The following is a 57,671-nucleotide window of genomic DNA, read 5'->3' as shown; positions in this document are numbered from 1 at the left end:
AGTGAATTAGGATTGTCATACACCAACCCCAGCAAATAGGAACGACTCGCCGCTAGTCCACGCGCCTGTTTGTCAGGGGAAAAGCCTAATTGGTCTATTATTTCCTGAACTTTAGTGAGTGTTTGGGCGCCAACACTGCCTGTACCGTTAATTACCCGTGATACAGTGCGTTTTGACACACCAGAAAGGCGCGCCACATCGTTAATGGTAGGGCGTTTGTCCATAGTTACCACTTTAAATTTATGGGCTGTTCATTAGCGCCATAGGCTAACTTTGCTATTGCTTATTGGTAGTGCAACAGGTGTAGTCTAAGTGTAGCCTCTTCTTTTGTGGCATAACAATGTTAAATGCGCTAAACGGCGTGTTATCAGGGTTTTATACGCAGCCGCCGAAGCCCGGAAGCCAATCGCGCCATACAGGTTCCAAGCCGTTATGGGTGATGGCACGGGTTACTTCATCCACACTGCGGGTGTCTTCTGTTGAAAATTGCGCTAACGCCGCAGAAGGCTCGCTATATCCGCCCGGCTGGGTTTGCGACGCCGCCGACATGGTCGTAATGGCCAAGGGCACCACATTATCGCGAAACCACGGGCTCTCCCGGGTAGATAAACTCAGTTCCGCATCGGGTAAAAACAGACGGTATGCACAAATTAACTGTACCAGTTGTTTGTCGGTAATGGCGCTGGCAGCCGCAATGCCACCACCGCTACACGGGCGAATACGGGGGAACGACACCGACACTCGGCTTTGCCAGTAGGTGTTTTGCACCAACTGACTGTGCAAGGCGGTAAAGGCACTGTCGGTACGCCAGTCTGATAGCCCCAGCAGCGCGCCTAAGCCAATTTTTCTCATGCCGGCTTCGCCCAGCCTGTCTGGGGTGTGCAGCCGATAGGCAAAATCCTGTTTGTTCCCCCGTAAATGATAATGGGCGTAGCGTTGTGGATGATAGGTTTCCTGATACACCAACACGCTGTTAACGCCCAGTTGCTTTAAAGTACGGTAGTCGTGGGTATCAAGGGGCTGAACTTCCATGGCAACAAAACTAAAGTGCGGCGTAATCTCCGGTAAAATGTCACGAAAATAGGCCATGCCTGCTTTGGTTTCATGCTCACCGGTCACCAGCAAAACGGAATCAAAGCCCATGGCTTTAATGGCGGCCACTTCTTTGGCAACGGCTTCTTGGTTGAGTATGGAGCGCTTAATACGGTTGCTCATGGTAAATCCGCAGTAAGTGCATTCGTTGGCGCATAAATTAGATAAATACAAAGGCACAAATAGGGATACTGTATTTCCAAAACGTTGACGGGTGAGGGCGCTGGCTCTTTGAGCCAGGGGTTCAAGTTGCGGCTCGGCCGCTGGCGATATTAGCGCCAAAAAATCTTCCCATGAGGGCTTTACGGCCGACAACGCGTTTTCTACGTCCTGTGGGGTTTTACTGTATAGCTTCAGGCGAATGTCATCCCAGTTTTGCGCTAGCAATTGTTTGGCAACTGTCATGATAAGGCGCCTAAAAATTGGGTGATTGGGCTAGAGGCTTGTGCCGTGGCGCGTTCACTTGGCAACCCCGCTAAAAACGCATGACGACCACACTCTACAGCACGGGCAAAGGCATAGGCCATGTTGGCGGGCTCGCGGGCGGTGGCGATGGCAGTGTTAACCAAAACCGCGTCGGCCCCCAGTTCCATCGCGGCACAAGCATCGCTGGGTTTACCTATTCCGGCATCAATAATTACCGGCACCGTTGCCTGCTCAATAATAATGCGCAGAAAGTCGATGGTGCGCAGGCCCTGATTCGAGCCAATGGGGGCGCCAAGGGGCATTACCGCAGCGCAGCCGGCATCCTGTAAGCGACGACACAAAACCGGGTCAGCACTGCAATAGGGCAACACATGAAACCCATCTTTTACCAGCACTTCTGCGGCTTTGAGGGTTTCGATGGGGTCGGGCAGCAAATAGCGCTGATCAGGATGAATTTCTAACTTTAACCAGGAAGTGCCAAGCAGTTCTCGGGCGAGCCGGGCGGCATAAATGGCTTCGTCGGCGTTGGCCGCGCCGGAGGTATTGGGCAGCAAGGTTACCGCTAATTTGCGCAGCACCGACAATGTGGGGTCGGTATTGTCTTTGGTCATATTGATGCGTTTTAGAGCCAGGGTAACCAACTGGCTTTCGCTTACTTCTATGGCCGTTTGCAAAATATCAGGGCTACTGAATTTACCTGTACCGGTAAGTAACCGTGAACGAAATGAATGATTGGCAATAGACAGCATAAATTTACCCTCCTGCTACTAAAGTGAAAACGTCGACATTATCGTCAGAACGCAATCCATGATTGGCCCAATCGGGTTGGGGGATAATGGTGTGGTTAACGGCCACCGCCAGCGTGTCTGATTGGGGGTTTAACTCAGCGATCAAATCGGCCACGGTGGCCGATTCTGCCAATGTCATACTCTTGCCATTACAGTTAACTTTCATGGGTGTCTCTACAAACGTTACAAGCCGGATCACGGCCAACATTAAAAGTGCGTAAGGTGAGTTTTTCTGCGTCGAAGCGATGTAACTGGCCCCAGTTCACAGGCGCAATACCGGTGAGATAATTTAATGCCAGCATGGCCTGAAACTGCCCGGCCATGGCGACAATAGGGCTGTAAATGCCTTTATCTACGCAATGGGTTTGTGGGCTTACCGAACCACTGATACACGCGTAACAACCATGGGGTTCGCCGGGTTTGATGGGCATAATGGTAGATATCATACCGCTGGCAGCGGCGGTAATTAACGGCACATTGTGTTGATAGCAAAATTGGTTGATGGCTAGCCGACCATCCAGGTTGTCAGTGCAATCAACAATGATGTCTGCCGTAAGCAAGTGCTCACTTAAGTTACTGTCGATAATGTAAGTTTTGAAGGTATCAATGTGGCATTCCCTGCGCAGTGATTGCAGTCGCTGTTTGGCGGCTTCTACCTTGGCAAGGCCAAGACTACCTTCATCGAAAAGCCACTGACGGGGCAGGTTGCTTAGCTCGACAATATCATCATCAATAAGCATCAGTTTGCCAAGGCCGGCACTGATAAGGGTCGCGCCCACCTGATGTCCTAACCCGCCCACACCAAACAGGGCTACCGTTGCCTGTTTTAGCGCCAGTTGGCCTTCTTCGTCCATGTTTTCCAGCAGCAAATGGCGGCTATACCGGGAATATTCATCAGCTCGTAGCATGGTTGATCCTTTTTTGTAGCATCAGCGCAGTGGCTTCGGGGTTAGCACTTTCGGTAATGGCTGTTACCACCGCTACGCTATTAACGTTGCACGCCAGCACTTCATCTAAGTTGTCACTGTTTATGCCGCCTATGGCGACAGTAGGAATATCGCCACACAAGGCCGCATAGGCTTTAAGTCGCGCTGGCCCCTGGGGTGATGACGGCATTTTTTTAGTACGGGTAGGGTAAACGTGACCTAAGGCAATGTATGAGGGTTTCAACGCTATGGCGCGGCATAATTCGGCGTAACCATGGGTCGATACGCCAAGTCGTAACCCCGCTTGGGCAATGTGCTCAGTATTGGCTTTGGATAAATCTTCCTGTCCAAGATGCACGCCATAGGCACCGTGTTCCATAGCCAATTGCCAGTGATCATTAATAAACAATTGGGTGCTGTAGCGGGCGCACAGTGCCACTGCCTGCTTAATGGTTTTGCTTAACTGGGCTGTGTGACTTGCCGCGCTGGCTTTAATCCGTAACTGAATAATGCGAATGCCCAAAGGCAATAAACGAGCTAACCACTCAATGCTGTGTACCACCGGGTATAACCCCGGCGATTTATGATGTAAGGGGGCAAAGGTGACCGCCGGTTTCGTAGCAAAAAAGCCCCGGTAAACGGCGGGAAAGTCATCCAGTGCTGGCGGGCAGGGCACATAGCTTGTCACCGCTTTTTGATCATCTACCTGATGGGCCAAGCGGTATGCTCCGGCGATTTTAGCTTCGGCTATACACACCGCATCTTCCACTGGATAGTTGCGGGCTAATGCATCGGCAATGGCGCTTGCCAGTAAACAGCCCGAGCCCCGTAACGAAAACGGCTGGCGATGTTTATGCTTGTAGTGCCAGCAGGTTTCATGTTGATAGAGGATATCGAACATCTCGTTACTGCCATGACGATGACCGCCTTTCACCAGTACGTGTTGACAGCCAAACCCCATTAAATTATGCGCTGCTTGCCACTGCTGTTTGTCGGTATTTACGGGCAGGCCGGTAAGCCCTTTTAGCTCGTCTAAGTTAGGCGTAAGCAGGGTGATATGTGGCAACAAGGAGCAAATACTGTCGAAGGACAAGGCCCCAAGTACGCCGCCACTGCTGGAGCTTTGGATTGGATCCCACACTACCGGTATAGCGGGGTTGTCCCGTAAGTAACGTGTAACTATTGCCCCTTGTTCATCGTTGGCTAACGCCCCAATTTTTATCGCCTGAGGGCCAGGAGGAGAAAAAGCACAGATCAGTTGTTGCTCAAGCAGGTCACTGGGTACCGCGACCACGCCATTTGTGGTGGTATGAGATTGCGCCGATACCAGGGTACAAACGGTGACTGTGTGTAACTGGCCATCGCAATTGGCCCGAACATCTTGTGCCAGCCCCGCGCCACCGCTACTGTCGATGCCACCAATTAAAAGAACCGTTTTCATTGCTTAGGCTCCGGCTTTGGCGGCATCAACATACAGTTGGTTTCCTTGAGCAGAGAATTTTTCTGCCATTTCCTCCATCCCTTCTGCCTGTGCTTTGGCATTGGCTTGATCCCGCACTTCCTGGGATATCTTCATGGAGCAGAATTTGGGCCCGCACATGGAACAAAAATGGGCCACCTTGTTAGCGGCTTGGGGCAGGGTTTCGTCATGATAGCTGCGGGCGGTGTAGGGATCTAACGCCAGGTTAAACTGATCTTCCCATCTAAATTCAAACCGGGCTTTAGACATGGCGTTATCACGAATTTGTGCGCCCGGGTGTCCTTTGGCTAAATCAGCGGCGTGGGCAGCAATTTTATAGGTAATTAACCCTTGTTTTACGTCTTCTTTGTCGGGCAGGCCAAGGTGCTCTTTGGGGGTTACATAACAGAGCATGGCACAGCCGTACCAGCCAATCATGGCCGCGCCAATACCTGAGGTGAAATGATCATAACCTGGGGCAATATCGGTGGTGAGTGGGCCAAGGGTATAAAAGGGCGCGCCGTGGCAATGGTGAAGCTGCTCTTCCATATTTTCTTTAATCAGGTGCATCGGCACATGGCCCGGGCCTTCAATCATTACCTGTACATCGTATTGCCAGGCAATTTGGGTCAGTTCGCCTAAGGTGCGTAATTCGGCAAACTGAGCCTCGTCATTGGCATCTGCAATGGAGCCCGGGCGCAAGCCGTCGCCCAGCGACAAACTTACATCATAGGCGGCGCAAATTAAGCAAATTTCATGGAAGTGTTCATACAAGAAGCTTTCTTTGTGATGATACAAACACCATTTGGCCATGATTGCGCCGCCACGGGAGACAATGCCCGTTACTCTGTTTGCTGTCATAGGAACAAAGGGCAAGCGTACACCAGCATGAATGGTAAAGTAATCCACCCCTTGTTCGGCTTGTTCTATCAGTGTGTCGCGAAATATGGCCCAGTCGAGATCTTCGGCAACGCCGTTGACTTTTTCTAACGCCTGATAAATGGGCACGGTGCCAATGGGAACCGGGCTATTTCGTAACAGCCACTCACGGGTTTCGTGAATGTTGCGACCGGTGGATAAATCCATCACGGTGTCAGCGCCCCAGCGTGTTGCCCACACCAGCTTTTCCACTTCTTCTTCAATGGACGAGGTCACCGCCGAATTACCAATGTTCGCATTTACCTTTACCAGAAAATTGCGCCCGATGATCATGGGCTCGGCTTCAGGGTGGTTAATATTGGCTGGAATAATGGCACGTCCTGCGGCCACTTCTTCGCGCACAAACTCTGGGGTGATGACTTCAGGAATGCGGGCACCAAAATCTTCACCGGGATGTTGCTGCTGCAAAAGCTCGTCTTGTATGGCTGCTCGGCCCATGTTTTCCCGAATGGCAATAAACTCCATTTCCGGGGTAACAATGCCGTTGCGGGCATAATGCAGTTGGGTAACGTTGTGGCCGACTTTGGCTTTACGGGTAATTGGTTTCGCCTGAAAACGAATGGATTCGGTGGTGATATCGGCATCCCGTACCTGCGTGAAGCTGGATTCGGACTTGGCGATGGAGCGGGTGTCTGCTCTTTCTTCGATCCAGGCATTTCGAATTGCAGGGATCCCTTTTGTCACGTCTACCTGAACATCGGGATCACCAAATACACCGGCAGCATCGTACACGGGAATCGGCGGGTTGGTTTCAAATTGACCGTCGCTTAGTGGGGTGGGCGATTGATCAATGAGGCGCATGGGAACTTGCACCGTTTCATCTGCGTTGGTTTCGTAATGACGGCGGGAGTTAGGGAAAGCCTGGCCTTTTAATGAGGCGATAAATTGTTGCGCTTGTTCGCGCTTTTGACGTCGTGTTGACATAGCATTAATTCCTTTGTGTTCAAAGAGTAAATGCTTGTCAGGAGTGTATACAAGGGACAACACATGAGGCGAAAACCCAAAACAGATGTGGAAGACGATTTGGGTGTAAAGCTGTGTTGCGTTCTTGTTCCCTTCGCAGGTATTAGCCTGATCAGGTTCTACGGATCCCGTTCTAACGGTCTCAGCTTGCTTCCAACTGGAAGACGAAGCACTCCGACAAGTTCTGTGTTTACTATAAGCGTAGTTGACCGGTCATGACAAGCCTTGTTTGTAGACAAAAAATAGGTTGTTAGTCTGAATCTTCGGCAACTTAGTCGGTGAGTGTCTGGTGTAGGTGGTCAGGTTTTGATAACCTGAATGAAAATTATTGCTATTTCATGGCGTATGGCGTAAAACTTCTGCGCCCAACCCTTCGGCGCAGTAAAGAGAAAAATTATGACACTTTGGGAATTGCCAGCTCAGCAACGGGCTACCGTTGCATCCCTGACTCCTGATCTTCACGAAAAAGTTACAGCTAGATTGGCTGAAATGGGGTTAGAAACCGCGCAGGAAGTTTTCTGCTTGCGCAAAGGACCTTGGGGCGGTCCAATTATCATTCAACTCGGCGGCAGCGTATTTGCTGTGGAAAAAGAGTTGGCGCAACACATTCATGTGCATGCTCGTCACTAAGTAAGCCTTGCTTTAGCAGTAACAGGAAAGTCTTCTTATATGCAACGTATTCTAATGGTGGGGAAACCCAACACAGGCAAAACCTTATTATTTAATCAGCTCACAGGGATGCGCCAAAAAGTCGCTAATTACCCCGGTGTGACGGTAGAAGTTAAACACGGTCGCTGCGAGGATTATAACCTTGTGGATTTACCCGGTACCTACACGTTAAATGGGTTAAGCCGAGACGAAGAAATCGCTATAAAGGAAATTACCTCCGCCATTGCCGATGACAACACCGCCTTGGTGGTTTGTTTGTTGGATGCCACGCGTTTAGAACGCAGTTTGGTGCTGGGACTGCAAGTTCAGCAGTTGGCCAAAGAGCACAACAAGGCCATGATCTTTGCTTTAAACTTTATCGATGAATTACGGCGTATCGGTGAGGATATCGACACCGAGGCCTTGTCGAATGCACTGGGTAGCCAGGTTTTGGCATTGTCTGCCCGTTCGCTTGATGGTTTGCATGAGTTTAAACAAGCCATGTTGTCTGTGGCGGCATCGCCCGAATCCAGCGTACCTACGCGTACGTTAAAGCCACACCAAAAAGCCTCGGCGCGCAGTCGTGAATTGGCATCTTCCTATGGCATTCACACCGACATTGTGCTGACCAACCAGAATAAAATGGATCGCTTCATGCTAAACAGTGTGATGGGGTCGATTATCTTTCTTGCCATGATGTTTGTGCTGTTTCAAAGCGTATTTACCTTGGCCACACCCTTAATGGACGGCGTGGAAAATGGTATTGGCGAACTTGCCGTCATGGTCACATCCCTGTTTCCAGACGGGATCCTCTCTGATTTTCTAAACGACGCTATTTTCGGTGGGTTCGGTTCGTTTCTGGTATTTGTGCCGCAAATCATGGTGCTGACTTTTGTTATTGGTTTGCTGGAAGACAGTGGCTATTTGGCGCGGGCGGCGTTGGTGTGCCATAGGCCGTTAAGTTTCTTTGGATTATCTGGCCGTAGCTTTATTCCCTATTTATCGGGGCATGCCTGTGCAATTCCGGCCATTATGGCCGCGCGTACCATTGAGTCTCCGCGCAAACGCTTAATTACCATGATGACCATACCTTTGATGTCATGTTCTGCCCGTTTGCCTGTTTATGCCTTGCTGGTGGCGGTGTTAATTCCCCGGGATGGCACCTTCTTAGGTATTTTCGATTTACAGGGTGCTGCCTTTTTTGGCTTGTTCTTTTTCGGCATTGTGATGGCGCTGGTGGTGAGTCAGTTACTTACCCGCTTTTTGCCACCGGATTTAGAAGAATCAGACATGCCGTTTATTCTGGAGTTACCTAGCTACCGCTTACCCCATTGGAAGCCGTTGTTTAACCGAGTTCTCAACAGTGGTATTCAGTTTATACGTCGCGCTGCACCGGTTATCTTTATGGTGTCTATGGGTATTTGGGTTCTCGGTTATTTCCCGCTAGGCAGTACATTACAAGATAGTTGGTTGGGGCAAATTGGTCACTGGATTGAACCTGTCTTTGCGCCAATGGGGCTAGACTGGCGTTATGGCGTGGCTATTTTAATGTCATTTTTGGCCCGTGAAGTGTTTGTTGGCGCATTGGGCACCTTATTTGGCATGGGGGATGCTGAAGACAACGTGGCTGGGTTGGCCGAACGTATTCAGGCCGACGGTCTAACGGTGGCATCAGGCTTAGGATTAGTCTTGTTTTACGTGGTGGCTTTGCAATGTGTGGCGACAGTCGCCATGCTGAAAGGGGAAACCGGTAGCAAGAAAATCGCCTGGGGCTTGTATGTTGGCTACGGTGTTTTAGCGTATAGCATTGCCGTATTGGTAAACCTCATTGGCTGATCGAGTTTGCATTGTTCTAAAAAAAGCCCGCTATAAAGCGGGCTTTTTTCTGCATTAAGTTTAATGCTCCAGGGCTGCACCCCGTTTATACAGCGACAATGCCTGTGCATCGTTGTGTCTGCGTTCGCTGATTTGAGCAAGGATCATGAGATCTTTAGGATTCTCGTTGAGCTTCACCGATTTAAGCAGGACTTTTTCAGCCAGAATATCGTCACCGGCGTTATAGGCTAATCGCCCTAAAATAGAGTACAGCTGGGCGTTGGTGTCATCATGCTTTATCCATTGCTCTAAGGCCGCAATGGCTTTGTCTGGGTTGGGCATGCTAAGCTCTGCCATCATGGGTAACAGCACAGGGTGAGGCCCTTTTTTCTGCCATTCCGTTAACCGTAGCTCGGCTTCTTTGTGCATGCCTTGTTCTAGCAGTTGTTGCACGTAAGCTGCCCGATACGCATCATCATTGCGTAATTTACGGGGTAAATCCTGCCAATGCTGTTGCAGGGCGTTCGCCCCTTGCTTGCTGGCGATTTCGGCAAACTTGCCTTTGGCCACGGCTTGCGCCCAGGTGATGTAATCGTCTTTTAACGGTTTACGCCACTGGGGCAGACTTTCTTGTAATGCCTGCCATTGACCTAACTCGCCCATGGCTTGGGCTTTTACGCGAATGACCTGAGGATGACGGGAGGCTTTTTCATCAAGTTGGTCAAGGCGTTCTAAGGCAGCTTGTTGCTGGCCTTGCTGAATATCCAGTCGCGCCAGGGTTAAGGTTGCAGCCACCTTGGCGTTGTCAAAATCGGCCGCTTTGTCTAATAGCCAACGTACCCGATCGTGTTCACCTAAGGTTTGGGCTACTTGCGCTGCCGCTAGGAAGTTTACGCCGTCAAAGTCGCCATCGGTGGTGTCTTGGAAGGCTTTTTTCGCACTTTCAAAATCACCTTCAGCCATGGCTTGTAAGCCCCGATAGAATTTACGTTGCCGCTTACGACGGCTACGGCCACCAAACCACGCATGGGAGCCTTTAAACAGCCCGAGGGTGCGGCCAATCAGGCGCCATACAATCCAAAGTACCACTAAGGAAACAAACAAGGTGATGCCTAAACTGACCACCGACATTTCTATGTGCAGCGTGCCCATGGAAATTAAAACATAACCCTTATCGCCGACGACCTGCGGGGCGATGAGCATGGCTGCCAGAATAACCAGAATTAAAATAATGGCATAAATCAGTCGCTTCATAGTGCCTCCGTACCGTTACCGTAAGCACCGTTTATACGTTTTTCCATTAGCCGTTGAAGGGGCGCGGTGGTGGTAAGGGATTCAGGCAGGTTTTCTTCAATGTTGGCGTCTAAAAGCACGGTAAGTGTGGATAACGCTCCTTGCACGCTGGGCGACTGGGTATCGAATTTACTGTTTAACAAGGCTACGGCGTTTTGTACCGATGTGGTATACAGGTCGCTTTGGGCCGCAATAGCTGCCGACTGGGCTTGCATGATTTGCAATTTAAACTGCTCTTTGTACAGCCACTGTTGTTCGGCAGACATCATGGGGGCGACGGGGGTATCGTCCCGACGAACGGAAATGAAATCGTCCACAATGTCGTGCCACACTTTCGCCAGATTCGTTTGCCAATCATCAATAGACTCGGACACTTCTTCGCTATCTGCCGTATCTTTAGGACGGGTAAAAGTGTGTAGCGGCAGCTCGTCTGCTTTTGATAACAAGCTAGATAAAGACAGCGCCAGCTGCGCTCTGTCTACTGTATTGACCTGACGTAACGACTGAATGTCTTCGGCAATGTAGCCACGAATTGGAATCACTGAGGGATCAGAGAGTTCCTGTAAGCGCTCATCGGCATTACGCAGCAGTAAGATGGCGGTGTTAATGTCTTTTTCCAGCCACACTTTGCGCCCAGCCATACGTACCAGATAGTCGGCTTCGGCTAACAGCCAGTCGGACGGACGACGGCCTTCCATATCGCTTAACTGAGAGACCAGTTGCTCGGTTTGCAACTGCATGGATTCTGTTTTATCCGTAAGAGTGCTTACGGCTTGGGCCAGTTCGTTTTTGCTGTCTTCCAAGGCCACCAATTGCTGTTGCAAGGTCATGTTTTCGTTGTTGAGAGATTCCAGCGCGTCCTGCTGTAATGTTTGTTGCTCAAGAAGTACCTGGCTGTTGTTGTCTTTTTTCCACACATACCAGTAAGCGGCTGCGCCTAGAGCCAGTACCAGCAGCAGGGTAATAATCAGCACTACCCACAAAGCGGCGTGTGATTTGGCTTTGGGTGGTTTCTCCGCCTTAGTCTTTTGGGCTTTGGGTTTCACCTCTGCTGACGTTGATGACGACGCCGGCCCGCGCGTGTCCTCTTCCGGCAATACTAACTGATATTCCGGTTTGTTCTTATCTTTGTCAGCCATGTTTTACTCCCAATTGTCCTTTATCCACGCACTGAGTGCGCTATCACTGGCGTCGTTGCAAACAGCTACCCTTTGCACGCCGGATGCCTTTAAATTGTCTGCGATGCGTTCGCTTACCGTTAACCACGGGCGTTGGCATAGACTGTGGCTGTCGTAAAGCCTAAACAGTTGCTCGGCCATTTCGCCGCTGGTGGCTACTATGCCTTTAATTGCAGACCACTGCCAATTATCAGTTTGTATAGGTCGCGTATTTCTTTGTCGGTAGTAGAATAGATATTCCTCTACTTCGAAACCCCGCGCTAGCAGCGTATCTCGTAAAGTGGTTCGACCACCTTGTCCTTTAATAATAACCACTCGGCGAGAATTTGCACTACTCAATTGGGATAGTGCAAGTAACCCTTCCGAGTTTTGCTGTTCGGGTACGGTTACAGTAAACCCGTTTTGCGCCAAGACCGATGCCGTTGACGTGCCTACCGCCAGCCAGAGGGTATCGGACCGAAACTCACCGTCATTATACAACTTAACCGCAGCAAATGTGCTGGTAACAATCGCAATGTGCGGGGCACAGAGTACAAATTGTTCCTTGCATCCATCGATTTGCCCTTGGTCGTAACAAATGGTGACCGGCGCAACACCCGTAACAGCAATACCCGCTGCACGAAAGGCCGCAACACTTTTTGCCAGTTTTTGCTCTGGACGGGTAATCAAATACATTTTACGTGTGTAACGCTTTTAGGATCTCACCTGCGCCTTGGGCCAGGAGTGCATCCGCCACTTCAACACCTAATTCGACGCCTCGAGAGCGATGACCAGTTGCCGAAGCGTACAATAAGGTTTGTCCATCGACGCTACCTACCATGCCGGTTAAGGTTAGTACATCATCGTTTAGTGTAGCAAAACTGCCAATGGGTACCTGACAACCGCCTTCTAAGCGCGCATTCATTGCCCGTTCAGCCGTAACGCGGTCGGCGGTATCGCTATGGTTTAATGCCGTCAATAGGGCAATTAAGGCGCTGTCATCATTACGGCATTCAATGCCTACGGCGCCTTGCCCTACCGCCGGTAACGACACTTCAGGCGGTAATGGCTGGGTAATGCGATCTTCCATTCCCAGGCGTATTAGGCCTGCCGAGGCCAAAATAATGGCATCGTATTCACCCTTGTCCAACTTGGCGAGCCGGGTATTGACGTTACCCCGTAAGTCTTTAATTTGCAGATCAGGACGATATTTGCGTATTTGGCATTGGCGACGGAGGCTAGAGGTGCCTACCACGGCGCCCTGGGGCAAATCGTCGAGTTTGCTAAAGGTGTTTGAAACAAAGGCATCGAAGGGGTTTTCCCGTGGACAGATGGCATGCAGGCCAAAGCCCTCTGGAAAATCCACAGGCACATCTTTCATGCTATGAACGGCAATGTCTGCTCTGTCTTCTAGCATGGCCACTTCCAGCTCTTTAATAAACAGTCCTTTGCCGCCAATTTTAGCCAGTGGAGTATCGAGAATTTTATCGCCCTGGGTACTCATAGGCACCAGTTCAACGGTAAGTTCAGGGTGCGCTTTTTCAAGCTGTGCTTTTACGTATTCCGCTTGCCACAGTGCCAGCGCACTTTTACGGGTAGCAATACGCACAGTGCGAGAGGAGTTAGGGGTCATAAGCACTCCTGTAGCCAGCGACTAATGGCATTTATTTCATCCATGCACACGTTGTGTTGCATGGGATAAGTGGTCCATTGGGCGTTAAAGCCCGCGTCTTTTAGCGCTTCGTAGGCCATGTTACCTAGGGCAACCGGTACCACGTTATCCTGTACGCCGTGAGCCATGAAAATAGGGGTGTTTTTGTTTGTGTCCGTGGCTTGGGCTGGCAATTTCGCCGGCTCGCTCATGTAGGTGGATAACGCCATGATACCGGCCAGTTTATGAGGAAAACGGGTGGCCAGTTGTAGCGCGATGACGCCACCTTGGGAGAAGCCTGCTACCACCATTTTGTCATAGGCAAAACCGTCGTCGTGAAGTTTTGCCATAAGGGCCGTGACTTGTTGGGCGCTTTCAAGCACGCCTTCTGAATCGGCGCGCTGATTAAAGTCTAAGGATTTGATATCGTACCAGGCGCGCATTCGCATGCCATTGTTAATGGTGACAGGCCGTTCGGGTGCGTGGGGAAATATAAAACGCACCGGTAACGAGGCCGGTAATTGTAATTCGGGAACGATGGGGGCAAAACCGTGACCGGAGTCGCCTAAACCATGCATCCAAATAACGCAGGCTTGGGGATTGTCCCCGGTATTTACCTCAACAAACGGTAAGAGAGCTTCTGTCATAATGTCGCTTCTGTGATAAAGAGTGAAAAGGTTACGTATTTCACAATTACGTAAAGATAAGGGCTATGCTACCATTGCCGTTTAAAATCACCACATCATGATGATAAAAAGCAAGACTATGGCTTCACTACTTGGCAATCTTTTCATTCTATCGGCTCCCTCCGGCGCAGGAAAATCCAGTTTAATAAAAGCATTACTGGAAAAGCATGATGACAGTTCGACTTACCCTATGCAGGTTTCTGTGTCCCATACAACCCGCGCTCCCCGCCCTGGCGAGGTAGATGGCGTGCACTATCATTTTGTTTCCCGCGAACAATTTGAAGCGCTGATAGAGCAGGGCGTATTTTTTGAATATGCCGAAGTTTTCGGTAATTATTATGGCACCTCTCGGGTCACCATAGAGCAAACATTGCACCGAGGTATTGATGTTTTCCTTGATATCGACTGGCAAGGTGCGCGACAGGTAAAGGCCGCGCTGCCTGATGCTTGCGGTATCTTTATTTTGCCGCCATCGGCATCGGTGTTGCGGGAACGTTTAACCCGTCGTGGGCAAGATGCTGGCGAGGTCATCGACAGCCGTATGCGCGAAGCCGTTTCTGAAATGTCGCATTTTGATGAATTTGATTATGTGCTGATCAACGATAACTTTGCCACCGCGCTCAATGAGTTGGAAGCTATTGTGGTCGCCCAGCGTCAGCGCACGATGAAGCAGCAAATGCGCCATCAAAACCTGATAAAGGATTTGCTTGAGCAGTAATCGTTAACCCGTATAGGGTATTGCTGCTGTAAAAGCGAACAAAACACTATGACTATAACGGCTTGTGTTATATAATACGCGGCCATTTAAAATATTCGTTTTAGTTCATTTTCGGAGTAAACACATGGCTCGCGTAACAGTAGAAGACGCCGTAGATAAAGTTGGTAATCGCTTTGACCTGGTTTTGGTTGCAGCACGTCGTGCCCGCCAACTGGCAACCGGAGGCAAGGAGTCTCTGGTTGATGCACAAAATGACAAGCCTACCGTTACTGCTTTGCGTGAAATTGAGCAAGGTCTGGTTAATGCAGATACCCTTGAACAAGACGACATGCGTGATCAGGAAAGACAGGACAGCGCTGATTTTTCCTCAGTAGCGAATATCTTGTCTGACCAATAATTACCCAAATAGCGGTATTTAGCAGTAGTTAACAAGCGCCAGTGAACTTTAATCGGGTTCACTGGCGTTTTGTCATTGGCAATTGGCTCATTTCTCATTATTCTGTTGGTACAGGCAACAATCGCAGGAAAGTAGTACGCACGTGTATTTATTTGAGGGGTTAAAACAAAAGATTTCCGAATACTTGTCGGCTGATCGTGTTCAGCTGGTGCAGGACAGCTTTGTTTTAGCTCATGAAGCCCATGACGGGCAGATGCGTTCCAGCGGTGATCCTTACATTACCCATCCCGTGGCCGTAGCCGGCATTCTTGCCGATATGCATATGGATCACGAAACACTCATGGCCGCCTTACTCCATGATGTGATTGAAGATACCCACTACAGTCAGGAAGATTTAGCCGAAGCGTTCGGTGAAACCGTGGCTGAATTGGTGGAAGGGGTTAGTAAACTCGACAAAATTGCCTTTAGCAGCAAGCAAGAAGCCCAAGCCGAAAACTTCCGTAAAATGATGATGGCCATGGTGCAGGATATTCGGGTTATTCTGATTAAACTGGCCGACCGTACACACAATATGCGTACTCTCGGTGCGCTGCGACCAGATAAGCGCCGCCGTATTGCCCGGGAAACCTTAGAAATTTACGCGCCCATTGCCCATCGTTTGGGTATTCACGATATTAAGAACGAGCTGGAAGACTTAGGCTTTCAAGCCATGCACCCCATGCGCCACCGAGCGCTGAAATCGGCAGTGAAACAAGCCCGGGGCAACCGCAAAGAAATTATCGAGAATATCCGTCGTGAATTATCCTCACGGCTTTTGGAATACAATATCGACGCCAATGTGGTAGGGCGTGAAAAACACCTGTATTCCATCTATCGAAAGATGAAGAATAAAGAGTTAATGTTCAACGAGGTCATGGACATTTACGCTTTTCGTATTGTGGTCGATACATTGGACAACTGCTACCGTTCGTTAGGGGCCATGCACGGTTTGTATAAACCTATTGAGACCCGTTTTAAAGATTATATCGCCATTCCCCGCACCAACGGCTATCAGTCGCTACATACCTCGCTTATCGGCCCTCACGGCATTCCCGTAGAAGTACAAATTCGAACGCTGGCAATGGATCAGATGGCCGATAAAGGGGTAGCCGCCCATTGGTTGTATAAAGAGCCCGGTGATAGCGACAATACCGCGCAGTTGCGGGCGAGAAAGTGGATGCAATCGCTACTGGAATTACAGCAAAGTGCCAGCTCCAGCTTCGAATTTATCGAATCGGTGAAAACCGATCTGTTCCCCGAAGAGATTTATGTGTTTGCCCCCGATGGGCGCATAGTCGAGCTTCCGGTGGGCGCAACGGCGGTGGATTTCGCCTATGCCGTGCATTCCGATGTGGGTAATACCTGCGTAGGGGTAAGAGTAGAGCGCAGAAACTATAGCCTAAGCAAACCACTGGAAAACGGTCAAACCGTAGAAATTATCACCTCGCCGAAGGCCAAGCCGAACGCTAACTGGCTGAACTTTGTGGTCAGTGCCCGTGCCCGTACACGTATTCGTCAATACTTGCGCAAACAGCATTCGAAAGAAGCGGTAAACATGGGGAACCGTTTGCTGCGTCACGCCCTTGGCTCGGTCAAACTGGAAGACATTGCGCAACAAGATATTGATCGGGTGGTCGTCGAAACCAAGCATCGCACCTTTGACGAGTTACTTACCGATATTGGTCTAGGAAATGAGCTTAGCGCCATTGTTGCTCGCCGCTTACTTGGGGAATCCACAGAGTTGCCAGAGAAGCGCGGGAATGTGGCCATTCGTGGCACCGAAGGTTTACTGGTGAATTACGCCCGTTGTTGTCATCCTATTCCGGATGATGAAATTGTGGCGGTACTAAGCCCGGGTCGCGGCATGACCATTCATCAAACTGGCTGTAACAATATTCGTAAACTCACCCGTGAAGAGCCCCAACGGGTGCTGCCCATGCAGTGGGATGAGTCACCGCAAGGGGAATTTAAAGCCTCGTTGCGTATTGAACTCTACAATCACCAAGGTACACTAGCCAATCTAACCAATATGATTGCCAGTTGTGACTCGAATATTATTGGTCTTCAAACAGAAGAAAAAGAAAGCAACATTTACTTTATTGATATTGAACTGACCACCCACAACCGTGTGCATCTGGCCCGGGTGATGAAGAAAATCAGAACAATGTCGGAAGTGCAGCGCGTTTCGCGTCATAGTCAGTCACGACATTAAATTACTCACAGGATCTAACATGGCTAAATCTATTATCCAAACCGATAATGCGCCTCAGGCGATCGGTACATACAGTCAGGCGGTTAAAGCGGGCACAACCGTTTATCTTTCTGGTCAAATTCCCCTTAACCCACAAACCATGGAAATGGTGTCAGAGGATTTTGCGGAACAAGCAACCCAGGTTTTTGAAAACCTAAAGGCCGTGTGTGAAGCTGCTGGCGGCACCATGAACGATTTGGTAAAAGTGAATATTTTCATGCTGGATCTGGACAATTTTGCCACCGTTAACGAAATCATGGCGAAGTACTTTTCTAAGCCTTATCCGGCGCGTGCGGCGATTGGCGTTGCGGCGTTACCAAAAGGCTCGTTAGTTGAAATTGACGGCGTAATGGAATTACCCGAGTAAGTCACTATTTGGCGGTATGGGGCCTCCTGTACCGTCAGCCACTCGCCAAGCGCCGACGAATACCTTACACTGCGCTTATGCCCCTATAACAATGTCTTAATTATCATGCAGTCCCTTGCTCAAACACCCGTTACCGCGTTAAAAGGCGTGGGCGCGAAAGTGGCTGAGAAGTTAACAAAAATTGGTTTGCACACCGTGTCGGATGTGCTTTTTCACTTGCCCATGCGATACGAAGATCGCACACGGGTGTATGCCATTGATACCTGCAAGCCCTTTACCCATGTCAGCATTCAAGGCGAAGTAAAAAGCGCCGATATCCAGTACGGTAAAAAACGTATGCTGGTGGTTAAGGTGTCTGATGGCACCGGGACGATCACCTTACGCTTCTTCCACTTTGGCGCGGCACAGCGCACGTTACTCTCGCCGGGCAACTGTGTGCGATGTTTTGGCGAAATTCGTACCGGAAAATGGGGGCTGGAAATGATGCACCCCGAATTTACCCTGATTGTTGAAGATGAAATCCAGCCAGAGCCTACCTTAACGCCAGTATACCCATCCACCGAAGGCGTAAAGCAACTTACCTTGCGAGGGTTATCAGAGCAGGCCCTGGCGCTGCTTGAAAAGGGCGGATTGGCAGATTTACTGCCCGACGGGATGTACGAACAACAAATTGATCTCGCGTCGGCTCTGCGTCTTGTGCATCGGCCGCCGCCGGATGTATCGTTAGAAAGCATTGAGCAGGGCGCACACCCCGCGCAAAAACGGCTCATTTTAGAAGAATTACTGGCCCATCATCTAAGCGTGTTAAAAGTGCGCCAGCAAGCCCAGTCACAACCGGGTATTCCCATTGAGGTTAACGCATCGCTAATTAGCAAGCTACTGAGCAACTTGCCCTTTTCCCCCACAGGGGCACAACAGCGCGTGGTTGCCGATATTCAAAAAGACATGGCCTGCAACCGACCGATGATGCGTTTGGTACAAGGAGATGTGGGCTCAGGAAAAACGTTAGTCGCCGCCTTGGCGTCGTTATCGGCCATCGGTGCGGGTTACCAGGTGGCGTTAATGGCACCAACTGAGCTATTGGCAGAACAACACGCTAATAATTTTCGCGAATGGTTTGAGCCCTTGGGCATTGAAGTGGGCTGGTTGGCTGGAAAGCTTAAAGGTAAGGCCCGTGAAGAAGTGCTTACTCGCCTTAAAGGCGGTGAAATACAAATGCTGGTGGGTACCCATGCTATTTTTCAAGCGCAGGTGGAATATCAACAGCTAGCCTTGGTTATTGTTGATGAACAGCACCGTTTTGGTGTCCATCAGCGCTTGGCACTGCGAGAAAAGGGCGAGCAACAAGGCCGTTTTCCCCATCAACTCATCATGACCGCCACGCCGATCCCACGAACACTGGCAATGACAGCCTATGCCGATCTCGATACCTCGGTGATTGATGAATTACCGCCCGGGCGCACACCGGTCACCACCGTGGTTTTGCCCGATACCCGGCGGGGCGACGTTATCGTGCGGGTGTACGAAGCCTGCCATCATCAGGGGCGACAGGCATATTGGGTTTGTACGCTTATTGATGAATCAGAAGTGTTGCAGTGTCAGGCTGCCGAAGATGCTGCTATTACACTACGTACGGCATTACCGGATTTACGGGTGGGGCTCGTGCACGGACGGTTGAAACCCGCCGAGAAAAAAGCGGTGATGGATGCCTTCAAACAAGGCGAACTGGATTTACTGGTGGCAACCACGGTTATTGAGGTTGGGGTGGATGTGCCAAACGCCAGTATTATGATCATTGAAAATCCCGAGCGTTTGGGGCTGGCCCAATTGCATCAGTTAAGAGGCCGGGTAGGGCGAGGTGCAGTAGAAAGTCAGTGTGTACTTATGTACTCGGGGCCCCTTTCTAAAACTGCCTCTCAGCGTTTGGCGGTGTTAAGAGAATCCAACGACGGTTTTTATATTGCACAGCGGGATCTGGAGATTCGCGGGCCCGGTGAATTAATGGGAACAAAGCAAACCGGCATAGCGGAATTACGCATTGCCGATTTAGTCAGAGATGCGCAACTCGTGCCCCAGGTGCAGCAAATTGCCGAGCGCCTTTGGCAGGAGTATCCGTCTCACGCACAAGCGATTATCAATCGATGGATAGGGTCTAAGGAGCAGTACGGCAATGCTTAATATTCCGGTGTATATTCCACCATCATGTAGTGATTCTTCACAAGGGATTGCACTTAAGCAGGTGGCCCAGCGTTGGCGGTTAACGGAACAAGCTGATCTCCCCGAAGGCTTGGCCGTAACAATGGAAAATAACAGGCTTTCGGTGAAGGATTTTGCCAACCCTAAACAGCAGGGTGTGGCGGTAGATTTTCTTTCCGCCAGCAGCCTATACCGCCAGCAGCATGGTGGCAGAAAAAAGGAGCCGCTGGCCAAGGCTGTAGGGCTTAAAGGGCAAGACAGTTTGCATGTGGTTGATGCCACACCGGGGCTTGGTCGCGATGCCTTTGTGCTGGTATCCCTCGGATGCACGGTTACTTTGATTGAGCGTTCTCCTGTAGTGGCCGCATTATTGGACGATGGACTTAAGCGGTTAGCCCAACAGAATGGGGATTTAGCAGAACGGTTTACCCTTATTCATGGTGACAGCATTTCTCAAATGAAAGAAAATTTAGTTGATGTAGATGTGGTTTATCTTGATCCAATGTTTCCACATCGAAAAAAATCTGCTTTAGTAAAGAAGGAAATGCGGTTGTTTCAACAACTGCTGGGGGCTGATGACGATGCCGATGAATTATTAGCACCGGCAATAACGCTGGCAAATAAACGGGTGGTAGTCAAACGCCCGGCTTACGCTGAGCCTTTGGCCCAGCGCGAGCCAGACACTGCGATCACCAGTAAGAAACACCGGTTTGATGTTTATATAACACATACTCATTAGGAGAGAAGCATGATCAACGTTGGCAGTACATTGCCTGAAGTAACTTTTGGCCTGCTCAAGGACGGAAAAGTAACGAACCCTCATACCCACGACATTTTTGCGGGCAAACGAGTGGTGGTATTTGCCGTGCCAGGTGCTTTTACGCCAACATGTTCAGCGGCTCATTTGCCGGGATATGTGGCGTTGGCCGACAAAATAAAAGCCAAAGGCGTAGATGACATTGTATGCATATCGGTAAACGATGCTTTTGTCATGGATGCATGGAAAAAATCTGCCAATGCAGAGGAAATTACCATGCTGGCAGATGGCAACGGCTACTTTACCAAGTCCATCGGACTTGATATGAATACAAGTGATTTTGGCGGCACGCGCAGCGTACGCTACTCGATGTTGGTTGAAGATGGCGAAGTGGTTAAGCTGAATGTTGAAGATCCAGGTCGTTTTGAAGTCTCAGATGCCGAAACCATGCTAAAGAGTCTTTAATTTAGCGTGTAGATACTAAAAAAACCGCCGTCATGGCGGTTTTTTATTACGCTGAAAGGTTCGGTGGGCAATTCGCCGATGTATTGCGCTGTGTCAGTGTTTTGGGTGTTTTTTTACACGATAGTCAGTAGTACTCCCTTTTCCATTCTGTTATTCTCTAAGAATAGCGTAGTCAGATATTTTGAGGCGCTTCAGGGCAGTCAGGACGATCTGTACCGTTTAAAACGGCGTTATGTAGGGATACCATCATGTTAAAAAATAACCAAAAATTTGGCGTTTATCTCATCTCGAAATCCCTCGCTTCAGAGGAAGCCGACGATAAGCAAGTCACGCTATTTAAACAACTTCTGCAAACCTGCGGCTATGACGTAACCGAACTTACCGCCATGGAAGAACTTGGCGAGACCTCTAATCAAGATCTGATTTTTTATGATGCTTCCAAGGCTGACGATAAATTAGGAGCTTATTATCGCTATGATGGCTGCTCCCGCTGGGTATTATTAAATTTACAATCCGGTGAAATTGACGAATGTGAAGCGATTATTGCTGGCGTAGAAGGTACCTTCTATACTAGTGACTCTCCTGAATTAGTGTTGAAGGGCATACGCCGTTTAGCCAAGATGGATGTATGGTTTAAACGCAGTTCTATCAATGAGGCATTAAGACGTTTACGTCAACAGTCTCGTAAAGCCGCCGCACCGCCGAGTCGACCGATGACCATTAATAGTTCGGCAGCCTACGCGAAACTGACCAAACGTGAAATTACGATCATCGAATTGGTTGCAAAAGGCGCACAGAATCAGGAAATCGCGGATCAGCTTCACATTAGTGTTAATACAGTAAAAACCCACATCTACAGTATTTTTAGAAAAACCCATTCACGAAACCGCATTGAATTGCTGTCGTGGTCCCAACAGTTTGTGGGCGAATACGGATAGCGCTTCAACTTCATGTCTTTGCCCTCTATAATTCGCGCTTTATAGGTGCAAGGGGAAGGGTGTGATTCAAAAAGACGTGGTTGTCATCGGTGCCGGTGCGGCTGGACTGTTCTGTGCTGCCGAAGCTGGGAAACGGGGACGCTCGGTTGAAGTGTTGGATCACGGCAAGAAAGTTGGCAGAAAAATACTCATGTCCGGTGGCGGACGCTGTAATTTCACTAACATGTATGCCAGCCCCGAAAATTTTATCTCGACGAATCCTCATTTTTGTAAATCCGCACTCAGTCGATACACCCAGTGGGATTTTATTTCACTGGTGGCCGAATACGGCATTGCCTACCATGAAAAAACTTTAGGCCAACTGTTTTGTGATAACAGTGCGTCAGACATTGTTAATTTGCTTACCAGTGAGTGCAGTAAAGCCGGGGTGACCATCCAGACTCGCTGTGAAATCAGCCATATCGAGAAAGTAAACCACGTGTTTACGGTACATACGTCCTTAGGTGTGTATCAATGCGAATCGCTGGTTATTGCCACCGGTGGGTTGAGCATGCCAAAAATTGGCGCCACTCCTTTTGGCTATCAGGTGGCCGAACAATTTGGGCTAAATGTTTTGCCAACCCGCGCCGGGCTTGTGCCCTTTACCTTGCATGAAAACGATAAAAAGGCGCTGGAAGGCTTAAGCGGCATTGCCATCGACACCAGTGCATCATGTAACGATACTGCTTTTCGCGAAGCCATGTTGTTTACCCACCGCGGCTTGAGCGGCCCGTCCATGTTACAGGTGTCTTCTTATTGGGAGCCAGGGGATACCCTACACATAGATATGCAGCCCACAGGATCGGCTATCGATTATTTAACCGAGGCGCAAAACACCACCCCCGATGTGCAATTATCCACCGTGCTAGCTAAATATTATCCCAAGCGTTTGGTACAAGCTTTTATCCAATTACATCAATGGCGCAATGAGCCGGTGAAACGCCTCACCCCTGCCGAAATAGAAACCATCGATAAGCAATTGTCAGACTGGCAGGTTAAGCCCAACGGCACCGAAGGCTATCGCACTGCAGAAGTGACCTTAGGTGGCGTGGATACCGACGAACTGTCGTCCAAAACCATGATGAGCAAAAAAGAAGAAGGCTTGTTCTTTATTGGTGAAGTGGTGGATGTCACCGGCTGGTTAGGTGGCTATAACTTTCAGTGGGCATGGAGTAGCGGCTGGGCTGCAGGGCAGTTTGTTTGATTGTTTTCGCATAATAAAGTTTGTACACTGAATAAAAAGTTTGTACATAACTTCAATTTGGAATAATAAAGTTTGTACATTAATCTTCCTCGCTGCAGGAAGTAATAGTGGTTAGGTCTCTCACGTAAAGCAAAATAATAAATAAGGCATTGGCTGAAGTATAAATTGTATATCCTTGTTCTGATTTTAGACAACGTGCTTGCGACATATATGGGGTGTTGTTTCCTAAGTTGAACTCTAGAGAAGTTCCACTATCAGATCGCCAAACAAGCAGCACTGGTGATGTATGGGAAAGGCGAGAAACAAGACATCAAATTGGTCATCGTACAGTCGCACATTGGTGAACAGCGGTTCGGTGACATTTTAGATAGACGATAAAGCTGTTCGACAGTGGGGTAGACGAGGTCGTGGCTTTCACTTTTCTGATACCGCGATAGAAACCGCCCTGATGATAAAAGCAGTATTTTCTCTACCACTTCGGGATACGCAAGGCTTTCTCAATTCGATATTCGATTTGATGCAGCTGCCTTGTCATTCACCTAGCTATAGCTGCTTAGGCAAACGCGCAAAGACGGTTGAGGTGACCTATAAACGCCACTCATCGGGGAAAATCGCTCACGTTGTAGTGGATGCCACCGGTCTGAAAATCAATGGAGAAGGCGAATGGCATGCCTATAAGCATGGACGAGAAAAGCGGCGGCGATGGCGTAAGCTACACTTGGCCGTAGACAGTGATACGCACGATATTATTGCCGCACAAATGAGCTTGGAAAGCGTGGGCGATAATCAGGTGTTGCCTGCCTTACTCAATCCATTGCGCAGGAAAATAAGACAAGTGAGTGCCGATGGCGCATATGACACCAAAGCGTTTCGTCAACTGGTGAAGAAGAAGCACGCTATTGCCAGTATTCCCCCCGAGACAAAATGCCGGTTACTGGGAGAAAGGTCATATTCGCAATCAAGCAGTAGACGCTCTCAAGGCAGGTAATCTACCGCAGTGAAAGCTAGAGTCCGGCTATCATCAGCGTTCTTTGTCTAAGACGGCGATGTACCGATACAAAACGCTGACTGGCAATCGGTTAACTCTGCGTTGTCACAATGCGCAAGTCGCAGAAGTACTAGCGGGAGTGAAAGTGCTAAACAAGGTGATTGGGCTAGGTATGCCTGGAAGTCAAGACATTCCGAAATAGCGTGCAAGCCAGATGAATATAGGCCCTCATGAGATTATTTGATAAACAACGCCATAGTACTTGACAACAATGTGTGATTTAAGTGATTATTTTCGTCCACCGTATTGGTGGACACGTAAATGGATTTACAGTGTCAATGTAATTATTTTTCAATTTCTTGTATTTCCATTTGCAAAAACATTTTTTAAGGATGAACAATGAAATTCAAGAATATCTTAATGACTTCTTTCCTCTCTTTTCCACTTTTGCTTTCGGGTTGTGCTACAAAAAGGCTCATACCATATTGAAGGTCAATGTGAGACAGGGTCTAGTAAAGATTGTTCAATAAAAGGTGAAGTTAATGGTACCTTTGGTTGGGCGTCTGTTTTAAAACCTTTGATGCCGTACCTTGCTGAAACAGGTGTTATTTCATACCAAGAATTTTCTGACTGGGATCCGCGTGAGTTTAAAATAAGAATTTTGGACGGTACCAATGTGACAACTGTTAAAGACAATAAAATTACTTTAAAAATTTTCTCGTCGGGCTCACTTCTAGCAACAAAGGTTGCTAATGTTGAAGTTGTAGGCTCCGATGTAAGATTGACGTCTTCTAGTGCTCAATCAGTTAAAAATTGGTTGGAAAGCTATTTGGATGTGGCAGATTCTTTGAAGTATGATTTTGACACTCACACTACAGGTCATCAAACAACTCAAATTCAAGTTCAAAATATTCATTATGATACGTTGGTTTCCTCTACATCATGGGGATATGTTGATAAATTTGAGAACGATAGAGATATTCCATAGGTAAAACTAGTCTCTTTAATATGTGCGGGAAAATGGCTCCCGCATGTATTTTATTCGTAAGGAATTTATTAAGTAAAAGGTCAATAGACAAGAATTATGGTGAATTATTATAGATTTTTTATAATTCTATTTTTATCAATTCTGGTTGGAGCCTGTTCTTTCAACGATGTGAATATTTCGGCAGGTCGAATTTTGTACACGGTGGAAAAAAAAGGTGAACTCATTGAGTATAGCTCAAATTATAATTTAGTGGAAAGTGTTGGTAACGAGAGTGAAAAGAAAAGTGATGACTTTGAAATAGTTAAAATCACTGATGGTATAAGTGAGATATCATTCTTTGTGGAGCCAGAGTTTTATAATGTTGCAAGTATAAATTACAGTAAGTTAAAGGCTATTGGTGAAGAAATAAGTCGTCTTAATGTGTTTAATGCTAAGTTTTCCTATCGATTGGGTATTCATTTTTCCTCCAAAAAGTCTTTAGAGGTTTCCGGTTTTACAAAGCTCGAGAACCCCTCGTTGGATTTCTATTATCCTGTGGATGATAATCTAAACGTTGAGGAGTATTTTCCCAAGGCTTTCGAATTTATCTTTCACGAAATATTACATGTTTTTTTAATTAAAAACAAAGTTGACGTTCCACTTCAAGATAACGAGTATTTAGTCCATAAGGGAATGCTTTGTCTTTCTGAAGCTCGCAAGGACGATTTTTTTTATTTCGATAGACCAGTTTTTCCCAGTGAATTATCACGTTCCGGGTTGATGAAGAAAACTCACAATAATAGCCCAAGTGTACGAGCCTTCTATTTGGCAAGTTATGATCTTCAGAAAGCAAAGGAAAATGCAAGTGAGGAAGAATTTTGCAGTGGTTTAGATGCATATTTTGGAGTAAGTGTTTTCAAGGAGTCTGACGGGAAGAAACTAGTTGAAACGCCTTTTTATAGCTCGCTAGCATATTCCAATATTGATGGCTTAAAGCTTTTCAATGATTCATGTATTCATAATGCAACTTTATCCTCTCTTCAAGGAGAGTTCGCAAGTTCTAATAATACTTTTACGCATTGTAAATTATGCGAAGAAAACCACATATTAACTAATTACTGCAGAAGTACATTCTTAAATAACTTGAGAGCACAAGGTCAACTCGATAAAGATTTTGATTATAATTCAATTTATTTTTTAGAAAGGAACGATATTGCTACTTATGTAACTCCTTATATTAAGAGTTCGCAGGATGTTAGTGTTGATAATATCGAAGTAGGTGCTGAAGGCTTCTATAATAGTAACGGTTATCTAATTGATACCGGAGCTTATCATACGGCTCATGAGAGTGGAAATGTGTTAAATTACATTGGTCGTGAGGTAAGTAGTAGTCTTTTGGTTGTCGGCTTGGACAAAATACTGAGTAGTGGCAAAACAGAATTTGGGGTCAGCGACGATATCATGATAACGCCGTTCTTTGTTGACGGCAGCAAGATATTCTTCGTCTCTGACTTTAAGATTGGTAGCTACATTTTTAGCGGTAAAAATGTTTGTCTAGATTCGGGAGCAAAATTCACCTCTCTTTCATCAAGAGCTATTTTGAGTGAAAAAAGGTTGAGGAAATTGCCCAAAGCTCTATTAACATTCCCGTCTTCTGGATACAACGAGAGAGTTTTAGGTTCAGTTTTAGATGATAGCTTACTAAAGTTTTCCTGGGTAACAGCTAAAGTGAAAATATACTTGATTCTTCAAGAATATTATGCGTCACCATGTTTCTTAACATTAGGTTATGATTTTTTGAAGGATAATCTCATGTTCATCGACTCGTCAACTCGTGTAATTGGCTTTGCACAAAGTCAATAGTTTGTACTTTTGCTGGGCTTTAGATTTCACTTAGTTTTGTGGACGAGCAAAATGCTCTTGTACTAAGCGACAAACACTTTCCTATTGAATAGTTCGCGATCATGCTTAGCGAAACCTGTAGCCTTTCTGTTAGAGATAAATTCTCGCAAATTCAATTGCAGCGTGTGGGTTGTCAAGGGCTGCAATTAGCGCCTGATTTAACCACTGTTATGTCATCTTATATCTCTGTTGCTGAGTTAGAAAATAAATCGTCATATGTCACGAAACAGATTATTGAAAACTATATCAATGGCTACCTTGTTGTTCAATTAGCCCAAGAGGAACTAAAAGGTAAAGAAGCCGCTTATGCCAAAGGTTTGTCAGAAACCAGTCTAACCCTTGATTTACCTATTGTATTTATTACTAACGGAATCGAACAAAAAGGTGACAGTAAGCTAGACGGCATTGATAGCATCGTCTCATTGTTAGATGACAAGATTACTTACAGTATCCATGTGGACGGTAATATTTTCGATGCAATAAGCCTAATTCGCAATGGATCTTGCTACTGCGGAAGTAGCTTACATGGTTTAATTACCGCGATGTCGTTTAGTGTTCCACGGGTTGCCCTCTTATCGTCATCGGAAAAACAAATTAACTACATGGATACATGGGAGCTCCCTCATATGCCAAGGGGCGTTACACCTGCCCAACTGCCTGTAGCTGTGGCCACGGCCATTGACACGCCAAGTAAAGACTTAACGTTATTAAGTCATAAATTAACCCATACTTACTTAGACAGGTTTAAGAGTCTGAGTGCGCTTTTTTAACCCTTTTTAACCCTTTTCATTAAAGCGAGAGGCAGGGCGTTTATCTTACCTAAAAGCCAGTTATCGCAGCCGTTCATTTTTATCTATTTTAAATTGGTCACTTAGCTTTTTTTTCATATAGTTCAGGGGATTAGGCGTTTTTGTCGATGCAGATCGTGGTAGGTTTTATTCGTGTTTAACTAATGGAGTTCACTTATGGGAAAACGAATATTAGTTCCCTTGCTTTGTGCCAGTATGCTGTCTTTTACTACTGCCAATGTTCTTGCTGCTTCCGATTCTGCGAAAACGACAATACAAAAAATACAGGAAGCCACTGACAAACAGGTTGTTACCCAGCACCAAATAAAATTAAACGGTAAAACCTTTAAATATTCCGCAACCGCGGGCAACTTGATCATAAAAGACGATGACAACAAGCCGTCAGCAAGCGTATTTTATGTGGCTTATACGAAAAAATCCGATGATAAAAAATCTCGTCCGGTTACCTTTATTTTTAACGGTGGACCGGGATCTTCGTCGTTGTGGTTACACATGGGCTCGTTTGGGCCTAAACGTGTAAAAACCACCAATGCTGCGCCGACACCTACCGCGCCCTATACCTTATTGGATAACCAATATACCTTGCTCGATTCCACAGACTTAGTCTTTATCGATGCTTTTGACACCGGCTTAACCCGGGCGCTGAGTGAACAAGATAGCGATAAAGATAAAGGTAAAGGCGATGCACCTGATGTTGCTAAGAAATTCTGGGGTGTTGATCAAGACGTGGATGGTTTTGCCCGCTTTATTACCCGTTATGTGACGGTGAATGAACGCTGGAATTCGCCTAAATTTTTGATGGGTGAATCGTATGGCACCATTCGCGCTCCAGCTCTGGCTAACAAGCTTCAGGAAAGCGGCATGGCCATGAACGGGGTTGTACTGATCTCCAGTATTTTAAACTACGCCGCCGATGCTCCGGGGTTAGATCGGGAATTTGTTGGTCTGTTACCCACCTTTGCATCAATCGCTTACTATCATGATAAGTTGCCTAACAAACCGGCACAATTAGAGCCGTTTTTGAACGATGTCCGTGAGTTTGCCGAGGGTGACTATGCCCGTGCGTTAGCCCAAGGCCAAAATTTATCTGCCCAGGAACAACAACAGGTTGCAGAACGCTTGCATCAATTTACCGGCCTGAGTGTGAAGTATTTAGAACACGCTAATCTACGGGTTGGTCAATCTCAATTTAGAAAAGAGTTGTTGCGCGATGAAGAAATGACCGTGGGGCGTTATGATGGTCGCTTCACCAGCATCGATAAAAACAGTATTGGTGAGCGCCCGGATACCGACGCCTCTGATACCGCGCCTTCGCCAGCATTTGTTGCAATGTTTAATGATTATCTAACCACATCGTTAAACTATCATGCCGATGAACCGTATCGTGTGTTTAGCTTACAAGCCTTCCGGAATTGGGATTGGAGTCATAAATTGCCGAATAGCAATCGTAAATCGCAAGTTCCTTTTGTGGTGGATGACTTAGGCAATGCCATGCGTATCAACCCGTATCTGCATGTCTTTTCTGCCAATGGCTATTATGATTTGGCCACGCCGTTTCATGCTACGGAATACGATTTAGCGCATATGCAGTTACCTGAATCACGTCAGAAGAATCTGCAAATCGCTTACTATCCTTCTGGTCACATGTTGTATTTAAACCCAGAAGCCTTAGTGACACTGCATAAAGATTTAGAAGCGTTTTATCAAACTGTGCTTGCTAAATAGCAGAACCAAAAAAAGGTAACGTCGGCGCTAGCTGGCGTTACCTTTATTTTTATATGGACGAAAGAGTAAATCTCTCCGGGTTATTAGAAAGCGGCTCTGACACCAATGCTAACAGAACGTCCTGGTAGGGGGACTTCGTCTTTTACGTAAGAAGAATGCACACGGCCTTCTACATCACCTAAGTTTTTCCCTTCCAGGTAGAATGTCATATCCATATTATCTAAGCCAAGATAGTAGTTAACAGATGCCGACACCATGTTATAGCCATCGGTTTGCGTTTCGTAATCGGCAATTTTATCTTGCTTATTATTACGCACAAATTCCACTTCGCTGTGCCATGCGCCTTGCTCATAATGCAAAGAACTACCAATTCGCAAAGGGGGCATACGAGGTACATTACCCCCTGCATCTAGTTTAGCGCGGGTATAATCGCTAAACACTTCCCAGCGTAATTCTTTTGTCAGATGCATGTCTACCTGCGCTTCGAAACCATATAGGGTGGCATCTTGTTGTTCGAAGTTGATAACATCCAAACCATCGCTTTCTTCGTCAGTTTCGCCATAGAGATCAACGTACGTGTCATAGCTATCTTCAGTAACCAGATCGCCGCCGAAATAGACCAGACCGGTGCGTTGCTCAAAGATATAGTCACTCACCTCGTTGTAGAACAGGCTCACAGTGGCGCTCAAAAAGTCATCGTTATAGCGATAAGTCAGATCCACATTGTTGGAGACTTCTTTATCTAAATCACTAGCAGCCTGACTTACGGTATATACGCCATCGTTTTCATCAATCGTAAAGTTGCCACCAATTTCATAGGTTTGCGAGCCTATGTGTGGGCCGTAGGAGAATAGCTCTGATGCGGAAGGGGCCCGTTGTGAATAGGCGTAATTAAAAGCCAGTGAATTGTTCTCATCTAATGACCAAACCACACCGGCCGACGCAGACACCGAAGTATAGTCTTTATCGTCAAATTCAATGCTACTGTCTAGATCACTGTAAAAATCATCATCCACTTTAAGGTTTAAGGTTTCTAACCGGCCGCCGACTTGCCATAGCAGGTTACCTACCTGGCGCTCTTCCATAACAAAGGTGGCAATAGAATTGGTTTTGGTTGGCGGAGTAAAGGCCTCTTCACCCAGAGCAGAGGCATCACTGTAATTATAGTGAAGACCGACAACCCCTTTCCAACCATTCACTGCTTCGTGATCGGCCCATAAACGGGATTCAAAGGATTCATTAGTAAAGGTTGTGCCTACTTCATCATCTTCAATTTCGGAATGTTCGTAATCTGTATAGCCATTTTGGAAATGCACATTTTCAAAGAAGCCGGGCAGGTTGTTCCAGTCGATGATACTTTGGTAACGATCTTGTTTTAGCTTGATATAAGCATCTTCTTCCACTGGCAGACCATACTCAGAATCCATGCGGCCATACGATAATGCCACACGGGTATCATCGGTGATCCAGCCACCCCCTAAATTATAGCCATGCGCACTGACGGCAGAGTTATCTAGTGTGGTGCTGCCACCGGATTCATTGACGTCCGCTGGCACAGGAATTTTATAATCGTCTGTTTTGCGGTTATAACCATCGATATGAAAAACAAAGTCCCCGGAGCCCATGTTTAAATCCGTAGACACGGTTTTTGCGTCGGCGACGTTGTCATACTGGGCGAACACTTCGCCAGAAAAGCCATCCTGATTTTCTGCAGGCAAACGGTTATCCACCACATTGACCACACCACCAATAGCGCCGCTGCCGTACAGCAAGGTCGCAGGGCCTCTAAGTACTTCAATTTGGCTAGCGGTTGAAGTTTCCGTCGCGACCTGGTGATCAGGGCCAACGCGGGATGCATCAGAGGCATCTAACCCATTTTGTACTACCTTGATACGTGGGCCATCTAAGCCACGGATAATGGGGCTACTTGCTACGGGACCATAATAGGTACTATGTACACCAGGCACATTGGCTAAGGTATCGCCCAAGGTTGCGGCTTGGTGTTGGTCTAACTCTTCGCCACTTAATATAGAAACAGGTGTGGCAGATTCAAGCACCGTTCGGTTTAAAGGTGATGCGGTGATGACAATGTTTTCCACATCTTGCTCGTCTTTTTGAAGCTCTTTATCACTGGCTTGGGCATGGGAAGTCAACGTGGCCAATACAGCAAGTAACAGGGGAGACTTTCTTGTTTTCATTAAGTTTTTCTCTTGAATAAATATAAAACACCATCTCTTCATTTACGCGGTGAAGAGTTTTTTAAAACAACAGCGAGGAAATAAAACTAATTGGGCAGGGGAGGATCGCGATTTCCCGAAGTTCGTATAGACAAGGGAAGGTAGCGATTAGCCACAAAGTTAACGGGGATGTCAGCAAGAGGTATTGCTAAGGTATTTGGAAATGAAAACGGTAAAAGGTTATCAAAATCATCAAAAGACAGGCATAACGCACAGTGATTATCCTTTTTTAGAATGTGGGATGCATCATGCCATTCGTATAAAAAACTGGTCCCTATTACAGCCACGAGCATAAGCACGGCTGTGTATTTCAACATCGCGGGCTTATTGATTAAGTGGGATAACGAATAGGTGCTCATATGATATAACGTATCATGTGTTGGATTTCAGATCGAGGCCGTCAAAAGGCGGTAATAAACGTTTTTTCTGCTAGACCATCAACCACTAGTCGATAATCAAACAGATGTTTGGGACGCAAAGAACAATATTTACGTGCAAAGGTTTTTTGCCGAGAAAAACCGAACGTTGAGCTTATTCGTCAGTCCTCTTTGGCGGTGATACCAGGCGAGTCGAATTCAAATCTTTAATAAAAATTTACACTTTGTTGCGTGTAAAAAGTAAGCACATTGCCGATATAGGGTTATTGAAATGGGGGAATTAGCGATGAATATTCAAAGAAATATTGTTACTTCTTATTCAGACTCGCCATCAATGCTACCTGACACATCGCAATCAAGTAGCCGTGGGCCAAATAAAGAAGGGCAAAACACTGTATCGAAGGACGATACGGTGACGTTAAGCCCGTCGGCTCGCGCCAAAATTAAAGAGCAACAAGAAGGCAAAGCCCCTGCCGACCCAAATACTGACGACACCACCACCGATGAAAATGTGTTTTCCAGCTGGGATCGACGCTATCAGGACAAGGTGTATACCCTAGAGCAACTCAAAACAAACTGGTTATCTGAATCTGAGCGCATGGTGGAAAAATATTATGGGCTAAAGGCCGACGGCGACAATACCTTAACCGTACTGTTTAATGATGATCCCAACGTGGGGTATTTGGCCGCGGTAAGTTACTTTCCCAATCAGGATGATGAATTAAGTCGCGCCACCGAGCAGGTGCTTACCATTGTCACTTCAAGCTTCCCCCAGGGACAGGATGAAAATGGCGCCTATAAACCTTTTTACGGCGACAGAACCATTGCCCATGAAATGACCCATGCCATCATGGGGCAAACCATGGATATGGATTCCTTGGGCGAGTGGTTTAAAGAAGGCTCTGCTGAATTAATTCATGGTGCCGATGAACGGGTGCTATATCAACTCTCGGCGGTGGATGGTGATCTGCGAGACGGCTACGATGAACAGGATGTTACTAAGTTCGCCCAAGATACCTCATTTTTTGATCAATGGAACAATACCAGTGAACACTATGCTAAAGGCTATTTAGCCGTGCGCTTTATGCATCAGGATATCGTTTCTCATGGAGGTGAAGGTATTAAAGATGTGATGCAATTTTTAACGGATGAAAAAATGCTAGCCACGGGTAATGCCACCGTTGACAATGCTTTGGCATATTTAAATTATCAGGGTAAAACCTCATTTGCTTCTGAGCAGGAATTTAAAGATGCGTTTGCTCAGCAAGCGGTGGATCAAATCAATAATTTGGATCTTTATAACGAGGATACCGGTGCTATTGGCGGGTTAGATGTGGACAATGGTGAAATAAAAACAGCGGAAAGCGTGGTGGATAACTCAAGAAAATCTTCGCCTACCCAACCGTTAAAGGGTTATAAGGAAGTGGTCTTTCAGGATCCTAACACCACCTATTCGGCATACAGTTAATACGTCACCCGGTTGACGTTACGCTGCAATAACCCGGTTTCGCCCGTTTGCCTTTGCTTGATATAGCGCGTTGTCTGCTTGTTGCAGTAGCATTTCTGAATTGGTTGCGATGGACGAGCTCACCAACCCAATACTAATACTGACGCTGATCCCGGCAGTTAAGCTGCCATTCACTTCATTACGTATACGCTCGGCCAAAGATAGCGCTAATGCTTTCTCTGTACCGGGTAACAGGATGGCAAACTCTTCGCCACCCCAGCGGGCAACAATATCGGTGGTGCGCACGATGCGGCGTAATTTCTCGGCAAGGGCTTTAAGTACCTCGTCACCTTTTAAGTGGCCATAGGAATCGTTGATCTTCTTAAAGTGATCCACATCCAGCAGCAATAAACTGGTTGGGGTAGTTTGTTTGTCTGGATCGCAACTAGTTAATAATTCCTGATCGAATTTTTCTCGGTTATACAGCCCGGTCAAACGATCGGTTTCGGCTAACTCACTTACCAGTAAATTGTGCTCTTCAAGCTGCTTATAGGCTTGAGATTGCGTGCGTTCGTAAAACCGAAAGAGCAATATGATCAACAAAGAAGCTTCGATCACGTTAAGTAATGAACCGTATCCGGGGGTATGTTGTAAGGGTATACCGATTTGATGGTAAACCACGTAAGCGCTGGTGCTAAACACGACAATGGCGCATACCGCTCCCCAGAAACGTCCTACCAGAAAAAACGTTATTGGTGGTACCACTAAGGCCCAAGCGATGGAGTGGGCTTGCCCTTTTGCTATAAAGATAAAAAACGACACCATAAAGGTGACAAGACAAGAGAGCAACACCGAAGCAAATTGAATGTTGGCTGAGTGTCGAAACCAAAAATAGGCGCCTAAGCTGATTAGCGCCACGCTAAAATCCAGCAGCGCCAGTGTACTATCGGCGAAAACAAACACGTTTATAAGGCTAATGATAGTCGGCACAAACGTGGCAATAAGCAAACAATGAAATACCAGTACCACTCGCCAGTGGTCGCGATGATTTTCGGGATATTGGGGGAATTTTTTGTACCAAAAACTCACGTTATCGCTCCAAGGCGTATTATTGGAGTGAATAATATTCACACAGAGTGTGAATTACCACTGAAAAAGGGCTATGTAATTTAAAAAAGCGCTATATTTACGTATTAGAGATAATAAAACGTATGAATGACCTTCGGTTTGGGTGGGAATATAGGTTAGTCAGCCTGGATACATTCTCGACTACGTGCTTGTTGTTCAAGTTGTAGGATTTGTCGGGCGTATTCATACAACTGCCTGCCGGGCGGGGTGATTTCTAACTGACGGCCATTCAGTTTAAACAATTTGAGGTTTAGCTCTTCTTCCCGCTTATGAATACGCATGGAAATATTTGAAGGCACCTATGCAAAACGGTAGAAGTGCCTTTAATGCCTTCTCGTCCACCACGGCGTTTAAGGTTTTCAGGCTAAGCAATTTCACTTTGTTCGCCATTACTGAAGTATTTGTTCATTAATATTCGTTTTTATAGAAATTAAAAGCTATTTATACTCACTCCATCATTCTTGTATAGAGAAGACGTACCGTGAGTCTTACAAAAACCAAGGTTTACTTTGCTGGGATCTGCAGCATGATCGTGACCGCCGGCGTTGCCCGTTTTTCCTACACGTCGTTATTGCCAATTATGCAAAGTCAGGCCGGGCTGTCCGAAATCGGAGGAGGCTGGTTAGCTGCGGTGAATTACTTCGGCTATTTAACCGGAGTGCTGTTAGTCGCCAATTTAAATAACCTCAACCATAAATATAACTTGTATCGCTGGTACCTGGTGCTAGCTGTTTTAACCACCGCGGCCATGGCATTGACCACCAATGTGGTTGTCTGGGCTGTGCTTCGGTATGTTTCGGGGATCTGTACCTCGGCAGGTTTTATTATTGCATCAGGTTTAATATTAAAATGGCTGGTTAATCATAATAAGCGTGCTGAACTGGGGATCCATTTCTCCGGTATTGGAATAAGTATCTTCCTCGCCGCGGTGTTGGTTGAAGGGCTGATGCAGCTTTCCGTGAGCTGGTACAATCAATGGCTTTATTTGGCGCTAATGGGAGGCTTATTTGCCATACCTGCGTGGTGTTGGATGCCTCATCCCGCCATTAAGGCCATTGAAGGCGCGGATAAAACGCCTGTGGATAAGCCGCCTACCCGGCTGTTTACCTATGTATTAATCGTTGCTTATTGTTGCGCCGGTTATGGGTATGTGGTCAGTGCCACCTTTATTGTTGATATTGTCGAGGGACTGCCTACCCTCAAAGGCCATGGTCAGCACGTATTTATTGTGCTGGGCTTAGCCGCTACCCCGGCGGTGCTTATTTGGGACAGAATAGCGCGCAAACTCGGTTATCTAAAATCCTTGTTGCTGGCGTATATTGTGCAAATTATAAGTATCGCTTTACCCGCTACCACAGAAAATCTGATCACCATTGGTATTAGCGCGATGTTGTTTGGCGGCTCGTTTGTGGCGTGTGTGAGTTTAGTGCTTACCATGGCGGGGCATTTTTTCCCGTCAAACCCGGCAAAATTTATGGGCAAGATGACCGTTGCTTACGGCGGCGCACAAATGGTTGCACCGGCACTGACTGGGCAACTGGTTGCATGGTCTGGCAATTATAATCTTGGTCTATACCTCTCTGCATCTATTATGCTGTTAGGGGCGGTACTGGTCGGGGCATTGATTTGGCTAGATAGGCCGTCTTTACTAAGCAGGAAAACGGCTGAATTAGATGATATTGGCTAAGGGAATTATGTGCCTTTTTTTGTTTTAATGACCATCATCTAGAGGTTGGTCTTCCGATTTAATGGGCCATGGATAAAAACCGTCAGTTTGATTTGCGGGTTTTATGTAGGCAAGACCAAGGTTTCGTCGTTGTCGCAACAGCACGATTGTTATATTATAACAACTGAGCCTTAGTAAAGAACTCTCACTCTTTTTATTGCGCATCTATCCTCTACGTAACGCGCTGACAACCGCATGTTATATTTATAAGCCTGCTAAGAAATAAACTATTTATGACGATATCAAGCAATAACCACAGTCACCACGATAAAATCCTGGCGGTGCCTACTAATATCATTACCGGCTTTTTAGGCGTTGGGAAAACCTCTGCCATATTGCATTTGCTTACCCAAAAGCCTGCTGGCGAACGTTGGGCGGTGTTGGTGAATGAATTTGGCGAAATCGGTATAGACGGTGGCCTGCTTAAAGGGCAGCATGCTGAAGCGCAGGGCGTGTTTATTCGTGAAGTACCGGGCGGATGTATGTGCTGTACAGCCGGGTTGTCTATGCAAATTGCGTTAAATCAGTTATTGGCGAAATCTCGCCCTGACCGCTTGTTAATTGAACCCACCGGACTTGGGCACCCTAAAGAGGTGGTTGAGGTGTTGTCGGCGCCTCACTATCGTGAAGTCTTATTGTTACAGCGCATTTTAACGCTGGTGGATGCACGTAAGCTCTCGGATCCCCGTTATACCACCCATGATACATTCAACCAGCAAATACAAATTGCTGATGTGGTGGTTGGGAATAAAGCGGACATGTACACCCAAGAAGACTGTCAGGCCTTACAAGATTACATAAAAAAATGGGGCAAGGATGACGTGGCTCATACCTATACGCAATACGGGAAGTTACCGTTATCTATGCTTAGCGGGCCGACGTTGGCAACGACAAAAGTACCGCCGCCCCATCACCATCATCACGAATCTACCCAGTCATTAGCCGGAGACGTTCCCTTAAAACGGCAAGAAATTATCACCGCCGATAACCAAGGTGAAGGGTTTCTTAGTACCGGTTGGCGGTTTGCGCCCGACATCGTGTTTAACTATGCAAAACTGCGCAAATGGTTGGTCTCTTTGCATGCCGAACGGTTAAAGGGAATATTCATTACCGGGGAAGGGGTGTTTGGCTATAACATGACCGCAGACGGGCTCTCCGAAATTGAATTGGATGATTGCGTGGAAAGCCGGTTGGAAATCATCGCAGAAACACTGGATGACAACATAGAAGTGGCGTTACACCAATGTATTGATGAACCTGCCGACTTTAACCACCAAGGTTAATTCGTGGTAACGGTAACCTTCATCACACCACCTCGATATAAACCAAAGATGAGTGTTTGGGTATCGCTGTTATAAAAATCAGCATAGATACTTCTTACGCCGCCGAAAATCTCCTCTGGATACGCCATTTGTGTCCAGCTTTCGCCGTTGTCTTCGGAGATTTCAAGGATAAAAGGTTGGGGCTCGGTAAAGATCTTTTTCCACGGAGCGGTGAAGATTTGTTGCGGTGAGTAAGGGTTCACTAGCATGTCGAAATAAAACAAACTCTGGTGATTGATATACAAGGGCGCCCAGCTTGCGCCCCCATCGTTAGAGATAATGATGCCGGGCTCACCGGATGCGTAAATAATCTCTGAGTGAATAGGGTGGTAGCGGACGGAATATATCACACCGGGTTCAGAGAGAAAGTCAGTCATCGATGGATGAAGTGTGGCTGTGTTGGTGTTGAGATCGTAGCTGTATAACAAAGAGTTTTCGGTACTGCCTTGGCCACCATACCAAAGTTTGTATTCATCCTGATTAAACGTAAGGGCATCAAACCCCAGGGCAAAAGCGCCCCAATCACCATGTAAACGCTGCCATGTTTTGCCTTTATCTGTGGAGCGGGCAAGCACCAGCTTACCGATGGCATAGAGTTCATCATCAGCGGCGTTGTAGGCAAAGGCGTAAATAGACTCAGGCAAGGTACTCTGAAAGTTTTCCTCATCCATATCATCGGTGCCAAAGTTGGTCGTAATCCCTTGCCAATTTTGCCCGGAATCGAAGGACTCCATTAAGTAGAATTGACTATCTTCAAGTGCATAACAAGTGGCGTCTACGCTACGGGAAGGGGCGTCACATATCGATGCAACAAGATGCCCAGCAGATAGATATTCAATATCGTAAACGTCCCACGTATTGCTGGAAAGTAATTTCCAGCTATCCCCATTTTGTTTGTAAACGCCGCCGCTGGTGGCGGCGTAAAGTCCTTCTGGTGTCTTGACAAAACGATGAAAAGTTTCTCCATTTAGTGGCTGATGGTCAAAACGGACTTCATAGGGAACGATGGGGGCTGGCAGCTTATTATCGCTATCATCATTACTGCTACCGCCACAGCCCGCTAATAAACCCATTAAGCTTAAGAGTGAATAAAGCGCTAAAACGCGCATTGTAAACCTCCTTTTCATAAGTGAATAAAAGTGACTCATTTGTGTTGTAGAAAACCATTGGGTAAAAATCAAGCAAATACGGCGGTTAAACGAAAGGGGGGTGTTGTTTTATTTATATATTTCAATTGCATAAGGTATGCATGAACGAGCCTGTGCGTATTTACAAGCAGGCCGCCGAGCCAGTGCAGTGATCCGTTTTATTGATGAACAACATCGCCAATTCGGCGCTGATAACGGTAGCTATTTTTGTGCCGTACAGTTTGGTGTGGGAACCTCCCATCCCCATGGTGTGCCCTGCGGGCACATGGACCATGCCGCAAGAGCCTGGGCTTTCGGGCATACCTCCATAGGTTTACAGTTACTTAATGTTAAATATGTATTAACATTTAATTAATATTAGATCGTTTCATGATATGAAACCAGTGTATTGATTGGTGGTAAAGGCATAGGTATCTTCAGTGTTGTGAAAAGTATGTAACCTAACTGTAAATTTGCGGTTTCAGGTAGGGGTGGGAAAAGGCAGGTTCATGAAGTGGTGCGTATCGTGGACACTGTTTGAATTAATAAAATAAATCAAAAGCTTACTAATAGCGTCCACGGAGAACACACTGTGAAAACTCAATTTAAATTACTTTGCTTAGCCACTGCCGTTGCCTCGGCACTTAATCCTATTACCGGATATGGCCAAGAAATTGCTGCTCAGGACACGTCAGCAGAAGACGACAATTCTGGTATCGAAATTATCATGGTATCTGCTACTAAACGATCAGAGAGTCTACAAGAGATCCCGTTATCAGTGACGGCGTTTTCTCAGGGTGAACTGGATATTAAGGGCGCGTCCACCCTTGCCGGTGTTCAGGAATCAACGCCTAACCTGAATTTCTCTGTACAGTCTGCAGGACAAAACGTTGCCCGCGTCACCCTGCGTGGTGTGGGTACTGAAACCCTGGTCGGTGGTGGTGACCCCGGCGTGGCACTGCATATTGATGGCGTTTACGTTGGGCGTAATTCGGCGGCTGCCGGTGATGTGTTTGATGTGGACAGATTAGAAGTATTGCGGGGCCCCCAGGGTACCTTATACGGACGTAACGCCACTGGCGGTTCGGTAAATATTATTACTAAAAAGCCCACCGACATTGTGGAAGGCTATACCGACTTTACCATTGGTAATTACAATGAGCAGAGGGTGCGCGGCGTGGTTAATGTGCCGCTTACCGACAACCTGTATGCCCGCGTAACCATGATGAGTGATAGCCACGATGGCTATATCAAAAACTTGTATGAAAGCGGTCGGGATGTGGATGATAAAGATTCACAAAGTGGCCGCGCCCAGCTGTTATATGTTGCTGACTCCGGCGACGAATTTTTACTACGGGGATATTTTTCCAAACGGGGTGGTGCGGGTCCGGGGTCACAATACTTAGGCACCGATATTGACACCGAGAACGGATACCCTAGCAGCTATTTAGTGGGGGTTTCAGACGCGGGCGCGGGTGCCGCAGTACTGGCAGATGTCTATAACTTGCTGACCACGCCAACGGGTGACAGTATTTTGCCCTTTCCTACGGATCTTCACGAAATCCGAAAAAATGCCCCAGAATTTGTGGATACCTTAATTCAGGGGGTGGATTTTGATGCTTCAGTGAATCTGTCTGAGGATCTGTTGCTTAAGTCGATCACCTCGTATCAAACCAACGATAACGAAATCCTGGTGGATGCAGACGGGTCGGAATTGGCCATCGAAACCCGCCATCGTAAAAACAGCGCAGAACAATACAGTCAGGAAATTAACTTAATTTCCCAAACCGATGATCCCTTCCAATGGATTTTAGGAGCGTACTATTATCATGAAGAACTCACCGAGCGGTTTGAAACCCTTGTGCCAACAGGGTTGGTGCCTCTGGATGTGGATTTAGGTGACGATGCGGTGCCCGGGGGCGGCGGTGTACGTCAGCTGAGACTGGCCAGTCATGAAGTGGATTCCATGGCCTTGTTTGCCCAGCTGTCCTATGAATTATCCGACAAATGGTCGGTAACCGGTGGGCTAAGATTCACCCGGGATGAAAAAGAGCAAACCCGGGAAACCGGTGGTCAGGTGGATCTGGTCAATAATGTACGCTTTTTATCCGGTGAACTTGGACCGGAAGACGCAGATACGGGCAAAACCTCGTTCACAGAGCCTAGCTATCGGGTAAGTACAGATTATCAGCTGTCTAATACGAATCTTATTTTTGCCAGCTATGCCCACGGGTATAAATCCGGTGGATATGACTTTAACGGCGGTGCTACTGATGAAAACGGCGATCAAGTGCCTTACAACCCGGAATTTGTGGACGCCTACGAAATTGGGTCAAAAAATACCTTTTTCGATAATCAGGTGATGCTAAACGTTACGGCCTTCTATTATGATTATCAGGATTTGCAGGTATTCCGTTTAACCGGTGACGGCCCATTAACCGATAATGCGGCTCAATCCACCATCACAGGTGTGGAAATGGAATACAAATACCAGCCTACCGATGATCTGAAAATTGATGGTTCGGTGGGGTATCTTGACGCCACTTACGATGAATATTCCATTGATATTCCGCCCACGGATTTCTCCGGTAACCGCCTCAACTATGCACCGGAATGGACAGCCCATACTGGTATTGAATACACCAAAACCATTGGCGATGCCTACCTGACTACCCGTTTGGATTGGTCCTATCGCTCTGATACCTATTTTGACCGTGGCAATACTGACCTGGATAAACAGGATGCCTACAGCTTATTTAACGCCCGGATCCGTTATGACGCAGATACTTACTACATGGACTTATGGGCCAAGAACCTCGCTGACAAAGACTATGTGGTTGGCCAGTTAATCAACCCACCGTTTAGCTGTAACTGTCGCACGGTGAACGTGGGGGCCCCGCGTACGGTTGGGATCACTGTGGGCGCCCGCTTCTAAAGCGTGCTGCAACGGGCTAACGAAGGTGTTTTGGCCTTCGTTAGTCAGCAGTGCTGAGAGATATCGCTATATGTTAAGAGATAGGTGCGCAAATCATGAATAGTCACGCAAATGGGGTAGTTGGGCAACTGCCGGCAATCAAACGCTCGCCCATGAGTTTTTACTCTCTGGTCGGCATTTACATTATTTTAATCCTGATACCTTGGGCCTTGTCTTACATTGAAGGGCTGGCTATTCGTGGTTGGTATGAAGAATTGATTACCCTGCTAAGCATTAGCGGTATGGCAATGATGTTGTGCCAGTTCACCTTACTCAATGGCCGGGTGGATGCCATCAATAACCGCATCGGTGTAGACAACTCCATGCGTGTGCATAATAAAGCCGGCGAAATACTCGGGATCCTGTTTTTCCTTCACCCTTTCTTAATCGGTTTACCCCGGTTTATCGTTGCCCCCTCTTTTGCATTGGATAATTTGTGGGTGATGTTTACCAGCAGTGAGTCTGCCACCGGTGTGTATGCGTGGTCATTGCTTATTGTGCTGGTGCTGATGGCCATCAAGAAAAAGAAACTCAATATGTCTTACGAGGCATGGCGTTATACTCACAGTGTAGGCTTTGTGGCAGTCATTATTTTAGCAACACACCACGCCGTTACGGTGGGGCGGCATGGTCGCTACAACGCCTGGTTCGATACCTTATGGATTGTATTGTGTGCCATTGCTGTTGGCGTGGTGGCTTATGTGTATTTCATTCGTCCTCGTAGTGTATCCAAACGCCCATTTAAAGTCGTGGAGTGTCAAAAAGGCAGTACGGATGACTGGTATCTGACCATCGAAAAAGACGGCAATTTTGATTTTGATTTTGAAGCCGGTCAATTTGTGTGGATCAACACTTCCCAAAGCGCGTTTCAGCGTAATGAACACCCCTTTTCCATTGCGTCGAGCCCGCGCGCATTACCCCAAGTGTCTTTTGTCATCCGTAGCTTAGGCGATTACACCCGTCAGTTACACAAGCTGAAGCCGGGGCAACGGGTCTGGGTCGATGGTCCTCATGGGGTATTCACCCTGAATGCCAGAAACGCCCAAGGAATCGTGTTGATTGCCGGGGGCGCGGGCATTGGCCCCATCATTGGGTTGCTGCGCGAACTCAATGACAGAGGTGATACCCGGCCAGTTCGTCTGCTGTATGGCAACCGTACCATGGCACAAATGATGTTTATGGATGAATTGCGGGAGATGGCAACCACATTACATTTGCAAACGACGTTGATTGTAAATGATGCCCCTGAGGTGTTTCCACCAGACGGGTTTAAGGGGCATACCGGTTTTATTGACAGACAGGTACTCGAACAGGCATCAGCAGGTCATAACAATCTTAACTGGGACTACTATATCTGCGGACCTCAACCCATGGTGAAAGCGGTGGAAGGCCACCTGCATGGTATGAATATCTCCCGTGCGCGTATTTTATATGAACAACTGGGTTTCTAGGCTGTCAGCCACAGTCGCAGTGTTCCAGGAACGAGATTTAGCAATGATAACAAGTGGAAGGTCTAGCTCATGAGTAATGATAAAGACGACAAAATTCAGGAAGGCGTGACACGACGTGATGTCCTTAAAGCCGGCGCCTATACCGCAGCTGCTCTCGCGGTGCCTTTGGTGGTCAATACCGGCAGCAGGGTAGAAGCCGCGCTGTCAGAGCCGGTACGTCGGGCCGATTTACTCATTATTGGCAGTGGTTTTGCCGGTACCTTTGCCGCCTTGGAAGCCCGTAAGCAAGGACTCAGTGTGTTAATGGTAGATAAAGGCGTGGTGGGCTGGTCGGGTATGTCTCCCTGGGCATCAGACAGCCGCCCCTTTGATCCTACCATTTATGACCGTAATGAATGGCAAGAAAACATGGCCATGAACACGGAATATGTGAATGACCGTAAGTGGCTGGATATCTTTATGGATGAATCCTTAGATATTTTCCATACCCTCCACGAGATGGGTGCGCACAATACCCGACCTTTTGAGCGTGGTACTGTGGTGTTTAGACGGGAATTGGAAAACGCCGGCGTATCCATTGTTGAGCGCACCATGATTACCAGTTTACTGGATGATGAAAACGGTAAAATTTGCGGTGCCGTAGGCTTTACCTATGATGATTCGGCTGAGCCCTCCAAAGCGGTGGTACTGCGAGCTGATGCTGTCATTCAATGCACTGGGGCCGGTTCCTACAAAAGCCCGGGGTTCCCCATTTGGGGGCAAACCTTTGACGGTGATGCCTTGGCCTTTGAGGCGGGCGCCAAAATAGTGGGTAAGGAATTTAACGATACCCATCCCACCTTTGCCAACGCGCCTGCAGCGGCCTATGAAGGCTGGCGCTGGGCGCAGAGTGTAAAAGGGGCCTATGTGATGGTAGGACCGCCAGGTAAGTTGGAAGGAGGGTTAACCTTAAATAATGCCTTAGGTGTCTTTCAAAATGGGGTTAACCGTCAAATTGGCGGCGGGCCGGGTGGTGAAGCGCCACCTAAAGCAGGGGAAGTGCGGCCAGAGTCTCCGGAGATAAAAGCCAATCGTAAGTATCTTGGTAAAGGGTATTTAAGCCAGCCAGACTTAATTCTTGATTTAGGTGGTCCGCCTGAAGGCGCTACCGAAGATGCGGGATTGGGTCATCGGGTGGGTGGCGCAACAGCCGGTATGGGCGTGCACAAGAGTGAAGGGGTATTTTGTTCCGACTATAGTTGTGCGGCTGACGGCGTAGAAGGACTATATGCAGCCGGTGATGCCTTGGGCTCGATGCTTTGCGGTTCACTGTATCCGGGCCGGGGATTCTCGTCGTATGGGTCTGCTATCCAAGGACGTATTGCTGCCCGTCATGCCGTTGAATACGTCAAAAACTTGGCTTCACGACCCAAAATCAACAAGCAGCAAATTGAAGAAAAACTCACGCAAATGTGGGCACCACGAAATGTTGAGCAAGGCTACAGCCCTGAGTGGATAACGGCAACGCTGCAAAATACCATGACGCCCCTGCATATTCTGTATATCAAAGATCCCCGTCGTTTAGATGGTGCGCTGGCCTCCATTGAATTTCTACGTAATCACTGTGTTCCGAAAATGATTGCCCGGGATGGTCATGAATTGCGCATGGCTCATGAAGCAAAAAATATGTTGTTAAATGCAGAGATGAAATTGCGCTCTGGATTATTCCGTAAAGAGAGCCGTGGTACACATGTTAGGGAGGATTACCCGGCCCGTAATGATAAAGAATGGCATTGTTGGGTGACGATACAAAAAGATAAGGAGGGTATGCGATTGGGTAAGCACATGCTGCCGGAGGAATGGAAGCCGAGTAAAAACAAAAGTTACCGGGAGAATTATCCGCGCGAGTTTCCCGGAGAAGATGCCTTTTTAGCTAACAACCCTGACTGGTTAAGTTAATCATTACTAAGTCAGCCCCTATTTTTAAGGAACATGGTATGCCTATAGAAAAAATACACGGTTGTATTGGCTGTGAAAACTGCGTTAAAGCCTGTCCAACCGATGTGATTCGGATGGATCCTGAATCGGAACAGGCTTACATCGCGTATCAACAGGATTGCCAGATTTGTCACTTATGTCGATTAAGCTGCCCGGTAGACGCCATTACCTTAACACCGGATAAAGCCATGTTGCCCACTACATCCTGGGGATAAAAAAAGAGGAAAAAAGATGCACTTTTGCACGTTTCAGCGGTACAGTAGGTTTTTAACAAAATACTCTCTGTTAGTTATCGTATTGTTAACAATTGCGGGTTGTGAAATTGCGCCAAAAGGCGTGAAAGTTCGCCCCTATGAAGCACAACCTAAAGAGGTGTGCGAGGGAACAGGTTGTAAAGAGTTATCGAGTGAAGAAAACAACTAAGAAAGAAAAATTAAACGCAATAGAAAAGGCGTTGGAAATCCTTGTGACCTTTACAGATTGTAATCATGAGTTAAGTACAGGTGAAATCAGTAAATTAACGGGGATCCACAAAGCCACTACCTCCCGTATTTTATCTTCCATGGTGGAATACGGGCTCTTTGCTCACAATAATGAATCCCGTAAGTATTCACTGGGCCCGCTTGCCTATCGAATTGGCCTGTCCCAAGTTAGCCGCTCTATTCAGCAATTTGTTGATCTTTCTGTGCCTTATGTGAATCGCTTGCGGGATTCAAGCAATGAGTCTATTTCCTTGGAAGTGTGGAGTGGTACGGGCACAGTGGCCTGTTATTTTGCCGAAAGTCGGGATGCATTGCGGGTATCTATGGCTCCCGCTGAAATTCTTCCCCTGCATGCCCCGGCAGGGGCTAAAGCCATTATTTCCTATATGCACGATGCCCAGGTAAGTAAGATGCTTGACTATGATTTTCAACCTTTTACTGAACATACCATCACGTCTAAAGAGGCCTTGCTGGAACGTTTAAGGGAATATAATCGTCAGGGCTATGCGGTGGATAACCAAGAGTTACATTCGGGTATTTATGCCATTGGCGTTCCTATTTTTGATCATCTTAGTAAGCCGGTGGCGGCGGTGAGTATGATCATGCCTGCCTCTCGAATGAGTAAAGAAACGGAAATTGATGCCGCAAGTCGGTTAAAACGTACGGCGTGTGCGATTTCCAAAGGATTAAAAGCATTACCCGCATCATCGCTACGCTTTGATATGAAGTTATTGGGGTAGCATCGTGAACGTTCAGGCGCGCCACGCATCACCTGAATTTAACGCTAAAATTACACTCGCTTTTATAGCCTGTCATGTGGCAGGGTTGATCTTTTTGCCTGCTATGCCGTTAGTGATGGGCGCCTTTGTCAGGGACTTTGCCGCCAATCCCGATTGGCTTGGGCGCATCGCATCGCTGCAACTTATTACCACCGCCATAGGGGCGTTTTGTTTCTCTATTGTAGGGCGGCGGGTTAATTGTCGTCTCTTGGTCATACTGGCCCTTGCCGGTGAGATCCTTATCAATATTGGTACAGCCAATGCCAATGGAGTGGTCTCTTTGCTTATCTTGCGCGGGTTCTCCGGATTTTCCCAAGGCATGCTTTTAGCCGCTGCAGGCGCGGGCGCAGCCCTTTCTAAACGTACAGAAAAAACCTTCGCGTTGTATAACATTGCTTTGGCGGTATTTGCCGTGATGGTACTAGTTTGTGGGGCTACGGTGGTGCCACATTACGGCAATACCGGAGTTTTTGGCTTAATTCTTTGTGTGGATATATTGGCGTTAATGGTAGTATTAGGTCAATTTCCCACGTTCCGCCTTGTTCGCAAAGAGGATAATGCACCGCCTTTACGTATTCGCGCCATACCGGGGGCCTTTAGGGTGCTATTGGCACTGGGGCTGTTCGGTATTGCCCTATCCGGTACCCAAACATTTATGGAGCGTCTTGGTTTTTACCATGGCTCGACACTGGAGGTGATGGCCATTGCGTTGGCGTTGGGCTGGTGTATTGCGATAATGAGCCCTTTTATACTGCTACTGTATTGTCATACTCGGTGCAGAATAAGCGGCTTGCTGTTAGTGGCGTACACCGGTATTGCCATCTTGGCGCTGGTATTATCTTATGCGCCAACTTCTCATGTATATCTGATGGCCATGGCCTTATTTACGCCGGTGATCATGTTTATCGAACCATTACAATTTGGTGTACTGGGGCGATTAGATAGTTCGGGGCGATTAGCCGCATTAGGTCCGGCGGCTATTTCTATAGGCTGTGGTGCTGGGCCTCTACTGACTAGCATAATGGTCAAGGTATTCTCTCTTTTAGGCGTGGGTGTTTTTGCCTGTACGCTTTTCATACTGTCCTTTATTTTGTTATTTCCCATCAGCCAGATTGCGGGTGTGAACCCAAGTGCAAAAAAGTACCGTTTGGCGCAATGAGCAATAAATACTTCATGTGTTTTGCATTGCGAAACAAGTGTATTGTTTTTCGGTACGCAAGCTGTATTGTTTACAACAATTTAACATTGGCTCTGTGCTTTGTTTGCTTTGCGCTTTAAGAGGAATCTATTGTGAAATCTGGTATTTGTAATGCGCTACTTCGTTATCTTACGGTGTGTACTTCTTCATTTTTGTTAATGTTCTGCTATTCGTCTTCAGCTTCAAGTAGTGAAGCCCCTAAGGAGCAAACCAAACCCAATATTCTGCTTATTGTGGCAGATGACATGGGGTATTCCGACCTCGGTATTTTTGGTGGTGAAATCAATACGCCCAATATCGATGCCCTGGCTCAGGACGGTGGTGTTCAGTTAACGAATTTCCATTCTGCACCCACCTGTTCACCCACGCGCTCCATGTTGATGTCCGGTACCTACAATCATGTTGCTGGTTTAGGGGCGATGGCGGAATGGTTAGCGGACAACCAGCGTGGTAAACCCGGTTATGAAGGCTATCTGAATGAGCGTGTGGCACCATTACCGTCGCTGATGAAAGATGCCGGTTACGCCACTTTTATGGCAGGTAAGTGGCATTTAGGCATGAAAAAAGATCAATTGCCTAATGCCAGAGGGTTTGATGAGTCCTTCGCCATGTTGCCCGGGGCAGGGAACCACTATTCGGACAAAGGGATTTTTCCGTTTTTGCCGAAAACGCCCTATACCGAAAATGATAAACCGGTGAAATTGCCCAAAGACTTTTATTCCACCACGTTCTACACAGACAAAGTCATTAGTTATATCGATAGTGTCCAAAAAAAGGGCGGCAAACCGTTTTTTGGATACGTGGCCTATACCGCGCCCCATTGGCCTTTACAGGTAGATGAAAAATACAGTGACAAATATAAAGGCAAATACGATGTCGGTTATGATGCCATTCAAGCTAAACGTATTGAAAAAATGCGCAAGCTAGGGCTTATCAATGACGACACGACCATTGCCGAAGGAAACCGATGTTATTTAGATTGGGCGACACTTTCGGATGAAGAGAAAAAGCGTCAAGCACGGTTAATGGAGATTTATGCTGGCATGGTGGATGCGTTGGATGAAAACATCGGACGGTTGATACAGCATTTAAAAGATACTGGCCAATTTGATAATACGTTAATTGTCTTTCTGTCAGATAATGGCGCCGATGCTCGTCCTGAAAATGGGTTGGGCGGAGAGAATAAATTCCTTGAGGAAAACTATGACAATCGATTTGAAAATTTAGGCTCTGGTGATTCCTTTGTCTCTTATGGCGGTGCCTGGGCCCGAGTCAGTAATACCCCGTTAAGTCTGCATAAAGGCATGACCACTGAAGGCGCAATACGGGTACCGGCTATTATGCATTTACCTAAAGGAATGAGGGTAACGGGTATTAAAGATGAATTTGTATCGGTAATGGATTTACTGCCTACGTTTTTAGATCTGGCAGGTGGAGAATTACCAAACAAAACCTATAAAAACCATGATGTCGTAGAGGTAAAAGGTGAATCTGTATTGCCATATTTGCTGCAGAATAAAACGGATATTCATAAGGATGATCCCTATGGCTTTAGTGTGCACAGACGACAAGGTTTACAGTTTAATGACTGGAAAATTGTGCGAATTCCCGCCCCCTATTCAGACGGAAACTGGCACCTGTATAATTTAGCTGAGGATATGGGGGAAACCCATGATCTGGCGGCAACTAAACCGAAAGTTCTTGCCGATATGATCAGTAAATGGGATGCCTTCGCCAAAGAAACCGGCGTTATCATCTCTCAGGAAGATGCCAAAGTGCCCAACGAATGCCCCGCGATTCAATAGATGTGACCGGGTATGCCACGTACGGTGAAATAGCGTTAGCGCTACCTGCATTAAGCCGGTGGTGCTAACGAGTCGGGGTGGTCTGGCAACAAGTGCCCTATGACTATAAAGCGTTGGGGCGGATTGGGCGATATACTGTTAAACGGATAACAGGTAATAAGATGAATTTCATTACGTTGGGCATCATATTCCCAAGCCGACTCATGAGCATTTACCACTAGAGTCTGGTGCACAGCAAAACGTTGTTGTGTACCGTCAGGTGCCTGAACCACAATAACATCGTTAATTGCCAGCTCACCAATAAACTGAAAATGGGTGTCACGGTGGGCACTGTATATCTGCGTGCCTTCTTGCCCCGGTAAGGCAGTGCCATCAACATGGCCCGGACCAAACGCCAAACTGCTGCCACTGGCACCGGCAAGGGCATACAGCTTGATCTGTTGGCGGGGAAAGCTCAACGCCGCCACCGGCCAGGTGTCAGCCCAGTACCAGGGTTTTACCGGCTCGCCCTCGATCATCGTTTGTTGCCAAGAAGAGGTGATCAGATACTGAGCTAGCAGGGCTTTACCCTTGATCCACAGGGTATTTCCCCAACCCACTACACAACCGATAATACAGATGCCAATGAGAATATTACGCCACATGCTGGGGGCCTTTTTTGTTCAAAAACTGTAACCACACCAAACCGCATAAAAAGAGTAACCCTACCCAAAAACTCAGGGTGGCAGAGGTGGCTGTTCTTGGAAATGCCATTAAGCGCCGTTGACTGGTGGGCAATTGATTGGGGATGACCGCCGGCAATAAGTTTGTGTTAGGCCCACGGATAACCGGTTGGTCCACGGCAACAAACGCCGTGAAGCGGGACAGTAAATGATGTTTCAGCGCCACTTCGGTAATGGTTTCTTTTGCTTCTATATCACTGATGGTGCCCCACCTTGCAGAGGCTTCTATGGCGTTGATTTTTTCTCTGGCCCATAGGCTGGCGATGCCTTCGGTCTCTTTGACCTGATAGGTACTTACCGTTCTGGCCCATGTCTGGTTGGCCGTATCGCCCTGAACGTTTAAAGAGGTCAGGGGCCGAGAGGTTTTGGCAAAAACAATGAGGGGCTCGCCAAGATAAAGATCGCCGATCTTTTTCGGGTAGGTATCGGCAGTAAAGGGCCATTGGACAGACACGTTTTTCGTCGTGACATGATTTAGCTTAGTAAATAGTCGCGCCATATTCTGCTGCACATCTTGGGGCTCACCGATATATTCGAAGGTGCCCCGGCCGGCTTTTGCTGCATTTGTCATAAAAAAGCTGTTGGGTGCTGCGCCAATGCCGACGGTGAAAAGGCGGGCTTGTCCGGCGTTTTCTTCAATTAACTTAAATAATGCGGTTTCGTTTCCTACTGCACCGTCGGTAATAAATACCACTTGTTGTAAACGTTCCGGATCATGGGGTTGGGAAAAGGTTGCCGCAAGGGCGGGAAACATTTCAGTACCCCCCTTCGCTGTTAGTCTGTCTACCCAGTTAATGGCAAGCTCACGGAGCTTGTCACTCACCGGATGGGGGTAGGCGAATAAAGACTGATAATTATCGCTAAAGGCCATAATATTAAACTTGTCATCATCATTGAGTTGGCGAATGGCATAACGCAGACTCGCTTTGGCCTGCACAATGGAAGTGCCTTGCATGGAGCCTGAGGTATCGATGATAAAGGTGATATCTCTTGGTAAGGTATTCGCATCTTGTGTGGACGGTGGCAGCATCATTAACATGCTGTAATGTTCGTCGTCTAGGGTTTGCTGGAATAGGGCGGCGCGGGGTTGACGGGAGGGCGAAGGTTGCCACTGTAATACAAAATCCCGATCCATTTCGCTTTGGCCGTTTTTAAGGGAAATCTGATAGCCCTCGTTTTCTTTACGGGTTGTGATGGTGTGATACAAGGCATCTATAGAGGCCAAGGGCAACCCACTGTCTAAGGTTATCGATAGTGACAAGGGGTTTTTAAAAGGGGATGGGTGGGTGTAAAAGGGCGGCGATATAGCCATCGCATCAGGCACTTGGTCGGTAGCATGTGACCAGCCAAATGCATTGACTGTGCTGCTGGTGGTATCATCGATACCCGGTGCTTCAGCGAGCGGTGCGCCGGGAATATAGCGAGGTGTCAGCGTAGTGGGTAAGCGCCATTGGAACACCCCATCATGATAACGGGCCTGATGGAGAAAACGTATCAGTACGGTCACCGATTGATGAGGCGGAATATTCGCCACCCGTTGGGTAAAAAGGTTAGGCCGCTGCTGCAGCGTAATGGCCGCCCGTTTTCCCGCCTCTCGAGCCTGTTGGTATATACGTTTGGCTTTTTGTTTGGGTTGTATTTCCCCTACGACACGACGTCCATCCAGATGAATTTCCATATGTTGAATCGCGGCATCCTCGGGCAGGGGAAAGGTATACACCCCTTCCACCCAATGATCAGTTTGGTTTTGAAATGTTTGGCTATAGGCCACCTCTGCGATCATGCCGGTAATCGTCACCTTCGCATCGGTGGCTAAGTGGGCGGCAGGTGAAACCGTGGCATCCTGTTGCACCAGTTTAAGGTTGCCCGCAGAAGGTGATGACACCTCAGTGCTGTGGGCATGAAAGGCAAAAGCAAAACTAAGCAGAGCAATTACCAATAACAGCAACCACACACGCCAAGGGCGGGATTTACGTTTAGGGTAGTCTTCAATGATAAGGTGTTTCGGTATACGTTTTGGGTACATGTGACGATTCCTTCCTGAAATATCGTCTTATTTAACCGAGAGAATCTGGCCTCCTATCCAGTGATTAATGGCAAGTTGATTTCCAATTGTGGCAAAGTGTGGCATACCGTGATTGTTTTAAAACAAATGATCCGCCTTTGTCATTTTTATAATCTTGTGCAATGGATTAAGATAGAGAGCAACATCCACGGTATACTTTGCCGTGTTAACAATCCTTAATGGCAATATCTGCGTAAATGAAAAGAAGTCTACTCGCTGCACCTTATCGTTGGTTATTGATGTTGGCAGCGATTGCCTGTCTGGTGCTGGGGTTTATCGGTATCTGGCTGCCTGGGCTGCCCACCACGGTTTTTGTTCTTTTAGCCGCATGGCTGGCAGCGAAAAGCTCGCCAAGGTTGGCTAACTGGTTGGATAACCATTCCATTACCGGGCCTATGATCCATCACTGGCGTACCAGTCGCAGTGTGCCGCGAAAAGCCAAATACGCAGCAACGGGGGGAATGACGTTATCTGTGGTTATTATGGCAATTACCGGTATGGCGCTGTGGCTTATTGCCGCTCTTGCCACATTTATGCTGGCGGTTCTTATTTGGCTGTGGCTGTTACCAGAGCCTAATCCAACGTCAGTGAAGTAAGTGTGACGACGGCAAATAGCAACGACGCATCTCGTCGAATTCAACCATTAATTAATGGGTTGAAGCAGCTAGAACCCCATTTTGTTGATGGGATCACTGAATATCAGCTTATTACAATATTACAAAAGCCCCCTTACGCCTTTTTCGATGCTGATGCGCTGGGTGATCCTCTCACCTTGTTTCAATGTCACTTTATGCTGTTTCATGCTTTGTATCAGTTGCAAGCACAGTGGAGCAGCGCGAAAAAAGGACTGCTTGATATTTATACCACCAATATTCAGCTAAGGCCCTTTGTGACAGGAGAGGATGGCTTAACTAAGTCAGATCCCCTGCGTTCCTACTACCTCGATTGGCAACATTTTTCCCAAACCCAAAAAGAGGATGTGGATGAACTTATTCATCGCTTCTGGTTACGTATGGGGCAAAAAAGCGAACTTTATTCCACTGACGAATATGCCAAGGCTTGCGAGGTTTTTGGTATTGATGGCCATGCATCGATGACAAAATTACAGCTTAAAAAACACTACCATCGTTTGCAGCATCAATGTCATCCTGATAAAGGGGGCGAAAAGTCTTGTTCGTCCATATTGAGCTGGGCGTATAAGGTGTTGCGAGCATTTTTGTAGGAAAAACTGACCTAGGTCATCAGGTTTTTAAAAAAACTGTGAATTAATTTAGGGGCGTTTTTCTTTATGTTAAAAGTGTCCGGCGCTTCAAGGTACTCCATCAATATGCCCCGTAAATAACAAATCACCGACAAGGCTAAAACATCAGGATCCGTATCGGCGGGTAAATGTCCTGCTTCGATGGCCTGATTAAAGTAAATAGAGAACGCGGCTTTCTTTTCAAACTTGGCTTCAACGTGTTTCTCTCGATAAGATTTCAGCTCGCATCCATAGTCACATTTCAGTAAAAACAAGGTAAGGGCTTTGCGGCGAATTTCATTTTCGTCAACTTCCAATAAAAGTTCGGTACACAACTCCTGCAACTGGCCGACAGGATTAGGGTGTTCAACTTCCAAGCCTTCCAAGATCCGGCTAATAAACGGAGTATGTAAATTCTGGTAAAGAGCATCAAAGATTTGTAATTTATTTTCAAAGTGCCAATATATAGCACCCCTTGTTACTTGGGCTTTGCGAGCGATTTCTTCTAAGGAAGCTTTGGCCACACCACGTTCCGAAAAAACCTCAACAGCGGCGTTTAAAATGGCCTGCTTGGTGAGTTCTGCGTCTTCTTTTGTTCGGCGCATTGGGATCCCCTTGAATTGACAACATACATACAAGAACGTATCTTTAAACACTATACGTTGGTCCTTCAATTGTCCAGCCAAAAAGGCTGAATCAGGAAGCTTTATAGTTATGAGAAAACTGTTATTAAGTGCAGTTGCTGTTATATCGTTAATTTATGTCAGCGGCTGTTCAGATCAGAGTCAGCAAACCGGAACAAGTCAGGGTGCAGCACCTGCACCAAGCGTATCGGTGATGACCGTTGCGAGACAAAATGTCAAACATACTGTTACCTTACCTGGCCGGGTGAGCCCTATTCAGCAGTCTCAAGTTCGCCCTCAGGTTGAAGGGGTGTTAATCGAGCGTTTGTTTGAAGAAGGGGCATTTGTAAAAAAAGGCCAACAGTTATATCAGATTGACGATGCCCGTTATGCAGCGCAATTGGCCAGTGTCAAAGCCGATTTAAAAAGCGCTCAGGCCAACCTCAAAACCCTTAAAGCCAGAGCGGTTCGCTATAAAGATTTGCTGAATCGCAATGCGGTAAGTCAACAGGATTATGATGATGCGTTGGCCCAAGCCGAGCAAGCAGAAGCGCAGATCAGCGTAGCGCAGGCCGCCGTGGATTTAGCTCAAGTTGATTTGGACTACACCCGTGTGTATGCCCCCATTAGCGGACAAATTGGTCGCAGCTTTGTCACCGTAGGATCCTTGGTTACTGCCAGTCAGGAGCAGCAATTAGCCACTATTACCCAACTTGATCCGATTTATGTAGATATGCAGCAGTCAGGTAAAGGCATGATAACGCTACGTCGTGCTATGCAAGCGCAAGGCTCCTTGCCTGCGCGTTTGATGCTTAATGATGCTACCGGAGAAATGTACGAACATGCGGGGACATTGAAGTTTTCTGAGGTGACGGTAGATGAATCTACCGGTGCTGTAGCTTTACGGGCAGAGTTTCCTAACCCTGACGCATTATTAATGCCCGGCATGTTTGTTAAAGCCACCGTGTTAATGTCCGAGTCACAGGAGTTAACGGTACCACAGCGTGCTGTTACGCGGCTTCCCGATGGTTCAATGACCGTAATGACAGTCAATGCACAAGATATTGTAGAAATGACACCTATTGAGGTGAGCGGGTCTTATCAGGATCTTTATTCTGTGAGCCGCGGGTTAACTGAAGGAAGTCGAGTGGTCGTTACCGGTTATCAAAAAGTAAAACCAGGAAGCAAAGTAAACACTACGCCTTGGCAATCTAAAAGTGGTCAGTAACCTTAACGCAATTATATAGGCAGGAACGAAAAATATATGGCACGTTTTTTTATAGATCGCCCGGTTTTTGCCTGGGTGTTGGCTCTGATAACGATTATGGCGGGTATTTTGTCGATTCAGGGGCTTCCCATCGAGCAATACCCGAAAGTTGCTCCTCCCTCCGTGTCCATAAGCGCGACCTATCCTGGCGCGTCGGCGGAAACCATTGAAAATACCGTTACTCAGGTTATTGAGCAGAGTTTATCGGGGATCGACAACCTGCGTTATTTCACGGCAAGTAGTGAAAATGCACGCATGAGTATTACCCTGACTTTTGAGCCGGGCACCGATCCTGACACCGCCCAGGTACAAACCCAGAATAAAGTACAAAGTGTGGTTTCCCTGTTGCCTACGCAAGTGCAGCAACAAGGGGTAACGGTAACCAAATCCAACGACACCTTTGCCGTGGTAGTGGGGTTTTATTCCGAAGATGGTAGCCAAAGTCAGTTTGATTTGAGTGATTTATTGGTTTCCCAATTTCAGGATCCCATTTCACGGGTCAATGGCGTCGGTAGCGTACGGGTGTTTGGTGCCCAGCGTTCTATGCGTATTTGGTTAGATCCGGACAAACTGTTTAGCTACAACCTAACACCGGTTGATGTACAAAATGCCGTACAAACTCAAAATACCGACATTTCTGCCGGGCAATTAGGTGGCTTACCAGCCATCGAAGGGCAGCAGATCAACGCCACCATTACCGCCCAATCAATTTTACGTACCGTTGATGACTTCGAAAATATTGTCTTGCGGGTAAATACCGATGGTTCTCAGGTTCGGGTGAAAGACGTAGCCCGGGTAGAGTTAGGCTCAGAAAATTACAGCTATATTGCCCGCTACAAGCGTCATCCTGCGTCGGGCATGGCGGTATCGCTGGCCACGGGGGCGAATGCCCTTGATACCATTGAACGGGTGAAAGCCCGGGTGGAAGAATTGGCGGTCAATCTCCCTGAGGGCGTGACTGTAGTTTATCCGGTAGACAGCTCTCCATTTATTAAACTTTCCATTGCATCGGTGGTACAAACCCTAATCGAAGCCATTGTACTGGTCTTTTTTGTCATGTTGCTGTTTTTACAAAACTGGCGCGCCACGCTGGTACCAACGATTGCGGTTCCTGTGGTGCTAATGGGCACCTTTGCAGTGCTTTATGTTTTCGGCTACAGCATCAATGTGTTGACCATGTTTGCCATGGTATTGGCCATCGGCTTGCTGGTGGATGATGCCATTGTGGTGGTGGAAAACGTAGAGCGTATCATGGAAGAAGAAGGTTTACCGGCTAAGGAAGCCACGAAGAAATCCATGGGACAAATTACCAGCGCGCTGGTGGGGATAGCCGTGGTGTTATCCACCGTGTTCATTCCTATGGCCTTTTTCAGTGGCTCGGCCGGTTCTATCTATCGACAGTTCTCTATTACTATTGTGTCTGCCATGGCCTTCTCGGTATTGGTGGCCATTATTCTCTCGCCTTCTCTTTGCGCCACCTTGTTGCGCCAAAAAGATGTCATGAATAAACGGGACACCGGCTTCTTTGGCTGGTTTAACCGTAACTTCAATAAGGGGCGCGACGGTTACGAGCGCGCTGCTACCGGCATGGCCGGTAAAATTAAGCGTTTCTTGCTGGTGTACGTGGTGCTGGTTGGCGGGATGATGCTTATTTTCACCCGTTTGGCAGGCTCCTTTTTGCCCGATGAAGACCAAGGCCGCATTATGGTGCTGGTAAATGCGCCTCCAGGGGCCACCGCCAGTCGAACCCTTGAATCTATGAAACAGGTAGAAGATTTCTTCCTTGAAAAAAATAGCGATGCAGTAGAAGGCATGTTCACTATTGTGGGCTTTAGTTTTGCCGGTGCTGCACAAAATGCCGGTATGGGGTTTGTGCATTTGGTGGACTGGGAAGACCGGGATGACTCGCAAAGCGCATTTGCGCTAATTCGTAAAGCCTTTGGCGGGTTATCTCAAATTCAGGATGCCATGGCGTTTCCTATTTTACCGCCCTCTATTCGTGAACTGGGGAATGCCACAGGCTTCGAATTTCAACTGGTTGATCGAGGCGGACGGGGGCATGATGCGCTGATGAATGCCCGCAACCAGTTCTTAGGGTTGGCAGCGCAAAACCCTAAAC

General features: G+C 47.3%; 49 protein-coding genes, 1 pseudogene and 1 riboswitch (1 of these 51 running past the window's edge). Of the genes and pseudogenes, 31 read left to right on the top strand and 19 right to left on the bottom strand.

The annotated features are described in order from the left end of the window. From V5298_RS01700 to thiC, 7 genes are all read right to left on the bottom strand, one after another. On the bottom strand, nucleotides 1–224 hold the start of the coding sequence (locus tag V5298_RS01700) for a LacI family DNA-binding transcriptional regulator (protein WP_332929733.1). It extends 802 nt beyond the left edge of the window; only the first 224 of its 1,026 coding nucleotides appear in the window; the start codon lies at nucleotides 222–224; the stop codon falls past the left edge of the window. Nucleotides 225–375: 151 nt separating this feature from the next. Further along, nucleotides 376–1,497: a 2-iminoacetate synthase ThiH gene (gene thiH, locus V5298_RS01695; RefSeq protein WP_332929732.1), complete on the bottom strand. Its 1,122-nt coding sequence runs from the start codon at nucleotides 1,495–1,497 to the stop codon at nucleotides 376–378. Beyond that, a complete protein-coding gene (locus V5298_RS01690; protein WP_332929731.1) occupies nucleotides 1,494–2,267 on the bottom strand; it encodes a thiazole synthase in 774 nt (257 codons plus the stop codon). Before V5298_RS01690 ends, thiH begins: the two co-directional genes overlap by 4 nt. A gap of 4 nt (nucleotides 2,268–2,271) precedes the next feature. Beyond that, nucleotides 2,272–2,472: a sulfur carrier protein ThiS gene (gene thiS / locus V5298_RS01685; protein ID WP_332929730.1), complete on the bottom strand. Its 201-nt coding sequence runs from the start codon at nucleotides 2,470–2,472 to the stop codon at nucleotides 2,272–2,274. Further along, nucleotides 2,462–3,214 (bottom strand): HesA/MoeB/ThiF family protein, encoded by a 753-nt coding sequence (locus V5298_RS01680; protein WP_332929729.1) that lies wholly within the window; start codon nucleotides 3,212–3,214, stop codon nucleotides 2,462–2,464. The genes thiS and V5298_RS01680 overlap by 11 nt, the downstream gene beginning before the upstream one ends. After that, entirely contained in the window at nucleotides 3,201–4,673 is a 1,473-nt protein-coding gene (thiE, locus tag V5298_RS01675; protein ID WP_332929728.1) for a thiamine phosphate synthase, read from the bottom strand. Before thiE ends, V5298_RS01680 begins: the two co-directional genes overlap by 14 nt. Before the next feature lie 3 nt (nucleotides 4,674–4,676). Beyond that, nucleotides 4,677–6,554 (bottom strand): phosphomethylpyrimidine synthase ThiC, encoded by a 1,878-nt coding sequence (thiC, locus tag V5298_RS01670; RefSeq protein ID WP_332929727.1) that lies wholly within the window; start codon nucleotides 6,552–6,554, stop codon nucleotides 4,677–4,679. 111 nt (nucleotides 6,555–6,665) lie between these two features. Then, a riboswitch (TPP riboswitch) is annotated at nucleotides 6,666–6,780 on the bottom strand. Between the two features lie 209 nt (nucleotides 6,781–6,989). Between thiC and V5298_RS01665 the strand changes: the two genes are divergently transcribed. Then, the gene (locus tag V5298_RS01665) at nucleotides 6,990–7,223 is read left to right on the top strand and encodes a FeoA family protein (protein ID WP_332929726.1); all 234 of its coding nucleotides are present in this window, start codon (nucleotides 6,990–6,992) and stop codon (nucleotides 7,221–7,223) included. A gap of 39 nt (nucleotides 7,224–7,262) precedes the next feature. Beyond that, nucleotides 7,263–9,077: a ferrous iron transporter B gene (gene feoB / locus V5298_RS01660; RefSeq protein ID WP_332929725.1), complete on the top strand. Its 1,815-nt coding sequence runs from the start codon at nucleotides 7,263–7,265 to the stop codon at nucleotides 9,075–9,077. Between the two features lie 60 nt (nucleotides 9,078–9,137). On the opposite strand, the gene V5298_RS01655 is transcribed toward feoB, so the two are convergent. From V5298_RS01655 to V5298_RS01635, 5 genes are read right to left on the bottom strand one after another with little or no spacing between them, the layout of a single operon-like run. Continuing rightward, entirely contained in the window at nucleotides 9,138–10,310 is a 1,173-nt protein-coding gene (locus tag V5298_RS01655) for a heme biosynthesis HemY N-terminal domain-containing protein (RefSeq protein WP_332929724.1), read from the bottom strand. Further along, nucleotides 10,307–11,488: a uroporphyrinogen-III C-methyltransferase gene (locus tag V5298_RS01650; protein ID WP_332929723.1), complete on the bottom strand. Its 1,182-nt coding sequence runs from the start codon at nucleotides 11,486–11,488 to the stop codon at nucleotides 10,307–10,309. Before V5298_RS01650 ends, V5298_RS01655 begins: the two co-directional genes overlap by 4 nt. A gap of 3 nt (nucleotides 11,489–11,491) precedes the next feature. Continuing rightward, nucleotides 11,492–12,202 carry a uroporphyrinogen-III synthase gene (locus V5298_RS01645; RefSeq protein WP_332929722.1) on the bottom strand — a complete coding sequence of 237 codons (711 nt, stop codon included), beginning with the start codon at nucleotides 12,200–12,202 and terminating at the stop codon, nucleotides 11,492–11,494. Between the two features lies 1 nt (nucleotide 12,203). After that, nucleotides 12,204–13,139: a hydroxymethylbilane synthase gene (hemC, locus tag V5298_RS01640; protein ID WP_332929721.1), complete on the bottom strand. Its 936-nt coding sequence runs from the start codon at nucleotides 13,137–13,139 to the stop codon at nucleotides 12,204–12,206. Further along, nucleotides 13,136–13,804 (bottom strand): alpha/beta hydrolase, encoded by a 669-nt coding sequence (locus V5298_RS01635; RefSeq protein ID WP_332929720.1) that lies wholly within the window; start codon nucleotides 13,802–13,804, stop codon nucleotides 13,136–13,138. The genes hemC and V5298_RS01635 overlap by 4 nt, the downstream gene beginning before the upstream one ends. Nucleotides 13,805–13,922: 118 nt before the next feature. Here V5298_RS01635 and gmk point away from each other — a divergent pair, with 118 nt between their 5' ends. From gmk to V5298_RS01565, 14 genes and pseudogenes are all read left to right on the top strand, one after another. Further along, nucleotides 13,923–14,561 (top strand): guanylate kinase, encoded by a 639-nt coding sequence (gene gmk / locus V5298_RS01630; RefSeq protein ID WP_332929719.1) that lies wholly within the window; start codon nucleotides 13,923–13,925, stop codon nucleotides 14,559–14,561. A gap of 124 nt (nucleotides 14,562–14,685) precedes the next feature. After that, nucleotides 14,686–14,958, top strand: coding sequence for a DNA-directed RNA polymerase subunit omega (rpoZ, locus tag V5298_RS01625; RefSeq protein ID WP_332929718.1), 273 nt, complete (start codon nucleotides 14,686–14,688; stop codon nucleotides 14,956–14,958). Nucleotides 14,959–15,100: 142 nt separating this feature from the next. Beyond that, the gene (gene spoT / locus V5298_RS01620; protein ID WP_332929717.1) at nucleotides 15,101–17,209 is read left to right on the top strand and encodes a bifunctional GTP diphosphokinase/guanosine-3',5'-bis pyrophosphate 3'-pyrophosphohydrolase; all 2,109 of its coding nucleotides are present in this window, start codon (nucleotides 15,101–15,103) and stop codon (nucleotides 17,207–17,209) included. A gap of 19 nt (nucleotides 17,210–17,228) precedes the next feature. Beyond that, nucleotides 17,229–17,615, top strand: a complete 387-nt coding sequence (locus V5298_RS01615; protein WP_332929716.1) for a RidA family protein — start codon at nucleotides 17,229–17,231, stop codon at nucleotides 17,613–17,615. Nucleotides 17,616–17,720: 105 nt separating this feature from the next. Beyond that, nucleotides 17,721–19,793, top strand: a complete 2,073-nt coding sequence (gene recG / locus V5298_RS01610) for an ATP-dependent DNA helicase RecG (RefSeq protein ID WP_332929715.1) — start codon at nucleotides 17,721–17,723, stop codon at nucleotides 19,791–19,793. Then, nucleotides 19,786–20,550: a class I SAM-dependent methyltransferase gene (locus V5298_RS01605; RefSeq protein ID WP_332929714.1), complete on the top strand. Its 765-nt coding sequence runs from the start codon at nucleotides 19,786–19,788 to the stop codon at nucleotides 20,548–20,550. The genes recG and V5298_RS01605 overlap by 8 nt, the downstream gene beginning before the upstream one ends. A gap of 9 nt (nucleotides 20,551–20,559) precedes the next feature. Next, nucleotides 20,560–21,033: a peroxiredoxin gene (locus V5298_RS01600; protein ID WP_332929713.1), complete on the top strand. Its 474-nt coding sequence runs from the start codon at nucleotides 20,560–20,562 to the stop codon at nucleotides 21,031–21,033. A 248-nt stretch (nucleotides 21,034–21,281) separates the two neighbouring features. After that, nucleotides 21,282–21,971: a response regulator transcription factor gene (locus V5298_RS01595; RefSeq protein WP_332929712.1), complete on the top strand. Its 690-nt coding sequence runs from the start codon at nucleotides 21,282–21,284 to the stop codon at nucleotides 21,969–21,971. Nucleotides 21,972–22,032: 61 nt separating this feature from the next. Beyond that, nucleotides 22,033–23,214: an NAD(P)/FAD-dependent oxidoreductase gene (locus V5298_RS01590; protein ID WP_332929711.1), complete on the top strand. Its 1,182-nt coding sequence runs from the start codon at nucleotides 22,033–22,035 to the stop codon at nucleotides 23,212–23,214. 286 nt (nucleotides 23,215–23,500) lie between these two features. After that, nucleotides 23,501–24,404: pseudogene (locus V5298_RS01585) on the top strand (IS5 family transposase). A 258-nt stretch (nucleotides 24,405–24,662) separates the two neighbouring features. Further along, on the top strand, nucleotides 24,663–25,190 hold the full coding sequence (locus tag V5298_RS01580; protein WP_332929710.1) for a hypothetical protein: 528 nt from the start codon (nucleotides 24,663–24,665) through the stop codon (nucleotides 25,188–25,190). Nucleotides 25,191–25,286: 96 nt separating this feature from the next. After that, nucleotides 25,287–27,032 (top strand): hypothetical protein, encoded by a 1,746-nt coding sequence (locus V5298_RS01575; RefSeq protein ID WP_332929709.1) that lies wholly within the window; start codon nucleotides 25,287–25,289, stop codon nucleotides 27,030–27,032. 101 nt (nucleotides 27,033–27,133) lie between these two features. Further along, entirely contained in the window at nucleotides 27,134–27,841 is a 708-nt protein-coding gene (locus V5298_RS01570; protein ID WP_332929708.1) for a polysaccharide pyruvyl transferase family protein, read from the top strand. Between the two features lie 195 nt (nucleotides 27,842–28,036). Next, on the top strand, nucleotides 28,037–29,605 hold the full coding sequence (locus tag V5298_RS01565; protein ID WP_332929707.1) for a S10 family peptidase: 1,569 nt from the start codon (nucleotides 28,037–28,039) through the stop codon (nucleotides 29,603–29,605). An 83-nt stretch (nucleotides 29,606–29,688) separates the two neighbouring features. On the opposite strand, the gene V5298_RS01560 is transcribed toward V5298_RS01565, so the two are convergent. Then, entirely contained in the window at nucleotides 29,689–31,803 is a 2,115-nt protein-coding gene (locus V5298_RS01560) for a TonB-dependent receptor (protein ID WP_332929706.1), read from the bottom strand. A 702-nt stretch (nucleotides 31,804–32,505) separates the two neighbouring features. Between V5298_RS01560 and V5298_RS01555 the strand changes: the two genes are divergently transcribed. Continuing rightward, complete coding sequence (locus V5298_RS01555; protein ID WP_332929705.1) at nucleotides 32,506–33,687, top strand: flagellinolysin; 1,182 nt, start codon at nucleotides 32,506–32,508, stop codon at nucleotides 33,685–33,687. Nucleotides 33,688–33,705: 18 nt separating this feature from the next. Here V5298_RS01555 and V5298_RS01550 read toward each other — a convergent pair whose 3' ends face one another. Beyond that, nucleotides 33,706–34,755 carry a diguanylate cyclase gene (locus tag V5298_RS01550; protein WP_332929704.1) on the bottom strand — a complete coding sequence of 350 codons (1,050 nt, stop codon included), beginning with the start codon at nucleotides 34,753–34,755 and terminating at the stop codon, nucleotides 33,706–33,708. Between the two features lie 155 nt (nucleotides 34,756–34,910). Then, complete coding sequence (locus tag V5298_RS01545; RefSeq protein WP_332929703.1) at nucleotides 34,911–35,075, bottom strand: hypothetical protein; 165 nt, start codon at nucleotides 35,073–35,075, stop codon at nucleotides 34,911–34,913. A 200-nt stretch (nucleotides 35,076–35,275) separates the two neighbouring features. Between V5298_RS01545 and V5298_RS01540 the strand changes: the two genes are divergently transcribed. Together V5298_RS01540 and V5298_RS01535 are read left to right on the top strand one after the other, a co-directional pair. After that, entirely contained in the window at nucleotides 35,276–36,481 is a 1,206-nt protein-coding gene (locus V5298_RS01540) for a YbfB/YjiJ family MFS transporter (protein WP_332929702.1), read from the top strand. Between the two features lie 272 nt (nucleotides 36,482–36,753). After that, nucleotides 36,754–37,803, top strand: coding sequence for a GTP-binding protein (locus tag V5298_RS01535; protein WP_332929701.1), 1,050 nt, complete (start codon nucleotides 36,754–36,756; stop codon nucleotides 37,801–37,803). Here the strand turns inward: V5298_RS01535 and V5298_RS01530 are convergent. Next, on the bottom strand, nucleotides 37,800–38,951 hold the full coding sequence (locus tag V5298_RS01530) for a hypothetical protein (protein WP_332929700.1): 1,152 nt from the start codon (nucleotides 38,949–38,951) through the stop codon (nucleotides 37,800–37,802). The genes V5298_RS01535 and V5298_RS01530 overlap by 4 nt on opposite strands. Nucleotides 38,952–39,087: 136 nt before the next feature. On the opposite strand from V5298_RS01530, the gene V5298_RS01525 reads away from it, so the two are divergent. The 8 genes from V5298_RS01525 (at nucleotide 39,088) to V5298_RS01490 (ending at nucleotide 49,635) form a co-directional block, all read left to right on the top strand. Then, nucleotides 39,088–39,345 carry a hypothetical protein gene (locus V5298_RS01525; protein ID WP_332929699.1) on the top strand — a complete coding sequence of 86 codons (258 nt, stop codon included), beginning with the start codon at nucleotides 39,088–39,090 and terminating at the stop codon, nucleotides 39,343–39,345. Between the two features lie 216 nt (nucleotides 39,346–39,561). Next, a complete protein-coding gene (locus V5298_RS01520) occupies nucleotides 39,562–41,904 on the top strand; it encodes a TonB-dependent receptor (RefSeq protein ID WP_332929698.1) in 2,343 nt (780 codons plus the stop codon). A gap of 95 nt (nucleotides 41,905–41,999) precedes the next feature. Continuing rightward, nucleotides 42,000–43,394 (top strand): ferredoxin reductase family protein, encoded by a 1,395-nt coding sequence (locus V5298_RS01515; protein ID WP_332929697.1) that lies wholly within the window; start codon nucleotides 42,000–42,002, stop codon nucleotides 43,392–43,394. A gap of 69 nt (nucleotides 43,395–43,463) precedes the next feature. Continuing rightward, the gene (locus V5298_RS01510) at nucleotides 43,464–45,332 is read left to right on the top strand and encodes an FAD-binding protein (protein ID WP_332929696.1); all 1,869 of its coding nucleotides are present in this window, start codon (nucleotides 43,464–43,466) and stop codon (nucleotides 45,330–45,332) included. Nucleotides 45,333–45,370: 38 nt separating this feature from the next. Continuing rightward, nucleotides 45,371–45,586, top strand: a complete 216-nt coding sequence (locus V5298_RS01505; RefSeq protein ID WP_332929695.1) for a 4Fe-4S dicluster domain-containing protein — start codon at nucleotides 45,371–45,373, stop codon at nucleotides 45,584–45,586. A 191-nt stretch (nucleotides 45,587–45,777) separates the two neighbouring features. Next, entirely contained in the window at nucleotides 45,778–46,593 is an 816-nt protein-coding gene (locus V5298_RS01500; RefSeq protein ID WP_332929694.1) for an IclR family transcriptional regulator, read from the top strand. A gap of 4 nt (nucleotides 46,594–46,597) precedes the next feature. Continuing rightward, nucleotides 46,598–47,791 carry an MFS transporter gene (locus V5298_RS01495; RefSeq protein ID WP_332929693.1) on the top strand — a complete coding sequence of 398 codons (1,194 nt, stop codon included), beginning with the start codon at nucleotides 46,598–46,600 and terminating at the stop codon, nucleotides 47,789–47,791. 131 nt (nucleotides 47,792–47,922) lie between these two features. Then, a complete protein-coding gene (locus V5298_RS01490) occupies nucleotides 47,923–49,635 on the top strand; it encodes an arylsulfatase (RefSeq protein WP_332929692.1) in 1,713 nt (570 codons plus the stop codon). A gap of 50 nt (nucleotides 49,636–49,685) precedes the next feature. On the opposite strand, the gene V5298_RS01485 is transcribed toward V5298_RS01490, so the two are convergent. Further along, nucleotides 49,686–50,279, bottom strand: a complete 594-nt coding sequence (locus V5298_RS01485; RefSeq protein WP_332929691.1) for a class GN sortase — start codon at nucleotides 50,277–50,279, stop codon at nucleotides 49,686–49,688. Further along, nucleotides 50,269–52,383, bottom strand: a complete 2,115-nt coding sequence (locus tag V5298_RS01480; RefSeq protein WP_332929690.1) for a marine proteobacterial sortase target protein — start codon at nucleotides 52,381–52,383, stop codon at nucleotides 50,269–50,271. Before V5298_RS01480 ends, V5298_RS01485 begins: the two co-directional genes overlap by 11 nt. A gap of 236 nt (nucleotides 52,384–52,619) precedes the next feature. Between V5298_RS01480 and V5298_RS01475 the strand changes: the two genes are divergently transcribed. Beyond that, the gene (locus tag V5298_RS01475) at nucleotides 52,620–53,018 is read left to right on the top strand and encodes a YbaN family protein (protein WP_332929689.1); all 399 of its coding nucleotides are present in this window, start codon (nucleotides 52,620–52,622) and stop codon (nucleotides 53,016–53,018) included. Between the two features lie 2 nt (nucleotides 53,019–53,020). Next, on the top strand, nucleotides 53,021–53,644 hold the full coding sequence (locus V5298_RS01470; protein ID WP_332929688.1) for a DNA-J related domain-containing protein: 624 nt from the start codon (nucleotides 53,021–53,023) through the stop codon (nucleotides 53,642–53,644). A gap of 11 nt (nucleotides 53,645–53,655) precedes the next feature. Here V5298_RS01470 and V5298_RS01465 read toward each other — a convergent pair whose 3' ends face one another. Next, a complete protein-coding gene (locus V5298_RS01465; protein WP_332929687.1) occupies nucleotides 53,656–54,267 on the bottom strand; it encodes a TetR family transcriptional regulator in 612 nt (203 codons plus the stop codon). Nucleotides 54,268–54,376: 109 nt separating this feature from the next. Here V5298_RS01465 and V5298_RS01460 point away from each other — a divergent pair, with 109 nt between their 5' ends. Continuing rightward, entirely contained in the window at nucleotides 54,377–55,513 is a 1,137-nt protein-coding gene (locus V5298_RS01460; RefSeq protein ID WP_332929686.1) for an efflux RND transporter periplasmic adaptor subunit, read from the top strand. A 36-nt stretch (nucleotides 55,514–55,549) separates the two neighbouring features. Then, nucleotides 55,550–57,671 (top strand): efflux RND transporter permease subunit (locus tag V5298_RS01455; protein ID WP_332929685.1); only part of this gene is annotated, 2,122 nt, incomplete at its 3' end.

Origin of the sequence: Alteromonas sp. 14N.309.X.WAT.G.H12, from assembly GCF_036697315.1 — a bacterium.
In the GTDB taxonomy this organism is placed as follows: Bacteria; Pseudomonadota; Gammaproteobacteria; order Enterobacterales; family Alteromonadaceae; genus Alteromonas.
Note: the sequence above shows the minus strand (reverse complement) of the source record. Positions and strands in the feature narration are given on the sequence as shown.

Bases quoted from the DNA above. Each gene is read 5' to 3' on its own strand.
- thiH (WP_332929732.1), bottom strand. From the start codon at position 1,497: ATGACAGTTGCCAAACAATTGCTAGCGCAAAACTGGGATGACATTCGC.
- V5298_RS01690 (WP_332929731.1), bottom strand. From the start codon at position 2,267: ATGCTGTCTATTGCCAATCATTCATTTCGTTCACGGTTACTTACCGGT.
- thiS (WP_332929730.1), bottom strand. From the start codon at position 2,472: ATGAAAGTTAACTGTAATGGCAAGAGTATGACATTGGCAGAATCGGCC.
- V5298_RS01680 (WP_332929729.1), bottom strand. From the start codon at position 3,214: ATGCTACGAGCTGATGAATATTCCCGGTATAGCCGCCATTTGCTGCTG.
- thiE (WP_332929728.1), bottom strand. From the start codon at position 4,673: ATGAAAACGGTTCTTTTAATTGGTGGCATCGACAGTAGCGGTGGCGCG.
- thiC (WP_332929727.1), bottom strand. From the start codon at position 6,554: ATGTCAACACGACGTCAAAAGCGCGAACAAGCGCAACAATTTATCGCC.
- V5298_RS01665 (WP_332929726.1), top strand. From the start codon at position 6,990: ATGACACTTTGGGAATTGCCAGCTCAGCAACGGGCTACCGTTGCATCC.
- feoB (WP_332929725.1), top strand. From the start codon at position 7,263: ATGCAACGTATTCTAATGGTGGGGAAACCCAACACAGGCAAAACCTTA.
- V5298_RS01655 (WP_332929724.1), bottom strand. From the start codon at position 10,310: ATGAAGCGACTGATTTATGCCATTATTTTAATTCTGGTTATTCTGGCA.
- V5298_RS01650 (WP_332929723.1), bottom strand. From the start codon at position 11,488: ATGGCTGACAAAGATAAGAACAAACCGGAATATCAGTTAGTATTGCCG.
- V5298_RS01645 (WP_332929722.1), bottom strand. From the start codon at position 12,202: ATGTATTTGATTACCCGTCCAGAGCAAAAACTGGCAAAAAGTGTTGCG.
- hemC (WP_332929721.1), bottom strand. From the start codon at position 13,139: ATGACCCCTAACTCCTCTCGCACTGTGCGTATTGCTACCCGTAAAAGT.
- V5298_RS01635 (WP_332929720.1), bottom strand. From the start codon at position 13,804: ATGACAGAAGCTCTCTTACCGTTTGTTGAGGTAAATACCGGGGACAAT.
- gmk (WP_332929719.1), top strand. From the start codon at position 13,923: ATGGCTTCACTACTTGGCAATCTTTTCATTCTATCGGCTCCCTCCGGC.
- rpoZ (WP_332929718.1), top strand. From the start codon at position 14,686: ATGGCTCGCGTAACAGTAGAAGACGCCGTAGATAAAGTTGGTAATCGC.
- V5298_RS01615 (WP_332929716.1), top strand. From the start codon at position 17,229: ATGGCTAAATCTATTATCCAAACCGATAATGCGCCTCAGGCGATCGGT.
- recG (WP_332929715.1), top strand. From the start codon at position 17,721: ATGCAGTCCCTTGCTCAAACACCCGTTACCGCGTTAAAAGGCGTGGGC.
- V5298_RS01605 (WP_332929714.1), top strand. From the start codon at position 19,786: ATGCTTAATATTCCGGTGTATATTCCACCATCATGTAGTGATTCTTCA.
- V5298_RS01600 (WP_332929713.1), top strand. From the start codon at position 20,560: ATGATCAACGTTGGCAGTACATTGCCTGAAGTAACTTTTGGCCTGCTC.
- V5298_RS01595 (WP_332929712.1), top strand. From the start codon at position 21,282: ATGTTAAAAAATAACCAAAAATTTGGCGTTTATCTCATCTCGAAATCC.
- V5298_RS01575 (WP_332929709.1), top strand. From the start codon at position 25,287: ATGGTGAATTATTATAGATTTTTTATAATTCTATTTTTATCAATTCTG.
- V5298_RS01570 (WP_332929708.1), top strand. From the start codon at position 27,134: ATGCTTAGCGAAACCTGTAGCCTTTCTGTTAGAGATAAATTCTCGCAA.
- V5298_RS01565 (WP_332929707.1), top strand. From the start codon at position 28,037: ATGGGAAAACGAATATTAGTTCCCTTGCTTTGTGCCAGTATGCTGTCT.
- V5298_RS01560 (WP_332929706.1), bottom strand. From the start codon at position 31,803: ATGAAAACAAGAAAGTCTCCCCTGTTACTTGCTGTATTGGCCACGTTG.
- V5298_RS01555 (WP_332929705.1), top strand. From the start codon at position 32,506: ATGAATATTCAAAGAAATATTGTTACTTCTTATTCAGACTCGCCATCA.
- V5298_RS01545 (WP_332929703.1), bottom strand. From the start codon at position 35,075: ATGCGTATTCATAAGCGGGAAGAAGAGCTAAACCTCAAATTGTTTAAA.
- V5298_RS01535 (WP_332929701.1), top strand. From the start codon at position 36,754: ATGACGATATCAAGCAATAACCACAGTCACCACGATAAAATCCTGGCG.
- V5298_RS01530 (WP_332929700.1), bottom strand. From the start codon at position 38,951: ATGCGCGTTTTAGCGCTTTATTCACTCTTAAGCTTAATGGGTTTATTA.
- V5298_RS01525 (WP_332929699.1), top strand. From the start codon at position 39,088: ATGCATGAACGAGCCTGTGCGTATTTACAAGCAGGCCGCCGAGCCAGT.
- V5298_RS01515 (WP_332929697.1), top strand. From the start codon at position 42,000: ATGAATAGTCACGCAAATGGGGTAGTTGGGCAACTGCCGGCAATCAAA.
- V5298_RS01510 (WP_332929696.1), top strand. From the start codon at position 43,464: ATGAGTAATGATAAAGACGACAAAATTCAGGAAGGCGTGACACGACGT.
- V5298_RS01505 (WP_332929695.1), top strand. From the start codon at position 45,371: ATGCCTATAGAAAAAATACACGGTTGTATTGGCTGTGAAAACTGCGTT.
- V5298_RS01485 (WP_332929691.1), bottom strand. From the start codon at position 50,279: ATGTGGCGTAATATTCTCATTGGCATCTGTATTATCGGTTGTGTAGTG.
- V5298_RS01480 (WP_332929690.1), bottom strand. From the start codon at position 52,383: ATGTACCCAAAACGTATACCGAAACACCTTATCATTGAAGACTACCCT.
- V5298_RS01475 (WP_332929689.1), top strand. From the start codon at position 52,620: ATGAAAAGAAGTCTACTCGCTGCACCTTATCGTTGGTTATTGATGTTG.
- V5298_RS01465 (WP_332929687.1), bottom strand. From the start codon at position 54,267: ATGCGCCGAACAAAAGAAGACGCAGAACTCACCAAGCAGGCCATTTTA.
- V5298_RS01460 (WP_332929686.1), top strand. From the start codon at position 54,377: ATGAGAAAACTGTTATTAAGTGCAGTTGCTGTTATATCGTTAATTTAT.